This window comes from Streptomyces sp. 4N124, from assembly GCF_052245395.1.
GTDB lineage: Bacteria > Actinomycetota > Actinomycetes > Streptomycetales > Streptomycetaceae > Streptomyces.
The window spans coordinates 112001-167508 of record NZ_JBQQBS010000005.1 but is presented as its reverse complement, the minus strand read 5'-3'; the positions used below and the strand labels follow the sequence as shown (position 1 = coordinate 167508).

Sequence of the window (55508 nt, the reverse complement as noted above, 5' to 3'; positions counted from 1 at the left end):
CTGGTGCTGCTCCGCGACGTCACCGAACTGCGCCGCCGCGAACGCGAGTTGATCACCAAGGACGCCACCATCCGGGAGATCCACCACCGGGTGAAGAACAACCTCCAGACCGTGGCGGCCCTGTTGCGGCTCCAGGCCCGTCGTATCGAGTCCGACCGCGGGCGCGAGGCCCTCGAAGAGGCGGTCCGGCGAGTCGGGTCGATCGCGATCGTGCACGAGACGCTCTCTCAGAACCTGGACGAGCGTGTGGAGTTCGACGAGATCGCGGACCGGGTCCTCGCGATGGTCGCCGAGATCTCGCCCGGCAAGGTCACCGGCCGGCGCACCGGACGCTTCGGCATCCTGGACGCCGAGGTCGCCACCCCGCTTTCCATGGTCTTGACCGAAGTCCTCCAGAACGCCCTCGAACACGGCTTCCGCGAAGGCGACACGGGAACCGTCGAGGTCACGGCCGTCCGCGGCGGTACGACGAAGGAGGCGCGGCTCCTTGTCACCGTCCAGGACGACGGGATCGGACTGCCCGCCGGCTTCGACCCGCAGACCGCGGGCAACCTGGGGCTGCAGATCGTACGGACCTTGGTGGAAGGCGAGTTGGGCGGCTCGTTCGACATGGTGCCGGCGCCGGAGCGGGGCACCCAGGTGATCCTGGACATCCCGGTGCAGGCGAACAAGTAGCGCACATGGCGTTTGCGCACAGCAAAGAGCCCCGGACCATCCTGTGGTCCGAGGCTAGTGCTCGTGCGGGTTATGCGCATCGGGGGTACTGCGCGCTGCGGCTCGGGGGCGGGAGATGCGTACTCGCTGTACGCGCCGCCAAGCTCAGGCTGTTGCGGGGCGGGTGTGTCAGGCGGAGGCCTGACGGGCCCGGTTGCGGGCGGCACGGCGCTTCATGGCGCGACGCTCGTCCTCGCTGAGACCACCCCAGACGCCGGAGTCCTGACCGGACTCGAGCGCCCACTGCAGGCACTGCTCCATGACGGGGCAGCGGCGGCAGACGGCCTTGGCTTCCTCGATCTGCAGCAGCGCAGGACCGGTGTTGCCGATGGGGAAGAAGAGCTCGGGGTCTTCCTCGCGGCAAACGGCGTTGTGACGCCAGTCCATGGCTGCTACCTCTCCTTGGTATTACGTGCTGATTGCTTGTGAATGTGAACGCTTTCACGAATCCCTCAACAAGTGAAGGGCCGACCGTCAGGTTTCCCTGGCGTGGTCCTGTGGATTGAAGAGGGGTTCCGGTGATCTGTGGAGGCCGATTCTGCGGGCCGTCCCGATCGCCACGTAGAGACTCGCAAACCTCAGCGGCGGATACAACCCCTTCCGGAAAGTTTTTTTTGATTCCTCGGTGTCGACTAGGTCACAGCCGTACTTCCATGGGGTGGACCCTGGCCTAAACGTTCGAGTGAAAGGACTTTAGCCCCTTCTGCTCACACAATCACACGCAGTGCACGGCGTACGCCTGTGAACGTCACGCTGGTACGCAGCCCTAGGTGGTCGCCGTCCATCTGGAGGGGTAGTGGTGCCTTCGATTGCAAGGTGAACTGGTCCAGGTCGTGCAGGCCCACGGCGTGCTTGCCCTGGGGTCCGTGCTCGGGGGACGAATTGAGCAACTGCGTGCCATACCGGGCGACCGCCGGCATGGAGAGCCGGGTCAGACCGAATACGTCGAGCCCGGTATCGAACGAAGCCTTAGGTGACGCGTACATCGGGCGATTGCCCAGATAGGTCCATGGGGCGGTGTTCGAGACTATGGACACCACCAGACCGGTCACCGGCTCCTCGCCGGCCCGCTCGAGCGTGATCGAACCGTGTCTCCGGTTGGACTCACCCAGCAGTTGACGGACGACCTGGCGGACGTAGAGCGCGTGTGTCGACTTCTTGCCCAGCTCCCGCTGCTGCTCGACCCGGCCGACGACACCGCCGTCGAAGCCGAGCCCCGCGTTGAAGGTGAACCAGCGGGCCGGGACGGCCTCGTCCTCGGTGCCCGGTGTGCCCGCGGCGAGTCCGAGTCCGACGGTGCGTTCGCTTTTGTCGCGCAGCGCGTCGAGCACGGCGCCGGTGGCCTCCACGGCGTCGTTGGGCAGGCCGAGGGCGCGGGCGAAGACGTTGGTCGAGCCGCCGGGGACGACGGCGAGGCGGGGGAGGCGGTCCGGATCGGGGCCGGCGTGGAGCAGGCCGTTGACGACCTCGTTGACCGTGCCGTCGCCGCCGAGGGCCACCACGAGATCGATGTCGTCGCTCTCCGCGGCCTGCCGGCCCAGGTCGCGTCCGTGGCCGCGGTACTCGGTGGTGACCGCCTCCAGCTTCATCTCGCTGGCGAGCGCATGGATCAGGACATCGCGCGTACGTGCGCTTGTGGTGGTTGCCGCCGGATTGACCACGAGAAGTGCACGCATGCGTTGAAGCGTACCTACTGGGTGGTACCGGGCCCAGCCCAGGTAGGGATCTCGTAAGAGATCCTGGCCACGGCGGCGGACATGGCGAGGGCTACGCTTCAGGGGTGAGCAGTGAGCAGAACCCCTCTTCTGAAGCCGCCCCGGAAACCGCAGAACCCCGCCCCCGGCGCCTGACCTACGCGGCCGCGCTGGCCGGTCTGGAGGGGCTCGCCCTGGTCGTCGGCGGTGTGTGGATGCTCGTCCTGGGGATCACGGGCGACCCGGACGACCGGCAGCAGGCCATCACCGGCGGCGTCACCGTGCTCGTCCTCGCGCTGCTGCCGCTGCTGGCCGCCCGCGGACTGCTCGCCCTGCGCAGCTGGAGCCGCGGCCCGGCCGTCATCACACAGCTCCTGGCGCTGCCGGTGGCCTACAACCTGCTCCAGGCCGACAGCCTGGCCATTCCCGGCGGCATCGCGCTCGCCGTGGTGGCGGTGACGGCGCTGGTGCTGCTGGTGAACGCCGAGACGACCCGGGCCCTCGGGATCCAGGGGCCCGGGAACGCGTCTCAGGAGTAGGCGTTCTTCAAGTAGGCGTTCTTGAAATAGGCCTTACTCCTCTACGAGGAGCTTCTCCCGCAGCTGTGCCAGCGTCCGTGCCAGCAGCCGCGACACATGCATCTGTGAGATGCCGACCTCCTGCGCGATCTGCGACTGCGTCATGTTGCCGAAGAAGCGCAGCAGCAGGATCCGCTTCTCGCGCGGCGGCAGGTCCTCGAGGAGCGGCTTGAGCGACTCGCGGTACTCGACGCCCTCCAGGGCCTCGTCGTACGCGCCCAGCGTGTCCGCGACCGCCGGGGACTCGTCGTCGGTGTCGGGGACGTCCAGAGACAGCGTGGAGTACGCGTTGGCCGACTCCAGGCCCTCCAGGACCTCCTCCTCCGAGATGCCCAGCTTCTCGGCCAGCTCATGGACCGTGGGGGAGCGGCCGTGCCGCTGCGAGAGCTCCGCCGTGGCGGTGGTGAGCGCGAGGCGCAGCTCCTGCAGCCGACGCGGGACGCGCACCGCCCAGCCCTTGTCGCGGAAGTGCCGCTTGATCTCGCCGACGACCGTCGGGGTCGCGTACGTCGAGAACTCGACGCCGCGGTCCGGGTCGAAGCGGTCGACGGACTTGATCAGGCCGATGGTGGCGACCTGGGTCAGGTCGTCCAGCGGCTCTCCGCGGTTGCGGAAGCGGCGCGCGAGGTGCTCGACGAGCGGCAGGTGCATGCGGACCAGCTTGTTGCGCAGATCCGCGTACTCCGGACTGCCGTCCTGCAGTTTGCGCAGCTCGACGAACATGGCGCGCGCCCCGCTGCGGTCCTGAGGGTCGTGCTGCGTGGCCTGCACGCTTGGCACGCCCGGCTGATCGTCTCGCTCGTGCTCGCTCATCGTCCCGCCCGTCGCCCTTCCCCGAGCCGCCGCCCCTTCCCGGACCGGAGAGACCCCGATCCCGCCTTCCAGGGGCGCGCTCTGCACGGCACCATCCCGATCCCGCTGCCCGTCGTCCAGGAGGCCGGCCGCCGTCAGGTCGTCGGCGTCGTCCTCCGGATGCGGCCGGGCCTGCTCGGGGATGCCGTCGATGCCGTCAGCCATGCGTCGGGCACCGCTCGGACCGCTTGTGCCCTCGGCCGGCAGCTCCCGTGTGCCGCGCTCTTCGTCCCGCACCGGCCCGTCCCCGTCCTTCACGCCGGCCCGGGTCCCGCGCCGCGCTGTTTGTAGAGGCTGATCGAAACGGTCTTGTCGTCGTCCACCGCGGAGGAGACCTTGCCCGCCAGGGCGGACAGGACAGTCCAGGCGAAGGTGTCGCGCGCGGGGGCGTGACCGTCAGTGGTCGGGGCCGAGACGGTGACCTCGAGCGAGTCGTCGACGAGGCGGAAGACGCAGCTGAGTACCGAGCCGGGCACGGCCTGCTGAAGCAGGATCGCGCAGGCCTCGTCCACCGCGATGCGAAGGTCCTCGATCTCGTCGAGGGTGAAGTCCAAACGGGCTGCGAGACCGGCCGTGGCCGTACGCAGCACCGACAGGTAGGCACCCGCAGCCGGCAGCCGGACTTCCACGAAGTCCTGGGTCGCGGGCTCGCCTGCGATCTGGGACACCCTCACCTCCAAGGTGGTACAAGCTTTTCGGGGCCGAGGGTCGCCCCCCGGGGTAACGCGAAGTGTGTTCAGCGGTGACGCTACCGCGCTCTGAAGTTTCCTGTCCCCGGGACCCCAACCCCGTGCTGTCACTCATAGTAAACACACGGATACGCTCCGTGGCTAGGGGGTCTGCGGGCCCAATTGGGAAGAGCGCGCGCCGGGTTGACGTACCCAGACGTCCCACGTTTGAACCGTCGGAATCAGACGTCGAATACGTCGAATACAGCGTCACACAAGTACATGGTCGACGAAGCACCAGCGCCAGTGCTCACCGGGCTCGTGAGTCCGCATGATGGGATGCCCCGAGTCCTTGTGGTGCTCCGCGGCGTGCCTTCCGGGCGAGGAGTCGCAGCAGCCGACATGACCGCAGGTGAGACAAAGCCGCAGTTGTACGGGGTGCGAGCCCTCCGCGAGGCACTGCGGACAGGTGTCGCTCAGGGGCTTGGGTTCCGGGTGCGGCAGCGCGTCGGCGTGCGTGCACTGTTTCATGATTGCCAGGTTACGACGGGCGCGTGGATGACCGCGCGGAAAAACGAGGGCGGGAACGATGGACGTGATGCCACTGCTGTTGCTGGTGGCGGGCAGCGCCGCTGTCGCAGCGGCTGCCCGGCGTACCCCGGTGCCGGCTCCGCTGCTGCTGGTCGCGGCCGGCCTGGCGGTCTCGTACGTCCCCGGAGTGCCCGATTACACACTCGACCCGCACATCGTCCTGCCGCTCGTCCTGCCCCCGCTGCTGCACTCGGCGGCCACCGACAGCTCGTACCTCGATCTGCGCGCGCAGATGCGGCCGGTGGCGCTGATGTCGGTCGGGTACGTGCTCTTCGCGACCTTCGTCGTCGGCTGGGCGGTCTATGTGATCGTGCCCGATCTGCCGCTGACAGCGGCGCTGGTGCTCGGCGCGGTGGTCGCGCCGCCGGACGCGGTGGCGGCGACGGCGATCGCGCGCCGGGTGGGGCTGCCGTCCCGGATCACCACGATCCTCCAGGGCGAGTCCCTGGTGAACGACGCCACCGCGATCACCGCCTACCGGGTGGCCCTCGCCGCCGCGGTCGGGGAGGGCGCCACCTGGGCGGGCGGGATCGCCGAGTTCGTGGTCGCGGCGGTCGGCGGCGTCGGCATCGGGCTGGTGCTGATGGTGCCGATCCACTGGCTGCGCGTCCACGTCAAGGAGGCGCTGCTGCAGAACACGCTCTCCCTGATGATCCCCTTCGTCGCCTACGCGGCCGCCGAGCAGGTGCACGCCTCCGGAGTCCTCGCCGTCGTGGTCGTCGCCCTCTACCTCGGACATCGCGCCTGGGAGGTCGACTTCGCGACCCGCCTCCAGGAGGACGCGGTCTGGAAGATGGTGGCGTTCGTCCTGGAGTCGTCGGTGTTCGCGCTGATCGGACTGCAACTGCCGGTCGTTCTCGAGGGACTCGGGGAGTACGAGGGTGCCGACGCGGCCTGGTACGCGGTGGCCGTCTTCCTGGTCGTCGTCGCGGCCCGGTTCGTGTGGGTGTATCCGCTGGCCTACCTGTCGCGCCTGCTGTTCGCGGGGGCCCGTCAGCAAAGGCAGTACCCCGTCTGGAAGGGGTTGTTCGTCATGTCCTGGGCCGGGATGCGGGGGGTGGTCTCGCTGGCGATCGCCTTCTCGATCCCGCTGACGGTGGACGACGGCGAGCCCTTCCCCGAGCGCAACCTCATCCTCTTCCTGACCTTCACGACGGTCATCGGCACGCTGGTCCTCCAGGGCGTCACACTGCCCCCGCTGATCCGCCTGCTGAAGCTGCCCGGCCGGGACGAGCAGACCGAGACCCTCGCCGAGGCGAACGCCCAGGCGCAGGCCTCCCGGGCCGCCGAGCGCCGCCTGGACGAACTCCTCTCCGACGAACGCAACGCCCTCCCCGGGCCCCTCGCCGACCGCCTTCGCACCGTCCTGGAGCGCCGCCGCAACGCCGTCTGGGAACGCCTCGGCGCGGTCAACCCCGTCACCGGCGAAACCGCCGACGACACCTACCGCCGCCTGTCCCGGGAGATGATCGCCGCCGAACGCGAGGTGTTCGTCAAGCTACGCGACGGCCGCTACATCGACGACGAGATGCTGCGGACGCTGCTGCGCAGGCTGGACCTGGAGGAGGCGGCGGCCTTCCGGGAGACGACGTAAGCGTTCGGCCGGATATGCAGTTCGTTCGCCGCGGGCCGGTGGGGGCTGGTCGCGCAGTTCCCCGCGCCCCTAGCGGGGCGCGGCGCGTGTCAGTCGAAAGGGCGGCCCGTGATGATCGCCGCCACCGTCGTCCCGCGCGGGAAGGCGCCCTCTTCCGCGAGGGCGACAAGGGCGTACAGCAACTTGGCGACATAGAGACGCTCGACGGGCAGGCCGTGGCGGTTCTCGAAGTCCTCGGCGAAGGCGTCCAGGGCGGGGGCGGTGCGGGCGTAGCCGCCGAAGTGGAAGCGGTCGTCCAGGGTCCAGGTGCCTCGGGGGCCGCCGAAAGCCCGGGACTGGAGGGCCTGGACGTCGGCGGTCAGGAAACCCCCTTTGAGCACCGGAACGCCGAGAGCGCGTTGGTCGGGGGCGAGCCCTGCGGCCAGTCCGGCGAGTGTGCCGCCGGTGCCGCAGGCGACCGCGACGATGTCGGCGTGACCGCGCAGCTCCTCGCCGAGCATCTGACAGCTGCGTACGGCAAGGCGGTTGCTGCCGCCCTCGGGGACGACGTACGCGTCCTCGGCGCTCACCGCGCGCAGGACGGCCGCCAGGGTGTCGGGTTCGGACTTGCGGCGGTACGTCGATCTGTCGACGAAGTGCAGGCGCATGCCGTCGGCCGCGCACCGGGCGAGGGAGGGGTTGAGCGGGCGGTCGGCGAGCTCCTGGCCGCGGACCACGCCGACCGTGGGCAGGCCGAGGAGGCGGCCCGCGGCGGCCGTGGCGCGCAGGTGGTTGGAGTAGGCGCCGCCGAAGGTGACGACGGTGCGTCCGGCCGCCGCGGTGAGGTTCGGCGCGAGCTTGCGCCACTTGTTGCCGATCAGCTCCGGGTGGATCAGGTCGTCGCGCTTGAGGAGCAGGCGGATGCCGTTGCGGGTGAAACGGTCGTCCGTGACCTCCTGCACGGGCGAGGGGAGGCGGGGGTGCAGGTCGGTGAGGGGGGAGGTGTCGGGGCCGGGCACCTCGTCATTGTCGCTCCTACGTCAGCCGGTCCCGGATGCGCTGCCGCATCGCCGCCATCGTGAACCCCCGTGGGTCCACCTTCCCCGGCTGCCATTCCAGATGGCCGATGACCGAGCGCTCCGTCCAGCCGTGGTGGCGGCAGACCGCGGCGGCGGCCCGCTCGATCGCCTCCAACTGGGCCGCGGGCCAGGGGTCCTCGCCGTCGCCGAGGTTCTCGCACTCGAAGCCGTAGAAGTGGCGGTTGCCGTCGGTGTTGGCCTCGTTGTCCGGCGGGAGCGCGTTCTCGGCGATCACCGCGCGCAGGACGTCGTCGTCGCCGAGGCCCGCGTGGTTGGCGCGGCCGTAGCCGACCAGGTGGACGGTGCCGTCCTTGGTGATCACGCCCTGGCACAGGGGCCCCGGCAGACCCTCGTAGCCGTTCCGGCACAGATCGACCGTGTGTTTGCTGCCCTTGGTCACCGTGTGGTGGATCATCACGCCGTGGACCGGTCCCCACGGGCCTTTGTGGTTGCGGTTGTGATGCCGCCAGTCGCCGACCTCGACGACCTTTAAGCCTTCCGCACGCAATCTCTTCAGGAAGTTGTCCGCGGACATGGGTGGGGCCATGACCGTCTCCTTCGCGCTGCACGACGCCCGCCGGACGCGGTCGTCTGGTGATGGCGGTGGACAGGGTCCCCATGAATGCCCAAGCGGCCCGTGATCCATTCCCGCTCTTTCGTGTAATAGCACCAGCACGCTCCGTGATGGAAGGCTTTGCCGTGCAGATCGATGCCCGGCGCAGATCGGCGCCGTTGCAGACCGGGAGGGCAATTCCACATGTCGGTAGGCGAAGAGGTCCGCACCGAGCAGGACAGGCCGCAGCAGAGTCTCGGCACGGCGGCCGCGCGGAACCTGGCCACCACCACCAAGTCCGTACCCCAGATGCAGGAGATCAGCTCGCGCTGGCTGCTGCGCATGCTGCCCTGGGTGAATGTAGAGGGCGGCACATACCGAGTGAACCGCCGCCTCACGTACGCCGTGGGCGACGCCCGCGTGACGTTCGTGAAGACCGGCGACCGGGTCGAGGTCATCCCCGCGGAGCTGCGCGAACTGCCGGCCCTGCGGTCGTACGAGGACGAGGAGGTGCTCTCCGAGCTGGCCCAGCGGTGCCGGCAGCAGGAGTTCGCCCCCGGCCAGGTGATCGCCGAGTTCGGCAGCCAGACCGGCGAGGTCTATCTTCTCGCGCACGGCAAGGTGGAGAAGGTCGGCACCGGCCCGTACGGCGACGACGCGGGCCTCGGAGTCCTCGCCGACGGCGCCTACTTCGGCGAGCAGTCGCTGCTGGACCCGGACGCCATCTGGGAGTACACGGCCCGCGCGCTCACCGCCTGCACGGTGCTCGTCCTCTCCCGCCAGGACGTCGAGCAGATCGCGGAGCGCGCCGACTCCCTGAGCGCGCACTTCGAGCAACTGCGCGCGATCCCCGAGCAGCGGACCAACAAGTACGGCGAGAAGGAGATCGACCTCTCGGCCGGCCACTCCGGTGAACCGGACATCCCGCACACCTTCGTCGACTACGAGGCCAAGCCCCGTGAGTACGAACTGAGCGTCGCCCAGACCGTCCTGCGCATCCATTCGCGCGTGGCCGACCTCTACAACAAGCCGATGAACCAGACCGAGCAGCAGCTAAGGCTGACGGTCGAGGCGCTGAAGGAGCGCCAGGAGCACGAGCTCATCAACAACCGCGAGTTCGGACTGCTCAACAACTGCGAGTACGAGCAGCGCATCCAGCCGCACGACGGTGTGCCCGGCCCGGACGACATGGACGAGCTGCTCAGCAGGCGCCGCGGCACCAAGCTGTTCCTCGCCCACCCGCGCGCGATCGCCGCGTTCGGCCGCGAGCTGAACAAGCGCGGACTGGTGCCCGAGACCATCGACATCGGCGGCAACCGCATCCCCACCTGGCGCGGTGTCCCGGTCTTCCCGTGCAACAAGATCCCGGTCACCGACGCCCGTACGACCTCGATCATCGCGATGCGTACCGGCGAGTCCGACCAGGGCGTCATCGGTCTGCACGCGACCGGGATCCCGGACGAGATCGAGCCGAGCCTGTCCGTGCGCTTCATGGGCATCAACGAACAGGCGGTCATCAACTACCTGGTGACGGCGTACTACTCGGCAGCGGTCCTGGTGCCGGACGCGCTCGGCGTCCTGGAGAACGTCGAGATCGGCCGCTGGTGACCGTCCCCGTCCGCACGCGGTGTCCCCGCCCGCCAGGGCGGGTACACCCTCGGGGTACGCGCCCAGCCGTAGCGGAAGCGCCACCGCCCGCAGACTCTCCGAGGCGATCCCATGGGTGAGTTCATGACGGAGGCGAAGCAACGCACCGCCGGACCAAGGCGGTTCACCGAGACACCGGAAAGGCAAGGGCCCATCGCGCAGCGGACGGACACCGGCCATGACCGGCTCGACGGGCACGAGGCGCCGGCGATCCTGGAGCGCGCCCGGACATCGGTCGACCCCGAACTGCGCTCCGCCGTGGAGTCGCTGCCCGGCTCCATGCGCCGTGTCGCGCTCTACCACTTCGGGTGGGAGCACGCGGACGGCACACCCGCGGCGGGCAACGGGGGCAAGGCGATCCGTCCCGCACTCGTCCTCACCGCGGCCGCCGCGCTCGGCGGACCCGCGGCACGGACGGCGGCCGTACGGGCGGCCGCGGCGGTGGAGCTGGTCCACAACTTCACGCTGCTGCACGACGACGTGATGGACCGGGACACCACCCGACGGCACCGGCCCACCGCCTGGACCGTGTTCGGCGACGCCGACGCGATCCTCGCCGGGGACGCCCTCCAGGCACTCGCGCTGCGGCTGCTCGCCGAGCATCCGCATCCGGCGTCCGCGGCGGCCGGGGCCCGGCTCGCGGACTGCGTCGTCGAACTGTGCGAAGGCCAGCACGCGGACGTGGACATGGAGCGGCGCGGCCCCGACGAGGTAGGCCTCGACGAAGTGCTCGCCATGGCCGAGGCGAAGACGGGCGCGCTGCTCGGGTGCTCCTGTGCGCTGGGCGCGCTGTACGCGGGGGCGGCGAAGGAGGACGTCGAGGCGCTGGACGCGTTCGGCCGGGAGGCCGGGCTCGCCTTCCAGCTCATCGACGACGTGATCGGCATATGGGGCGACCCGTGCCGCACCGGCAAGCCGGCCGGAGCGGACCTGGCCGTCCGCAAGAAGTCGCTGCCGGTGGTCGCCGCACTGGTCTCGGGCACCCCGGCCGCCGCCGAACTCGCCGAACTCTACCGAGGGCCGTATCAGGAGGCGGACCTGGAGCGCACCGTACTGGCAGTGGAGCAGGCGGGCGGGCGCGAGTGGGCGCAGGCCCAGGCAGCCGACCGCATGGCCCACGCCATGCGACAGCTCTCCCGGGCGGTTCCGGACCCGGAGGCGGCGGGCGACCTGCTCGCGCTGGCGGAGTTCGTGACGCGGCGGAGCAGTTGAGGTCGGCTGACGTCACAGCGACCGTCGAACGGAAAGCTCTCCCGGAATGACCCCGGAGCCTCCGGGCCCGCGCGGCTCCTGACCCCGCGCGGTCACCGGAGGCTCCGGCACGGCGGGTCCCGCGCATCCCCACGGTGCGCGGGGCCCGTCCCTTACCGGCCCGAGGAGCAGAGCCGCCCTTGCCGCCCGAAGGCCGACCCAGCAACCGGATAGGCTTCAACGGCCATACGATCAAGGCCGGTTGAGGTGAAGGGGCGACACATGGGCGTGGCGATCCGGACGGCGGGCGAGGGTGACCGGGACCTGGTGGTCCGGCTCCTGGACGAGGCGTTCCAGGACGACCCGGTCAGCAGCTGGATCTTCCCCGGCGCCACATACCGCCGTACGACCCACTCCAAGCTGATGGCTGCCTTCACGGACGTCGTGCTCGCCGAGGGTCGGATCGACGTCACCGAGGACGGCACGGCCTGCGCGCTCTGGCTGTCCGTGCCGGCGGCGGACCCGGCCGACGCTCACGCCGACGACGGCGAAGCCGCCCAGGTGCGTGAGGCCGTCGACCCGGACAACGAGCGCGTCGAGCTGATCGCCCGGCTGACGGCCGAGATCCACCCCTCGGACCGGGCCCACGCCTACCTGTGGATGATCGGCGTCGCCCCCGGTCATCAGGGCAAGGGCCTCGGCACCGGCCTCATCGCCGCGACCCTCGACCGCTGCGACCGTGAGGGCCTGCCCGCCTATCTGGAGGCGAGCAACGCCCGTAGCCGCGGGCTGTATGAACGCCTCGGGTTCGAGTTCACCGGCCGTGCGCTTGACCTCCCGGACGGGCCGCGGATGTGGCCGATGTGGCGTGAACCTCGCTGAGCGCTCCGCTGGGGGGCGGTTCGTCACCTGCGGGTCCGTCGTGGCTGGTCGCGCCCACGCGGCGGAGCCGCAAATCGATACAGCCCCGCGCCCCTTACGGGGCGCTGCCCCCAGGTCCGCTGATCACGCCTCCGGTACCACCGTCGTCACGATCCGTTCCACCAGGTCCTCCGGGACCGTGACTCCCGGCAGTACGCCGTCCAGGACGCCCGGCAGTGTCAGGTGCTCCAGGATCAGGCCGAGCATCGCCAGATACAGGACGGCGACGGTCTCGTCACCGCCGGGCAGGCCGGCGTCACGGTGGAACTCCATGCCGTACTCGAGGTCTCCGCGGACCGACTTGGTGAACGAGGCGAGCAGTTCGGGGCGGCGGGTGGCTTCGAGGCGCATCTCCAGGAGGGCGAGATAGCCCGTGCGGTCGCCGGTCGCGCGGGCCATCAGGTCGTGCATGAAGGCGGTGACCAGGGAGCGGTCCCTCGGTCTTGTCATCAGCTCGCGCAGCACCTCGGGGTCCGGCGCCAGCCGTGTGTGCAGCCGGGCGTCGATCTGGCGCAGCAGCTCGTCGCGCCCGGTGAAGTAGTTGGAGGCGGTGCCCACCGGCACCCCGGCCTCGACGTCCACCGCGCGGAACGTCAGCCCCCGCGCCCCCTCCCGCGCGAGCACCTCGACCCCGGCATCGACGAGCGCGGCCCGGCGCTCCGGATTCCTGGCCAATGCGGAACCCCCTCTCCCACTTGATTCCGGTCCTGAATATCCCTTGCAACCACTACAAGCGAAGTACTACAACTGAAGTGGTTCACAGTCCAGCCTACGGAAAGAGACCAGCTTGCGAAAGCTCACGTACTACATCGCCTGCTCGCTCGACGGCTTCATCGGCGACCCGGCCGGCGACGGGAGCGCCATGGTCAGCTTCGTCGACGAGGAGTTCTTCGAGTTCCTCAAGAGCGAGTATCCCGAGACCCTGCCCACCCAGGGCCGCCGCGCACTCGGCGTCGACGACCTGGAGAACAAGCGGTTCGACACGATCATCCAGGGCCGCGGCAGCTACGAGGTGGCCCTGAAAGAGGGCGTCACCAGCCCGTACGCCCATCTGCGCGAGTACGTCGCCTCGCGCACCCTGAAGGAGTCACCGGACCCGCATGTCGAGATCATCGCCGACGACCTGGTCGGCAAGGTCCGCGAACTGAAGGCGGAGGAGGGCGAGTTCGGCATCTATCTGTGCGGCGGCTCGCAGCTCGCGGGCGAACTGCTCGACGAGATCGACGAACTCGTCATCAAGTCGTATCCGATCGTGTACGGCTCGGGCATGCCGATGTTCGGGTCCGGCTCCGCGGTCACGGAGTTCACGCTCGACGACGTGCGCACGTTCAAGAACGGGGCGGTCGTGCGGACGTACAGCAGGAAGCGCTGAGGCCCTTACCGCTCTACGCTTGGGACATGGACAGCGAAAAGCACGCCTGTCCCGCCTGCGGACAGCCTGTCGAAACGGTCGTCAAGCGCCACAAGACGCTGGGCGCATGGGTTCCGGTGTGGGTACCGGGACCGTGCCACAACCCCGAGTGCAAGGCATACGTCGACGTGGGCACCGAGCCCGTCGAGGAGCCTGCGCGGAGCACACCGAAGAAGAGCGCGGCGAAGAAGACCGCCGCCAAGAAAAACTGAAGCCCGTGTCGAGAAGCGTCGGCCGGCTCCGACGTCCCCTGTGAGAGCCGCCCACCGGAGGGCGGCCCGAACCGAAGGAGCGGACTGATGAAGTATCTGGTGATGGTGCAGGGCTCGCAGGCGGACTACGAGGCGCAGAAGGGCAAGGCGTCCGAGACCTCGCCGGCCTGGACCGAGCAGGACGTACAGGCGATGTTCGCCCACATGGGCGCGATCAACGACGACCTCGCCGAGACCGGCGAACTGGTCGACGCCCAGGGACTGGTCGAGCCCGCCCGCACCCGGCACGTCAGCCTCGGCTCGGACGGCAAGCCCGTCATCACCGACGGCCCCTACGGCGAGACCAAGGAGCTGCTGGCCGGCTACTGGGTCCTGGACTGCGCGAGCCTGGAGCGGGTCACGGAGATCGCCGCCCGTGTCCTGCAGTGCCCGCAGCCCGAGGGTGCGCCGGTGTACCCGATCGTGATCCGGCCCATCGGCGAGGACACCGGAGACGTCTGAACCCCATGAGCGACACCGTCGAGGACCTGCTGCGCCACCACGCGCCGCAGGTCCTCGGCGCGCTCGTGCGGCGGTACGGCCATTTCGACGCCGCCGAGGACGCCGTACAGGAGGCGCTGCTCGCCGCGGCCGGGCAGTGGCCCTCGGCCGGGGTTCCGGACAATCCGCGCGGTTGGCTCATCAAGGTGGCCTCGCGGCGGCTCGTGGACGCGCTGCGGGCCGACGACGCCCGGCGGGCTCGGGAGGAGAAGGCGGTGGCGCTCGGTGCGCGCCTCACGCCCGGTGAGGACCGTGCTCCCCGCGAGGACGACACCCTCTCCCTGCTCTTCCTGTGCTGCCATCCCGATCTGACCCCGCCCGCGCAGATCGCGCTCACCCTGCGCGCCGTCGGCGGTCTGACCACGGCGGAGATCGCCCGCGCCTGGCTGGTTCCCGAGGCGACCATGGCGCAGCGGATCAGCCGGGCCAAGCAGAAGCTGCGCGGCGTGAGCTTCGGGCGCCCCGACAACTGGGCGGAGCGGCTGCCCGCCGTCCTGCACACCCTCTACCTGATCTTCAACGAGGGCTATACGGCGACCTCGGGCCGCAGCCTGCAGCGCCGCGATCTCGCGGGCGAGGCGATCAGGCTGACCCGTACGGCGCACCGGCTGCTCCCGGACTCCGGCGAGGTGTCCGGCCTGCTGGCCCTGATGCTGCTCACCGATGCCCGCCGCGACGCGCGCACCGGCCCGCACGGCGAACTCGTCCCGCTCGACGAACAGGACCGCGAGCGCTGGGACAAGGCCGCGATCGACGAGGGCGTCGCCCTGGTCACCCGCGCCCTGGCGCGCGGACCCGCGGGCCCGTACCAGGTGCGGGCCGCCATCGCCGCCGTACACGACGAGGCGCCGTCCGCCGAGGCGACCGACTGGCACGAGATCCTCGGCCTGTACGACGTGCTGGTCCGGCTGGTGCCCGGTCCCGTCGAGCGGCTCAACCGGGCCGTCGCGGTGGCCATGGTCGACGGCCCGTACGCCGGACTCGCGGAACTCGACGTGCTGGAAGGGGCCGCCGGGCATCGGCGGGACGCCGTGCGGGGCCATCTCCTGGAGCGGGCCGGTGAGCCGGAAGCTGCCTGCGCCGCCTACGAGTCGGCTGCCGCGCAGACCCTGAGCCTGCCGGAGCAACGCTATTTGCAGGGGCGGGCGGCCCGGCTCAGGTCATAGCCTCACTCCATGCCACACATCCTCCACATCACCGAGCGTTCCCTCTGGGACGCCGCCCGCGCGCGGGGCACGTACGAGATGTCGACCCGCGGCCGCACCCTCCAGGAAGAGGGCTTCATCCACTGCTCGACCCGTGCCCAACTCCCGCGCGTCGCCGAGTTCCTGTACGGCTCGTACGACGGGCCCGATGAGCTGGTGGTCCTGGTCATCGACCCCGAGCGGCTGGACGTACCTCTGAAGTATGAGGCGCCGGAGGGCGAGGGCGAGGAGTTCCCGCATGTGTACGGGCCCGTGCCGGTGGGGGCGGTGGTGGATGTGGAGGTGTGGGGGTGAGGGCTGGACGCCGCCGGTTATGGCGCTGGACGGTCACCGTGTGGGCGGTCGCCGTCGTCGTCGGGGGTGGGCTGACGCTGTGGCTGCAGGATTCGGCCGAGCCGCCGGAGCCGTACGGCCGAAAGGAGACGGCCTCTCCGACGCCGTCGCTGCCAGAGGACATCGAGTCTCTCTGCCCGTCCCTGACGTCTCATCCGGACGAGGAGGTCATCTTGTGCGCGTACGCGACCATGCGCTAGCTCGGTAGCCCGCCCGTCTCCGGATCACGGCCCGTCAGGCAATACGTTCCGCCCACCGGATCCCGCATCACCGTCCAGTGGCGGCCCGCGGCGACGAAGGACGCGCCCAGGCGCTCGTGCGCGGCGCGGGTCGCCGGGATGTCGGCGCAGGCGAGGTCCAGGTGGGCGGAGGTGGGGCGTTCCTCGCCGAGCCGCTGGAGCAGGATGCGGATGGGCAGCCCGGGCGGCGGCCCCAGCACATGGAACTCGGGGAGGGAGCCGGGCGCCGACACCCAGTCCCCCAACAGGCCGCTCCAGAAGGCGATTTCGGTGTCGTACAGCGACGGCGGTGCGTCGACGCAGACCTGGTCGAGCCGGGTGCCGCGCACCACGGGCGGCCGTACCGACTCCCCGTGCCAGGGCACGGCGCAGAACAGCTGCCCGGCGGGGGAGCGGAGCACCGCCCAGTCGCCGTGGTCGGCGACGACATCCGCGCCCGCTGTGAGCGCCGACGTCACCAAGCCCCGTACGTCGTCCGCAGCGAAGTCGAGATGCGCCCCGCCCGCGCCGGAGTCGACCCCCTGGACCTTCACGCAGGCGTCCGCCGCGCCGGGGAGCAGGGTCGCGAACTCCCCGTGGTCGCCCCGCGGCTGTGACAGCCGTGTGTCCGTGACCGCCGTCCAGAAATCGGCGGCGCGGTCGAGGAGCCCGGCAGGGCGGTCGACGAAGGCGTAGGTCCAGCGGATGGTCATGGGGTGATCGTAGGTCGGAGCGCCGCAGCCGCTCCGCCGGTTTTCCCCGGCGCCCGGCGCTGGAGTTTGCGGATGTTAAAGACGACCCAGACGGAGCCTTTGCCTCCAGTTCGCCGGGTATTGGGAAGCGCTTGCTTGGCTCGAACAATGGATCACATCACGTTCCTCGTGGCGGTCGTCATCGTCACGGCGCTGGCCTTCGACTTCACCAACGGATTCCACGACACCGCCAACGCGATGGCGACGTCCATCGCGACAGGAGCGCTCTCACCACGTACGGCGGTGCTGGTGAGCGGTGTGCTGAACGTCGTCGGCGCCTTCCTCTCCACCGAGGTGGCCAAGACGATATCCGGCGGCATCGTGGACGACACGCTCGTCACACCCGGCATGATCTTCGCCGGGCTGGTCGGCGCGATCCTGTGGAACCTGCTGACCTGGCTCGCCGGACTGCCGTCGAGTTCCTCGCACGCCCTGTTCGGCGGGCTGATCGGTGCGGTGTGGGTCGGTGCAGGCGCGAACGGCGTGCACTTCGACAAGGTGGTCGAGAAGGTGCTGATCCCGGCGGTGGCCTCGCCGGTCGTCGCCGGGGCCGCCGCGCTGATCGCGACGTACCTCGCCTACCGGCTCACCGCACGGGCCCGGGAGAAGTCCGTGACCAAGGGCTTCCGGATCGGGCAGATCGCCTCCGCCTCGCTCGTCTCCCTCGCGCACGGCACGAACGACGCGCAGAAGACCATGGGCGTCATCACGCTGACCCTGATCTCCGCGGGCGCCCTCGGCCACGACGCCGGTCCGCCGCTGTGGGTCATCGCGTCCGCCGGTCTCGCGATCGGCCTCGGCACCTACCTCGGCGGCTGGCGGATCATCCGCACCATGGGCAAGGGCCTGACCGAGATCCAGTCGCCGCAGGGCTTCGCCGCCGAGACCGCGTCGACCACCGTCATCCTCACCTCCGCCCACCTCGGCTTCGCCCTGTCCACCACCCAGGTCGCCTCCGGCAGCATCCTCGGCGCGGGACTGGGCAGGCGTCTTGCGGAGGTGCGCTGGGGAGTCGCCGGCCGGATGGTGATCGCCTGGCTGATCACGCTGCCCGCAGCGGCGATCGTCGGAGGCCTGGCCGCCGGCCTGGTCACGCACGGCGGGAACATCGGTACGGCCGTGGTCGCGTTGGTCGCCGTCGCGGTCGCCGCGGGCATCGTCGTCGCCTCGCGCCGCAACCCGGTGGACGCGAAGAACGTGAACGACCACCACGAGGTCTCGATCCGCACGGCGCCGGCAAGCGTCGGCACGGCCGCCTGAGCAACGGGAGTTGGACATGGAGCTGGACTGGAGCGCCCTCGGTCAGGTCGCCGCGGTGAGCCTCGGCGTCACCGTGGCCGTGGCGGTCGTCTTCGCCCTCGGCGTGCTCGGGCTCGCCCGCGTCGAGGGGACGAGGGAGACTGACGGGGGTACCCATGCGCTCGGCCTCGCCCAGGCCGGACTCTGTTTTCTCGCCTGCGCGGCGGTCGTCGCGTACGGCATCTATCTGATCGTGCCGCAATTCCACTGAAGCACCGAAGCCGGGGAGGGCGACAGGATGACCACGCCACTGCTGTCAGGACTGACGGTCGACTACAGCGACCTCGACGAGCCTGTTCTGATCAAGCCGGACGGAAACCCGGTCGAGACCTGGCGGGAGAACTACCCGTACGCCGAGCGCATGGAGCGCAAGGAGTACGAGTGGCACAAGCGGCTCCAGCAGATCGAACTGCTGAAGCTGCAGAGCTGGATCAAGGAGACCGGCCGCCGGCTCGTCATCGTCTTCGAGGGGCGGGACGCGGCCGGCAAGGGCGGCACGATCAAGCGCTTCACGGAGCACCTCAATCCGCGTGGCGCACGGGTCGTGGCGCTGGTGAAGCCCACGGAGCGCGAGCGCGGGCAGTGGTACTTCCAGCGCTACGTCGAACACCTGCCGACCGCCGGAGAGATCGTCCTGTTCGACCGCTCCTGGTACAACCGGGCCGGTGTGGAACGGGTGATGGGCTTCTGCTCGGACGACGAGTACTGGCGCTTCATGCGCCAGGCCCCGCTGTTCGAGCGGATGCTGGTCGACGACGGCGTGGACCTGATCAAGTTCTGGTTCTCGGTCTCGCAGAAGGAACAGATCACCCGCTTCACCATCCGCCAGGTCGACCCCGTACGGCAGTGGAAGCTCAGCCCGATGGACCTGGCCTCCCTGGACCGCTGGGACGACTACACCGCCGCCAAGGTCGCCATGTTCCGCGAGACGGACACCGAACAGGCGCCCTGGACCGTGGTGAAGTCCAACGACAAGAAGCGCGCCCGCGTCGAGGCCATGCGCAGCGTGCTGGCCCGCTTCGACTACACCGACAAGGACCACGAAATCGTCGGCACGCCGGACCCGCGCATCGTGGGCGCGGCGGCGAACCTGCTGGAAGCGGGGGAGGACGACACGGAGCGGTGATCCGCCCCGGAAACGCGAAGGGCCCGGTCGGACAACCGACCGGGCCCTTTCCGTACGGCGCCTGAGTACGCGTACTCAGGTCGGTTGCGTCGCTTCGCCCTGGCCCGGCCGGTCCGCGCTCCCCACTATGTGGGTGCTCCCCGTGTCGAGAGAGGTGCTTATGGGCCCTGACCTGCTACAGCTGCGCGCCGCAACTCCGGAGGACCTGGAGTGGATTCATGAACTCCGTCACCGGGTCTACGCACGGGAGTTGGGCCAGCATGCGCCCGATCCGTCCGGGCGGCTGCGCGACGGACTGGACGGCGACAACGTCTATCTGGTCGCGGCGCGCGGCGCCACCCGTATCGGCTTCGTCAGCCTCACTCCGCCCTGGCTGGGGCGGTACGCGCTGGACAAGTACCTGACGCGCGACGAACTGCCGCTGCTGACCGACGGCGACCCGTTCGAGGTGCGCATCCTCACCGTCGAACCGCACCGCCGGTCGAGTGTGGCGGCGGCCCTGCTGATGTACGCGGCCCTGCGCTGGATCGCCGCCCGGGGCGGTCGCCATGTGGTGGCGATGGGGCGTACGGAACTGCTCGACATGTACCGGGCGGTTGGCCTGCGCCCGGTCGGTCGTACGGTCCACAGCGGTGCGTTGACCTTCGAGGTGCTGACCGGCAGCGTGACCGAGCTGACGAAGGCCGCGATGGGCCGTTACCGCACCACGCTGGAGCGCCTGCGGTCCACCGTGGACTGGCGGCTGGACATGCCCTTCGCACCCCGGCCGGACGGCTGCGAACACGGCGGGGCCTCGTTCACCGCCATCGGCACCGACTTCCGCAGCCTGCACCGGCGCCATCAGGTCGTCGCGGCCGACGTGCTGGACGCCTGGTTCCCGCCGGCCCCCGGTGTGCGGGCGGCGCTGGCGGACGACCCGGCCTGGGTCGCCCGGACCTCCCCGCCGACCGGCGCCGAGGGCCTGTTGGCGGAGATCGCCGCGGCCCGGGGCCTGCCGACGGAGACGCTCGCGGTCGGCGCCGGTTCGTCCGACCTGATCTTCCGGGCGTTCGGCCAATGGCTGACCCCCGAGAGCAGGGTGCTGCTGATGGACCCGGGCTACGGCGAATACGCCCACGTCACGGAGCGGGTGATCGGATGCCGAGTGGACCGGTTCCGGTTGCGCCGCGAGGACGGCTGGCGCATCGACCCGGACCGGCTGTCCGCCGCCGTCGCCTCAGGCCGCTACGACCTCGTGGTCGTGGTCAACCCGAACAACCCGACCGGCCGCCACGCGCCCGCCGCGGAGCTGCGCTCGGTCATCGCCGCCGCACCGGCCCGGACCCGCTGGTGGATCGACGAGGCATACCTGGGCTACGTCGGCCTGACCGAGTCGCTCGCCGACCTCGCGGCGGTGGACCCGCGGGTGGTGGTCTGCACGTCACTGTCCAAGATGTACGCGCTGTCGGGCATGCGGGCCGCGTACCTGGTGGCCGAGCCGACCACCACGGCGCGGCTACGTCGATGGACGCCGCCTTGGCCGGTCAGCCTCCCGGCCCAGCTGGCCGCGGTCGCCGCCCTGCGCGACCCGGCGTACTACAGCGACCGCTGGCTCCGCACCCACGCGCTGCGACGGCAATTGGCCGCCGACCTGGGTGGGTTGGACGGTCTCGGCATGGTCGAGGAGGCAGTGGCGAACTTCCTCACCGTGACCCTGCCGACCGGTGGGCCGAGCGCGGCGGAAGTGGTGAGCGAATGCCGGCGCCACGACGTGTACGTACGCGATCTGTCGCCGCTGTCCCCGAGGTACGAGGGACGTACCGTCCGGATCGCGGTCAAGGACACGGCGGAGAACGCGCGCATCGTGGCGGCTGTTGAGGCCGCGCTGGACGCGCTACGGCCGGGGCGGGCTTCGCACTCCACTCTGGCTGCCGGATCCGCTCGATGATCACTGTGGCCTCGCTGGCGCCCTTCCTCGGTGGGGCGTTGGTGCTCGGCGGTATCGGGGTGGCGGTGTCCCGGCGTCGCGAGCTGCTGATCCGATGGTGCGCCTGGGCGGTCGGAGTGCCGCTGGTCACCGGTGCGTTCTGGCTGGGCCACCCCGGCACCGCGGCGATCGCCATCGTGGTGGGCGTGATCGGAGTGCTGGAGTTCGGCGGGCTGTTGCGGCTGGCCTGGATCGACCGGGCGGTACTGGCCGCCGCGGTGACAGGCGTGGTGCTGGCCGCCTGGCTGGCACCCGGAGAGATGCTGCGGGTCCTCGCGATCGGAGCGCTCGCCGTGGCCGCGGTGCCCCTGCTGACCGGCGACGCCGACCACGGCCTGCGCCGGCTCGGCGCCGGTCTGCTCGGACTGGCCTGGCTGAGTGTGCTTGCCGCGCTGGTACCGCTCGGGGCAACCGCGCTCGCCCTCTTCGTGGCGGTCTCGGTCGCCGACATCGTGGCGTACTTCGCGGGTCAACGGCTGGGCGGGCCACGTCTGTCCCCTCTGTCCCCGGCCAAACGCTGGAGCGGAACACTCGCCGGCGCCGCGGCCGGCCTCGGCGCGCTCGCCGTACTGTCGGCACTGAGCTGGCCGATGGCGGTCGCGGTGGCGGTCGGCGGCCCGGCCGGTGACCTTCTCGAGTCCATGGTCAAGAGAGGTGCGCAGACGAAGGACGCGGGGCAATGGCTGGCGGGGTCAGGGGGGTTGCTGGACCGGATCGACTCGTTGCTGATTGCGTTGGCGGTGCTGCTTGTGCTGCGCTGATGGCACGTCAAGCCGTGCCCGCGAGCCGGCTCGGAACGCGCGAGGGCCCGGCCGACGAACCGACCGGGCCCTTGCGGACGCCCGTTGACCTGCGATGGTGCACCGATCGCCGGCCATGGCAGGCTGACTTGCGTCAGGCCTTCTTGGTCTCCCAGAAGATCTTGTCGATCTGGGCGATGTAGTCGAGGGCCTTCTGGCCGGTCGCCGGGTCGGTGGAGCCCTTGGCGGCGGAGAGGGCCTTGAGGGCGTCGTTGACCAGCTGGTGCAGCTCCGGGTACTTCTCGAAGTGCGGGGGCTTGAAGTAGTCGCTCCAGAGCACCGAGACGTGGTGCTTGGCGAGTTCGGCGCGCTGCTCCTTGATGACGGTGGCGCGGGCCTGGAAGTGCGGGTCGTCGTTGGCGGCCATCTTCTCCTGCACGGCCTTCACCGACTCCGCCTCGATGCGGGCCTGGGCCGGGTCGTACACACCACAGGGCAGGTCGCAGTGTGCGCTGACCTTGACCTTGGGGGCAAACAGGCGGGAAAGCATGGAGCATTCCTTCCTCGTGATCGTCTTCTCAGGTGGGACATTACTCCCTGCAAGAGAGGTTTTCGCGAGTGCCCCCATGGGCTTAGGACAAAAGTCCGGGGTCAGACTGAGACTGGTGGAGGATCGAACCGGGGAGGTGCCGGGGATGCCGGAGCTGTCGCAGGAGACCGAGCGCGGGAGGTCGTTCCTGCCATTCGGGGTGGCCGAGGTGACCGGGCCGTCGATGGTGCCGACGCTGTATCACGGAGACCAGCTGGTGGTGCAGTGGGGAGCCAGGGTCGGGCCGGGTGACGTCGTCGTCCTGCGGCATCCGTTCCAGCAGGACCTGCTCGTCGTCAAGCGGGTCGCGGAGCGGCGCGAGGGCGGCTGGTGGGTGCTCGGGGACAACGCGTACGCCGGGGGCGACAGCACCGACTACGGGGCCGTCCCCGAGGAGCTGGTGCTCGGCAGGGTGCGTTTTCGGTACCGGCCGCTGAAGTCCGGTCAGCGCTCGCCGTTCGCGCTGGTGCGCTGGGCGGTGTCCGCCGCCAGGCCCGTCTTCTCCGACCGGTCGGCCTCCAGGCGCTTGCGGGCGCGGTAGGCGGCCACGTTGGCGCGGGTGGCGCAGCGGTCCGAGCAGTAGCGCCGGGAGCGGTTGGTCGAGGTGTCGAGGTAGGCGTTGCGGCAGGGTGCCGCCTCGCACAGGCCGAGCCGGTCCACGCCGTACTCGGTGAGGTGGAAGGCCAGGCCCATCGCCGCGATGGCCGCGTAGCCCGCGGTCGCGTTCGACGGGTGGTCCGCGAGGTGCATGTGCCACAGCGGGCGGCCGTCGTCGTCCCGGAAGTCGTGTCCGGAGATCTGCGGGCTCACCGGGAACTCCAGGAGCAGGGAGTTCAGCAGGTCCACGGCCAGGGTCTCGTCGCCCTTGTCCGCCGCCTCGAAGACCGCGCGCAGCCGCCCCCGGACCGAGCGGAACCGTGTCACGTCCGCGTCGGTGGCCCGGCGGGCCGCCGACTGGTTGCCGCCGAACAGGTCGCGGACGGCCTCGACCGAGGTCAGTGAGTCCTTGCCCCGGGCCGGTTCCTCGCTGTTGACGAGTCGGACGGCGTAATCCGAGTAATAGGCCAGTTCCACTTGTAGTCCTTACGGAGGCGTTCTATGGTCGTGATGCGGTCGGGGTAACAGCCGGTCGTACTTCCAGGGTATTACGTGACGGGTGTCACGTGACATGGGCGACGGAGGGTCTCGATGACGGACACCGACACCACCACCACGACCGGGGCCGACTGGCAGGCCTGGCAGGAGAGCTGGGACCGGCAGCAGGAGTGGTACATGCCGGACCGGGAGGAACGCTTCAGGATCATGCTCGACATGGTCGAGGCCCTCGTCGGCCCCGCCCCGCGCATCCTCGACCTCGCCTGCGGCACGGGAAGTATCACGGCCCGGCTCTTCGCCCGGTTCCCGGACGCCACCAGCACCGGCGTCGACCTCGACCCGGCGCTCCTCGCCATCGCCGAGGGCACCTTCGCGGGCGACGACCGCGTCACCTTCGTCACCGCCGACCTCAAGGCCCCCGACTGGCCGGCGAAGCTGCCGCATCAGTCGTACGACGCCGTCCTGACCGCCACGGCCCTGCACTGGCTGCACAGCGAACCCCTCGCGGCCCTCTACGGTCAGGTCGCGGGTCTCGTCCGCGACGGCGGTGTCTTCATGAACGCGGACCACATGATCGACGACACGACGCCCCGGATCAACGAGGCCGAACGCGCCCTGCGGCACGCCCGCATGAATCAGGCCAAGCGGGACGGCGCCCTCGACTGGGCCGAGTGGTGGCAGCTCGCGAGCAAGGACCCCGTCCTCGCCGAGCCGACCGCCCGCCGCTTCGAGATCTACGGCGAGCACGCCGACGGCGACATGCCGTCCGCGGCGTGGCACGCGCGCGTACTGCGGGAGAAGGGGTTCGGGGAGGCACGGGCGGTGTGGTGCTCGCCTTCGGACACGCTGCTGCTGGCGCTGAGGTAGCGGCACGCGAAAGGGGCGGTACGGAGACTTCCGTACCGCCCCTTTTCGTACGACCGTCAGAGCACCTTGGACAGAAACGCCTGCGTCCGCTCGTGCTGCGGGTCCGTCAAGACGTCGCGCGGGTTGCCGGACTCGACGACCACGCCGCCGTCCATGAAGACCAGGCTGTCGCCGACCTCGCGGGCGAAGCCCATCTCGTGGGTGACGACGATCATCGTCATGCCTGACTCGGCGAGGTCGCGCATGACGTCGAGGACGTCGCCGACCAGCTCGGGGTCGAGGGCCGAGGTGGGCTCGTCGAAGAGCATCAACTTCGGGTCCATCGCGAGGGCCCGGGCGATGGCGACGCGCTGCTGCTGGCCGCCGGAGAGCTGGGACGGGTAGCTCTTCGCCTTGTCGGCGAGGCCCACCCGCTCCAGCAGCTGACCCGCGCGCTCCCGCGCTTCGGTCCTGCTGACGCCCTTGACCTGCACCGGCGCTTCGATGATGTTCTCGAGCGCCGTCATGTGCGGGAACAGGTTGAAGCGCTGGAAGACCATGCCGATGTCCCGGCGCTTCAGCGCGACCTCGCTGTCCTTCAGCTCGTACAGCTTGTCGCCCTTCTGACGGTAGCCGACCAGCTCTCCGTCGACGTACAGGCGACCGGCGTTGATCTTCTCGAGGTGGTTGATGCAGCGGAGGAAGGTCGACTTGCCGGAGCCGGAGGGGCCGATCAGGCAGAAGACCTCGCCGGACTTCACCTCGAGGTCGATGCCCTTGAGGACCTCGACCAGGCCGAAGGACTTGTGGACGCCTTCAGCCTTGACCATTGCAGTGGTGCTCATCGGTCAACGCCTCCAGGCTGAGAGGGACAGCATGTTCGCCTTGATCTTCTGGAACGGCGTGTCCGGAAGAGTACGGCTCGAACCGCGGGCGTAGTACCTCTCCAGGTAGTACTGACCGACGCTGAAGATCGAGGTCAGCACCAGGTACCAGGCCGCGGCGAGGAACAGCATCTCGGCCGGGGCGCCGGAGGTCTGGCCGATGTCCTGGGCGACGCGGAGCAGCTCCGAGTACTGGACCACGGACACCAGCGAGGTCGTCTTCAGCATGTTGATGACCTCGTTGCCCGTGGGCGGCACGATCACGCGCATCGCCTGCGGGACGACGATCCTGCGCAGCGTCTTGCCGTGGGTCATGCCCAGCGCGTGTGACGCCTCGGTCTGGCCCTCGTCGACCGAGAGCAGACCGGCACGGCAGATCTCCGCCATGTACGCGGCCTCGTTGAGGCCGAGGCCCAGCAGCGCGGTCAGGAACGGGGTCATGAACTGCGACCACTCGTCCTTGTAGACCGGCCCGAGGTTGATGTACTCGAAGACCAGGCCCAGGTTGAACCAGACGATGAGCTGGACCAGGACCGGGGTGCCGCGGAAGAACCAGATGTAGAACCACGCGATGGACGAGGTGACCGGGTTCTTCGACAGGCGCATCACGGCGAGCAGAATGCCGCCGACGACGCCGATCAGCATGCACAGCACCGTGAGCAGGAGTGTCTTGCCCACGCCGCTGAGGATGCGGTCGTTGAAGAAGTAGTCCGGGATCGCGCCCCAGTTGATCCTGCCCTGGGAGAACGCGTAGATGACCCCGCCCAGCGCGGCGAGGGCGATGACGGCGGAGACGTACCGCCCGTAGTGACGGACCGGGATGGCCTTGATGGCCTCCGGGCCGGCCGGCGGGGTGTCCGCCGGCCCGTCCGTCTTGTCGATGTCAACAGTCACGGATGTTGCCTTTCAGTGCCCGCAGTCCTGCGGTCACTTGCCGCCGTTGATGGTGGCTTCCTTGACGGCGCCGTCCTCGACGCCCCACTTCTTGATGACCTTGTCGTACTCGCCGTTCGCGATGATCGCGTCCAGCGCCGCCTTCAGCGCGTCCCGCAGCTCGGTCTGGTCCTTGGCGACCGCGATGCCGTACGGCGCCGCCTCGACCTGCTCGCCGACCAGCTGGAAGTCCTTGCCGCCGCCGGAGGTCTTCACGGCGTACGCGGCGACCGGGAAGTCGGAGGAACCGGCGTCGGCGCCGCCCGCGCGCAGGCGCGTCTGGGCCTGCTGGTCGTTGTCGAACGACTCGATCTTGATCGTCTTGCCGCCGGTGCACTTCTTCGCCTCGGCCTTGGCGAGGTCCTCGGAGACCGTGCCGCGCTGCAGCACGATCGTCTTGCCGCACAGGTCGGACCAGCTCTTGATGCCCTGGTCGTCGCCCTTCTTCGTGTAGATCGAGACACCGGCGGTGAAGTAGTCGACGAAGTCCACGCCTTCACCGACCTTCTTGCCGGTGTCCGAGTCGATGCCCTCCTGGCGGTCCTTCGTGTCGGTCATCGCGGACATGGCCATGTCGTACCGCTTGGAGCGCAGGCCCGTGATCAGGGTGTCGAAGGTGCCGTTCTCGAACTCGAACGTCACACCGAGCTGCTTGCCCATGGCGGCGGCGAGATCCGGGTCGATGCCGACCGTCTTGCCGGCGCTGTCCTTGAACTCGACCGGCGCGTACGCGATGTCGGAACCGACCTTGATGACGCCCTTGTCGCGGATTTCCTTGGGCAGTCGGTCGGCCAGCGGTGCCGACACGGCGGTGTCGCCGCCGTCCGAGCCGGTGTTCTCCGTCTGGTCACCGCAGCCGGTGAGCAGCAGTGCGCCTGCGACCGCGATCGAGCCGACCGCTGCCAGGCGGGAGCGCGTGGCGGTCGTGCGACGGGTGGAGCGTGCGGTCATGGTGGGTTCCTCCGGCGGATGGGTGGAGTTGCCGATGGGGCGGACGGCTGCCGATGGGCTCGGTAGTCGCCTTGGGTCTTGGGTCGACCAGAGCACACCGATCGACGAGAGCACTCGCCTTCGAGTGTCGCGACCTCGTGTGATTACGGCATCTTGCCATTCGGACTACGCCATTCAGGGCGCCCCTCATGTCAAAATCGGATAACGGGTGACCCCCGAACCGCCCCAGGTCGGACATCGTGGCCGGACCTTCTGCGGGAATCCCTCGTTCCGGCCGGAAGATCTCCGGTGTCCGGCGGTGGCCCAGGACTTGTCCCGATATGGAGCCATGAGTCATGTCACCGGCATGTGACCTTCGCGTTATGGACTCGTCGTCGGCCCGGTCCGTCCGGTAAGAAGGTTCTTTACACCCCTCATCCGGGGCTCAGGGCGCGTGTGCGGCGCGCCCGTCGCGTATGTGCCCGTACGCATCACCGACAAGGGCCTTACGCGGTGCCCGCCCGCTCCTCAACCAGGAGTGGCCACCCTCAAACCATGAAGACTTAAGGGGTAAAGCAACGTGGCAGCGGAGATCGTCAATCCTCGCAGCGACAGCACTACGGACCAGGACGGCGGGGCCGAGCCCCTCGATTCCTTCGATCCGGCATTCGCGCTGCACCGCGGCGGCAAGATGGCCGTGCAGGCCACCGTGCCGGTCCGGGACAAGGACGACCTGTCCCTCGCGTACACGCCCGGGGTCGCCCGCGTGTGCACCGCCATCGCCGAGCAGCCGGATCTGGTCCATGACTACACGTGGAAGTCGTCCGTGGTCGCGGTAGTGACCGACGGTACGGCCGTGCTCGGGCTCGGCGACATCGGGCCGGAGGCCTCCCTTCCAGTGATGGAGGGCAAGGCGATTCTGTTCAAGCAGTTCGGGGGCGTGGACGCGGTCCCGATCGCGCTGGACTGCACCGGTGTCGACGAGATCATCGAGACCGTGGTGCGGCTCGCGCCGTCGTTCGGTGGCGTGAACCTGGAGGACATCTCGGCGCCCCGGTGCTTCGAGATCGAGCGGCGGCTGCAGGAGCGGCTGGACATCCCGGTCTTCCACGACGACCAGCACGGCACGGCGGTCGTGACGCTGGCGGCCCTGCGGAACGCCGCGCGGCTGACGGGCAAGGGGCTCGGCGACCTTCGGGCCGTCATCTCGGGTGCGGGGGCAGCGGGTGTCGCCATCGCGAAGATGCTGGTCGAGGCCGGGATCGGGGACGTCGCGGTGGCCGACCGCAAGGGTGTCGTCTCCGGTGACCGGGAGGACCTGACGCCGGTCAAGCGGGAGCTGGCCGAGCTGACGAACAAGGCCGGGATCACCGGGTCGCTGGAGGCTGCCCTGGAAGGCGCCGACGTCTTCATCGGGGTCTCCGGCGGTACGGTCCCGGAGGCGGCGGTCGCTTCCATGGCCGAGGGCGCGTTCGTGTTCGCCATGGCCAACCCGAACCCCGAGGTGCACCCGGATGTGGCGCACAAGTACGCGGCGGTCGTCGCGACCGGGCGCTCGGACTTCCCGAACCAGATCAACAACGTGCTGGCGTTCCCGGGGATCTTCGCGGGCGCGCTGCAGGTGCGGGCGTCCCGGATCACGGAGGGCATGAAGCTGGCGGCCGCCGAGGCGCTGGCCGCGGTGGTCGGGGACGACCTCGCCGCCGACTACGTGATTCCGTCGCCCTTCGACGAGCGGGTCGCCCCCGCGGTGACCGCGGCGGTGGCCGCTGCTGCGCGGGCCGAGGGCGTGGCTCGCCGCTGACGCGGGTGTGAGGTGGTGGCCCCGTCCGGTTTGGGCGGGGCCATTTCTTTGCCGGTCGTGGGGCCTTTTCGTGGGGTCATTTTCGTGTTTCTTTGCCTGGTCGTGGGGCCGTTCGGGTGGTTGCGGGGCGCCGCCGCACCAAACGTCCGCGCACGTTCGTGCAAGAGGGCAAGTGTCACAGGGCCCTGTTGTTCCGTGAGCCCCGCACGCCCCCTATCGTCGAGCCCATGTTCGCCGCATACGCTGCCCGAATCGACCGTGACCAGCCGCTGACCGGCCTGGAGTTGGGGGAGCGTCCGGCTCCCGAGGCTCGCGCCGGCTGGAGCGTCGTCAACGTCAGAGCCGCCTCTCTCAACCATCACGACCTGTGGTCCCTGCGGGGCGTGGGCCTCTCGGACGATCTGCTGCCGATGATCCTCGGATGCGACGCCGCGGGGGTCGACGAGGACGGCAACGAGGTCGTGCTGCACTCCGTCATCGGTCAGAGCGGGCACGGGGTCGGCCCCAAGGAGCCGCGCTCCATCCTCACCGAGCGGTACCAGGGAACCTTCGCCGAGCAGGTCGCCGTACCTACGTGGAACGTGCTGCCGAAGCCCAAGGAGCTGTCCTTCGAGGAGGCTGCCTGTCTGCCCACGGCCTGGCTGACGGCGTATCGGATGCTGTTCACCAATGCGGGGGTGCGGCCGGGAGACTCCGTGCTCGTGCAGGGGGCAGGCGGCGGGGTCGCCACGGCCGCGATCGTGCTGGGGAAGGCGGCGGGGCTTCGGGTCTTCGCCACCAGCCGGGACGAGGCCAAGCGGAAGCGGGCCGTGGAGCTGGGGGCGGTGGAGGCCGTGGAGTCGGGGGCGCGGCTGCCGCAGCGGGTCGATGCCGTGATCGAGACCGTGGGCGCCGCCACCTGGTCGCATTCCGTGAAGTCGCTGCGGCCCGGGGGCACTCTCGTCATCTCCGGGGCGACGAGCGGTGACCGTCCCTCGCACGCCGAACTGACCCGGATCTTCTTCCTGGAGCTCAAGGTCGTGGGGTCCACGATGGGCACCAAGGACGAGCTGGAGGATCTGCTCTCCTTCTGTGCCGCCACGGGCGTGCGTCCCGTGATCGACGAGGTCCTTCCGCTGGACCGCGCTCGCGAGGGCTTCGAACGGCTGGAGTCCGGTGAGCAGTTCGGCAAGGTCGTGTTCACGAACGGCTGACGGGTTCGTTTTCGCCGCACGCCAAGTCGCCGCACGCCAAGTCGCCGCACGCCAAGTCGCTGTACGCCAAGGGCCGGCCCGGTTTCGGGTCGGCCCTTGGCGTGCGTCAACCATGGTTGACAATGGGGTGATGTCAACGTAGGTTGACGTCATGACCGAAGCAACGGATCTCGCCGAGCGTGCGGGTGATCGCGACCCACGGGTCGGGCTGCGGGCCGTCGCCGCACTGCGCCGGCTGCTGGAGCAGCTGGAGGCGGTACAGGTGCGCAGTGCGCGCAATCAGGGCTGGTCGTGGCAGGAGATCGCCGCGGAACTCGGTGTGAGCAGGCAGGCCGTGCACAAGAAGTACGGGAGGAATTGATGTTCGAGCGGTTTACGAAGGACGCCCGGGCAGTGGTGGAGGCGGCGGTCGGGCACGCCGAGCGGGAGGGGGCGTCGTACGTCGACACCGAGCACATGCTGCTCGCCCTGCTCGACAGGGAGGGCAGCCGGGGGTCCTTCGCGCTGGCCTCGCTCCTCGGCCACGGCCCGGACGGCAAGGAGTCGGTGCGAGGTGCCGTCGTCGAGGCGCGGCGGCGGGGCGGCCTGTCGCGGGCCGACACCGACGCGCTCGCGGGCCTGGGGATCGACGTCTCGGAGATCGTCGCCCGGGTCGAGGAGGTCCACGGTGTCGGGGCGATGTCCGGTGACCGGCGCGGCAAGGGGTGGTTCGGGCACCGTCCCTTCACTCGGGGTGCCAAGGACACGCTGGTGGAGGCCCTGCGGGTCGCTTCCGGGCGCCGTGATCGGCAGATCGGGGATGAGCACCTCCTGCTCGCCCTGGCCGCCCGGCCCGGCGTCCCCGCCGAGGTCCTCGCCGATCACGGAGTGACGTACGAGGCGCTGACGCGTGTGCTGTACGGCGGGGGAGAGGCGAAGGCCGGCTGACGGGGTGGGGCGTTTCCTCTGGCAGTGCGGCTGATCCCGGTCGCCGCACTGCCCTACGCGGGCGGCGTCACCCCTTCGGTGTCCGCAGCAGCGCCCCGATATGTGCCGCCGCCGTCGACAAGTGGCGGCGGGTGTCGCGGAGTTGGTCGGCCGTGACGCCATGGTCGCGGGCCGCGTCGCGGATGTCGTCGCGGAAGCGGTCCAGCAGCCGGTCGAGGTCGCGGGCCGGGTCGCCGGTGGGGGCCTCGTGGGCCCAGGAGGGTTCGAAGTCGGCCGGGAAGTCCTCCGGGGTGTCGGAGTACTCCGGCTCGGCGGGCTCCGACTTGGCGGTGCCGGTCCGGCCGAAACCGAAGTCCCTGCCGAACTCCTTGCCGTAGTCCTTCCCGAACTCGCCGAACTCCCTGGCCAGTTCCGTCAGGCCCTCGCGCACGCCCGTCGGCCAGTCGCCCCGCGCGAAGTGGTCCTGCACCTGCTCCTGGACCCGTCGGGCGATGCGCTGCACCTCCTCCTGCGCCTGTGCCCGGGCCCGGTCCTGGGCCTCCTTGGCCTGGCGCCGGGCCCGCTGGGCCTCCTCGCGGGCCCGGCGGCTCTCGTCCTTGGCGCGCCTGGCCTGCTCCTTCCACTCCTGCTTGACGCGACGCATCTCCTCCTTGGCGGCGCGCCAGGACTCCTTGTCGGCGTAGTCCGCGAAGTCGCCGAGCGGGCCGTCCTGTTCGACATGTGCCTGGGTGCCGGTGCCCCGGCGGGCCTCGCTCGCCGCCGCCCGCATCTCGCGCCGCAGGTCACCGGCCGCGCCGCGCACATCGGCCTGGATCTCGGCGGCGAGTTCCGCGACGGACTCCCGGATCTCCAGCTCCAGGTCGGCCAGTTCACCGCTGCGGTCGGCCAGTTCGGCGCGGCCAGCGTCCGTGATGGCGTACACCTTGCGGCCGCCCTCGGTGGTGTGGGTGACCAGGCCCTCGGCCTCCAGCTTGGCCAGGCGCGGGTAGACGGTGCCCGCCGAGGGGGCGTACAGGCCCTGGAAGCGGTCTTCGAGGAGCCGGATCACCTCGTAGCCGTGGCGCGGTGATTCGTCCAGCAGCTTCAGCAGATAGAGGCGGAGGCGGCCGTGGGCGAAGACGGGAGGCATGTCAGAGCACCTTCTTGTCGGTCGTGCCGTCGGCCGGGGCGCTGGTGGCGCCGGCGCCCGGACCGGAAAGGGAATTGTCCCCCGAGCCGGCCTGTGGTCCGTCCCCCGAGTCATCGTGTGGACGGTAGGCCGAGTCATCGTGTGGACCGTCCGCCGGGGTGTCCTGTGGACCGTTCGCCGACGCGTCGTCCCCGGCGGCGTCCCTCGGGGCGTCCGCCGGTCCGGCCGGTGAGTCCCACGGCTCTTCCTCCTCGTCCTCCCTGGGCGGGCGGGGCAGCAGCGCGATCGAGCCGGAGACGGTGGTCGCGCGGAGCTTGCCGTTGCCCGGGCCGAGACGGCCGGTGATCTTGTGGGCGCCCCACTGGCCGTGGACGCGGAGTCCTGCGAAGGCGTTGGAGATCGTCCCGCTCGCGGTGTTCGCCTCGACCTCTGCGTCCGCCCGCTGCGGCAGCCGGATGGCGATCTCGCCGGAGACGCTGGTCAGCCGTACGTCCGTGGGGCCCTCGGGATCCAGGTCGACGATCATGGAGCCGCTGACCGAGTCGGCCCGCACGGAGGAGCCCGAGCCCTCGACCACGGTGAGGTCGCCGGAGACCGAGTTGAAGCGCAGATCGCCGGTGACGGCCTGGGCCTCCAGATTCCCGGAGACCGTGTCCGCGCGGACCGGGCCGGAGAGCCGGACGAGGGCGGTGTCGCCGGTGACGCCCTTCACCACCGAGGGACCGTCGATCCCGGAGACGACCGCGCCCGCCCCGACCACCCCGACCTCCACGCGCGTGGACGCCGGAACGGCCAGGGAGACCACGGCACGGCGGCGCCAGCCCTTGCGGTCCAGCCACTTGAGGAAGCCCTTCCAGGGCAGGTCGTCGTACGCCACCGTCAGCGTGCCGTCCTGCTGGGTGACCGCCAGCGGCGGGCCCTCGATCTCGGAGACCTCCAGGCGGGCGGAACCTTCGTCCGTCCCCACGACGTTCACCGTTCCGTTGACGATGCGCACATGGAGCTCGCTCACCGGCTCGTCGAAGGTGAGCTTCCTGGGCTCGGTGACGGACCACTCGGACATGGTGCAGACCTCCTAGCGGCGACGCGTCATATCGCGTCTCTTGCTATTCAAGATATATCGCGGATGGGGAAAGTCAAGACACTCGTTCTGGGGATGCGTGCGCCCTGAAAGTGACCAAACGGGGTGAATCGCCCTAACGTGTGATCATGTCGACGGAAGCCTCCCGTACCGCTCCCGCGCCGGGTGCCCTGCTGCTCTGCCGGGCGGAGCCCGAGTCCGTCGGCCCTGCCGCCCAGCTGCTGCACGAGCGCATGCTGCTCACCCCGGCCGGCGCGGAGTGGAGCGTTCTGGTCCCCGAGGGCACGCCATGGCTGCACGGCGGTGAACCCGTCGAGCGCGTCGTCACCGGCTGGGCCACCGCCCTGGCCGTCAGTGCCCCCTGGCCCGTCCTCGCCGTCTGGTGGGACGCCGACCGCGGCGGCTTCACCCTCGCGTCCGGCTTCCGCCGCCCCGTCGGCTACGACTGGCTCGGCGATGGCATCCCGGCCGGTGAGGACGAGGCCATGCGCACCTTCGCCGCCCGTCTCGGGCTCGACCCGGTGCTGGACATGCAGGCCCTGGACGCGCTGACGAAACCGGACTCCGCCGCCGACGCGCGCGCACGCGTGCGTGGCCTGCTCGCGGTCCTCACGCGCGCGGGAGTGGCCCTTCCGGCCGGCCTCGCCCCCGGCGAACCCGCCGACCGGCTGAGCGAGGCGGCCCGCGCCCACCCACAGGCGCGGATCGTGGAGTGGCCGGGCGGGCGCGAGGCCGTGCGCGCCAGACTGGCCGCCGTCGATCGCGGCCGTCTGGGCCCCTGGCTGCCCTGGTCCGGCGACCCCAGGGCCCGCGCCCTCGCCTTCGCGCAGGTGGCGGCAGGGCTGCCGCTGACGGTCTGGGGTGTACGGCGGCGCAGTGGCGGCTGGGTCGTCGCGGGGGCGCTGCTGGTCGCGCACGGCGCGCTCGGGCTGGCGTACGGGATCGTGCGCCCGCGCGACTGACGCGCGGCGCCCGCGCCCGAGCGGCCGACGCGCGCGCGTGTGCACCGCGCTCCAGCCGCGCTCCGGGGCCGGCGGAAACCGTACAGACCCCCGATTACATAGGCTGTCCTTCACTGCACGACCAGGACGTATGACGACGGAGAGCACCCCATGTACTTCACCGACCGCGGCATCGAGGAACTGGAGAAGCGGCGCGGCGAGGAAGAGATCACCTTCGAGTGGCTTGCCGAACAGCTGCGGACGTTCGTGGATCTCAACCCGGACTTCGAGGTGCCGGTCGAGCGCCTGGCGACCTGGCTGGCCCGGCTGGACGACGAGGACGAAGAGTAGATCCGATCGCCAACTGGCCCCTCTCGCCCTGGACTTCATCCGGAGTTAGCCTTCTTCCTTCTCTTGCGTAGCGGAGGACGGGGGCGTCATGGGTGGAGGGGTCGAACGGATACGGCTCGACGACGGGACCGTCGTATGGGCCAGAATCGGCGCGGCGGACGAGGCCGCGCTGGAACGGGACGGTTATCAGGACACCGGGATCGGGGGCCGGATCACCGACATGGCGGACGGCCTCTCCGGCACGGTCGGCGGCGTCGTGCGCTCCTTGCGCGCCGGTCTTGACCTCACGGCGCCGGTCGAGGTGGCCGTGACCTTCGGCATCGAACTGTCGGCGCAGTCCGGCAGGATCGTGAGCGCCATCGCGGGAGCCGGCGGTCAGGCCGCGCTGACGGTGTCCCTGACCTGGACCGAACCGGCCCGGGAGGACGGCGGCCCGGATCCGCGGCCGGGAGACGGCGGCGACGCGTCGAACGGACGCCTGGCCTCCGGCGCCGAATGAGCGCCCTTGAAGTCGTGGTGCGCCCCTCCCTCGCCCGCATCGAGGAGCCGGGCGCCGGGTATGCAAAGGGCTACTGGGGATCCGGCTTCTTCATCGCCCCGGGCTGGCTGCTGACCTGCGCTCATGTCGTGGGGAAGGGGGGAGCTGCGGTGTTGCGAGGGGAGGCTGCCGTCGGCGTCACCTGGGAGGGCGACGCCGGCACCGGCGCATCGAGCGCCACCACCGGTGAAGTCGTCCTCGCCAAGCCCCGGCCCGACGCACCCGAAAGGGCCGGCAGCAGCTGGCAGTTGCCGGACATCGCGCTCGTCAGGGTCCCGGCCGCGACGGACGCGCGGTGTGTGTGGCTCACCGACCGCGAGCCCGGCATCCCCGGCCCGGTCGGTCTGCACGGCTGGTCACGGCAGACCGGCGACGTCGGCATCCGGGGCGGCGTCGGCGAGGCCCGCGGCTGGGACGCGGGCGCGATGGTGATCGGCGACAGCCTGCCCGTCGACGGGCTCTCCGGCGGACCCGTGGTCGATCTGAGGTACGGCGCCGTCGTCGGCTTGAACAAGGGCCGCGGCCGGGACGAGGGGGTCGCCGTCCCGATCACCGCGCTGTACCAACTGCTGGAGCTGCCCGGCGGCGACGTGCTGCACACCGTGCTGCGCGAGCACGACCTGTACCACCTCCGACGGCTGTCCGACGGCCGGCCGGCGGATCCGGACTGGCCCTCCGCGCAGGCCGACCTGCCGGGGCAGCGCGGCTCGGCCGTCACCCCCGAGCTGCGGATCCGCCTCCACGGCCACCTCGCCCACCTCCCGCCGCCCGCCCGTACGGGCGACGTGATGCGCCTGGTCCACGAGGTCAGGCGCCTGGTGACGGACGAGCGGTCCCCCTCCCCGATCCTGCACGAACCGCACACCTGGCGGGAGGGCACCGGACTGTTGACGGGCCTGCGCGCCCCCGGCCGTGGCGACGGAAGGTCCCGCGTCGATCTCGAAGCCGTCCTGCTGTACGCGGCGATGGTGGCCCTGCACTGCGTCCGGGAGCGGCCTGCCGAGGTGGCGCGGGAGCCGCTGCGCGAGTTCACCGACTGGATCACCGAGCAGGCCCGCCACCACGACCACTGGGCGGTGCGCGAACACATCGGCCGGCTGCTCGACGGTCTCGGCCGTCCACCCGGTCCCCGGTCGGCCCGGCCGGCCCCGCCACCGCCCTCGACCCGCATAGACGTCCTCGTCACCATCGGCGACCGCCTCTACGGCGACCGCTATCCCTGGCGCGTCCAGCTCCTGTACGACGGACGCGACGTCACGCCGGTCGACGGCGACGACCGCGGCGTGCCCCTGGAGCGGCTGCACGAGTCCCTGCGGGAACCGCTCGCGCGGGCCCTGAGCCAGGGCGACCACGGTGAACACCTGGCCGCGGTCGAGGTGTTCCTGCCACGTCGGCTGTTCGACCTCCCGGTCGACGAATGGCAGCTCGCCCCGGACGACCCCGAGGACGACGAAGCCGACCTGTTCGACGAGCGATCCGTACCCCTCGGACTGCGCAGAACCGTCGTCATCCGCGACCTGAAGCGCAACAGCGGTGTACCGAAGCCCGACTGGCGCCACCGCTGGCGGGGTACGCAACGCGGCCGGCTGTCCGCCGAGCCGCTGTACGCCGACGCCCGGGAGGACGGCGGCACGGCCGGCGGTCAGCAGCGCAAATGGGCTGTCTACGGCCGCATGCTGGGCATGGCGGAAGGGCGTGTCCCCGTGCTCTGCGGCCCCGTCGGCAGCGGGGACGCCCGGGTGGCCCTGGAGGCGGCGCTGATGACCGGTCACTCCGTGGTGCTCTGGCGCCGGGACGGCCACGATCACGACGAGTGCGGCGACTTTCACGGACAGGCCGCCGGTCTGCTGGAGTCGGCCGGCCGGGTGGAGGCCCTGCACGCTCCGGTGCGCGAACTGCGCGTCCGGGCGGCCGATCTGGACACCGCGCGGGCTCAAGGCCTGCGGGGCAGAATCGCCGTACTCCTGGATCCACCGGACCGTCCGCCCTACGGAAGGGAGCCCATGCGACCGCCGTCGCCGGCCGGACCCGACAGCTGAGCGGGCCGTCAACCGGCATATGAGACAAGGGCGTTGGCCGACCGGATCGGAACACCGGGCGCCCTGGAACCTCGGCAGGCACGGTGGTTGGGCGGTAACGTCATACGTCGAACGGCCGGGCCCGCTGCATGATCACCAGAGCCGGGAGGAGCCCATGGTGAACGACTGGCGGATCTACCGAGGAGTGGGTCAGCCGCACGACGGTGTACGGCAGTTGCCTGCCCCGCCGCCGTGGCGCGACTTCGAGGGCGCGCGGAGCGGCCCGGAGCCCGGCGACGAGGACCCCAGCAGCGCCCGCCGGCTCGGCGTCCGCCGCCGCCTCGTGGAGAACTACGCGCCGCGTGCCGCCGAGGTCGACGCCGTCAACGCCGCGCTCTATCTGCGCCGTCCGCTCCTCGTCACCGGCAACCCGGGCACCGGCAAGTCCACCCTCGCCTATGCGGTGGCGCACGAGCTGGGCCTGGGGCGGGTGTTGCGCTGGCCGATCGTCAGCCGGTCCACCCTCCAGGACGGCCTGTACCGCTACGACGCGATCGGCCGGCTCCAGGACGTCCAGCTGGAGCGGGCCCAGGGCGGCGCCGGGCCCGCGGCGGCCCCCTCCGGCATCGGGTCGTACATCCGGCTCGGGCCGCTCGGCACCGCGCTGCTGCCCGCGGAGCGACCCCGCGTGCTGCTCATCGACGAGCTCGACAAGAGCGACCTCGACCTGCCCAACGACCTGCTGAACACGCTGGAGGAGGGCGAGTTCGCCATCCCCGAGCTGGAGCGGCTCGCGGACCGCGAACCCGTCGTGGAGGTGCTCACCCACGACGGCGAGCGCGTGTCCGTACGGGACGGACGGATCGCCTGCACCGCCTTCCCGGTGATCATCCTGACGTCCAACGGCGAACGGGACTTCCCCGCCCCGCTGCTCAGGCGCTGCGTCCAGCTCGAACTGGAGCCGCCCGGCGAGGAGCAGCTCACCGCCATGGTCGAGGCGCACCTCGGTGACGAGGGCCTCGCCGCCGGCCGCGATCTGATCACCCGGTTCCTGGACCGCGAGCCGGGCGAGGTCGTCGCCGCGGACCAGTTGCTCAACGCCCTCTTCCTCACCCAGCACGCACCGAACACGGAACGCCTCACCCGGGAGCGCATCGCGGACCTGCTGATGCAGCCGCTCGACCGTACGAGGTGAGGGACGGATGCCGGGAATGCGTCTGGACGAGCTGATACGCAGGCTGCGCCACGGCGGCCTCGACCTGACCGCCGAACAGGTCGCGGACGCGGTCTGGCTGGCCCGACGGCTCGGCGCGGCGGCTCCCAGCGACGACCCCGGCGGCGCACCGGACGTCCCGGAGCCGGCACACGTCCCGCCGGAGGAGCGGTCGGAGCGCCCCGGGGAGCCGGCCCCGTCCGGCGGACGGCGCACCGGCGACGACCCGGCCCCGTCCACCCCGGTCCCCCTGCACACGGCCGCCGGTGCGTCGGGTGCCCTGGTCGACGGCACACAGCACATCTTCCCGGTGCGTGCTCCCGCCGCCACCGCCCTGCCCGGACTGCTCGGCCTGGAGAAGGCGTTACGGGCCCTCGGCCGCTACCGGGTCGACGCCTCCGCGGTCCAGGAAGCCGGGATCGACGAGGAGAAGACCGCCGAACACGCCGCCGCGAGCGGGCTCCTGCTGCCCGTGCCACGGCTCGGCGGCCGGCACCGCTGCGACGTCCAGCTGCTGATGGACACGGGACCCGCGATGGCCGTATGGGGTCGGCTGGTCGAGGAACTGCGACAGGCCTGCCAGCAGTCCGGCGCCTTCGCGTCCGTACGCGTCCACCAGCTGTACGACGACGGATCCGGTACCCCGCTCGTCGGTACGACCGCCGGGCCCGCCCGGCACACCCGGCTGCGCTCGGCCGACGAACTGCACGACCCGTCGGGCCGTTGCCTCACCTTTGTGATCAGTGACTGCGTCGGCCCGCTGTGGCAGAACGGCGCCGCACAGCGGCTCCTGCACACCTGGCCCCGTGCCTCGCCGCTCGCCGTGATCCAGCCGCTGCCGCCCCGCCTGTGGGGCCGTACCGCCCTGCCCGCCGAACCGGGCCTGCTCCTGCGGCCCGCCGAACTCGGCGGCCGTATCACCTTCCTGCCCGACGACGAGCCCTGGGACGAACCGGCCGCCGACGCCCGGCCCGTGCCGGTGCTCCAGCCGAGTGCCGAGGCGTTCGAGGCGTGGGCACGGCTGTTGTCGGGCACCGGGCCGACCCGCGAGCGGGCGTGGGCCGCCTGGACGACCCCGGAGGTGCCGTCCGGGGCCTCGGCCCGGAGCGCGGCCTCCCCACCCGGGCAGGGCCCGCGTGGTGACGACGACCTTCTGCGCGCCTTCCGGGCCGGCGCCTCGCCCGGCGCGCTCCGGCTGGCCGTGTACCTCGCGGCGGCGCCGCTCACCCTGCCGGTCATGCAGCTCGTCCAGCGGGCGATGCTCCCGGACACCGGACCCATGGAGCTGGCCGAGGTGCTGCTCGGCGGACTGCTGCGGCAGCTGCCCGGCACCGAGGCCCAGCCCTGCTTCGCCTATCCGGGCCGGGTACAGGACCTGCTGCTCTCCTCCCTCGACCAGGACACGGCCGGACTGGTCCTCAAGCACTGCTCCGCCTACGTCGAACGGCACTTCGGCAAGGGGACCCGCAACTTCGCCGCGTTCGCCGCGGCCCGGCTCGCCGACCACGCTCCCACCGTCGGCGGCCCGTCCCTGGACGCCGACGGCCCACGGGACGCCGAAGGGGGAGTAGAGGCCGAGCTGTTCGCGCGCATCCCGGCGCGGGTGCTGCGTTTCTATCTGCCCGATCTGGTGACCCCCGGGCCCGTCGAGGAGGCGGAGCGACTGTTCGGCCAGTGGCAGGCGCTGGCCGACCCGGAGGTGCTGCACCGGGCGCGGGAACAGGCGGAGGCCGCGGTACGCGTGCCCGCGCCGGCCGGGGACGACAGCGTACGGGCCCGGCTGGTCCTCGGCCGGGTGCTGCGCGCCGAGGCCGGGACGTCGGCGGCGCGCGCCGGAGGCCGCCGGACCGAGCTGCTGCGCACGGCGGTCGAGGAGCTGGCGACGGCCCATTCCACGGCCTCGGCGGACAGCGCGGAACAGGCCGACGCCGCGCTCGAACTCGCGGCGGGCCGCCATGAGCTGTGGCGTCTGACGGGCGAGACGGAACAGCTGACGGCCGCGCTGGAGGTCCTCGCACCCGAGAGCGCTCCATGGCCCACGGTGGCTCGACTGGCCGGCGAGGGGAGACGGCAGGCGGAGGCAGTGAGCGAGCGGGCGGACGCCGGGCGTTTCCAGGTCGCGCACCGGGCTCGGTTGCTGCGACGCGGGCGGATCCTGCTCGATCTGGCCCGGCCCGGTGCCGCCGTTCCCGAACTTGAGGAGGCCTGCGCCCTGTTGGACCTCGACGGCGCTCCCGGCGCCGTACGCAGTCCCGCTCTGCTCGATCTGGCGCGGGCCCTGCGCGCGGCCGGAGCCGAGGACGCGATGACGCGCGCGGTCCTCGTGGCGGCCGAACGTGCCGCGGGCGACGACCCCGCCCTGCGGCTGCCCTGCCTGGCCGCCCTGGCCACGTTCCACGACGCGGCGGGCGAGACCCGGGAGGCCGACGAAGCGTACGAGAGGGCCGCCCTGCTCGCCCCGCCGGACAGCCTTCGGCGCTGCGAACTCCTCACGGCCTGGGGCGAGTCGCTGCTGCGGCGCGCTTCGGCAGGGGACGGCGCGCGGATCGTGGACCGCGCCGAGAACGTGCTGCGCGAGGCGCTCAAGGCGCTGCCCGCGTGGTCCGAACAGCGCGGCCGGCTGCAGGGGCTCGTCGGCAGCGCGCTGGCGCAGCGGTTCCGTCATCTGGGCTTCCTGCCGGACCTGTTCGAGAGCCGGCATCTGCTGACCCAGGCGGTGCGCGCCGCGGCCGACGCCGGCGTACGCGCCGAGGCCTGGCTCCAGCTCGGCCGGGTGCGCCTCGAAGGGTGGTACCGGGCCGGGGCGCCCGTCCTCGTCGACGCGCTCCAGGCGTACGAGAACGCCGAGCGCGAGGCCGGGGAGGCCCACGGCACCGATCCGGGTTCGGTGACGGCGGCCCGGGCCCGGCACGGACGGGGCGCGGTCCTCGTGCTCATGGGGCGGCCGGGGGCGGCCCTGACGGCGTACCGGTCGGCCCGGGAGCGGTGGCAGGGGCTGGTCGCCGCGTTGCGCGAGGTCGACTGGGCAGACGTGGAGTCGACGCGGCGCGCGGAGTAGGAGCTCGCGGCGGCACCGGATCGGGCGGGCGGGACACGGACGATGCCGGAGGAGGCGTGGGGGCGGGTGGCGCCGCCGTGGTGGCCGTGGTCGCAGGAGTGGACCAACACCGGCGAGCTTGACCGGAGTTGATCCGCACAGGGTTTCTGTTTCCGGCCCGTCGGGAAGAAGACGGCAGCTACGGCGACTGGGCGGGGCAGGCGCGGGCAGGGAGGAGCCGAGGGTGGCGGAGCAGCGGAAGAGGGCGGTCGGCCCCGGTGAGGACGCCGGACGTACCGCGCCCCTGCCCGACCTCACCGACATAGACCTGCGGACCTTGCGTGCCATGGACGACCCGGAGCTCAGCGCGGCGGTCGAGCGGGTGCTGCGCGGCTCTGCCGAGTTCCAGGAGGTCTGGTACGGGGACGGCGACGGCGAGATCAGTCCGCGCGAGCCTGGTGAACGAACGTTTTCAGTCGGACTCGTCGAGATCGGGCAGGCCGAGGACAACCGGGGATGACCCGGGCTCCGGTCTCCGCCGAAGTCTTCACGGCGCTCGCGAGGACCCGGCCCGCGCCGAAGGCCACGACGGCACTGCGTGTCGCACTCCACGCGCGTCGCATGCTGCTCGTCAAGTCCCTCCTCGTCCGGGTCGAACGGCAGTCGGCCGCGCTCGCCCCGGCGGTCCGGCGTCGCTTCGAGCGGGACTGGGCGCTGCTGGTGCGGGCGGAGCGGACCGACGCCGCCGCGGTCCGGGAGGTCGTCGACTACCCGATGACCGGTGCCTGGCTCACACAGGCGCTCGCCGCACCGGACGGCGCGCCCTTCGCACGGCAGCTGGCCCATATGGGCGGCGTGGCCGTCGCGGCGGCCGTCCGTGCGGGTTGCCCGGTCGACGGTACGCTCCCGACGCCCTCGGGAGCGCTGGTGCTGCCCGGCCTCGGCGTGCTGCGCTGCCCGTCCGGCCACGCGCGTCTGAGCGGGCAGCCGGGGCTGGTGCGGATCACGGACGACGCGGGCCACAACGACGTCCTGCTGCCGCGGCCGGTGGTCCGGCCGGGGAGCGGCACACCCGGCGGGACCGGGCGCGGACCCGGCTGGTCCGCGCTGCGCACCCTGCCCGGCAGCACCGTCGTCCTCGACGACCTCGACCCGTACCGGGTGCCGCCGTCCGGCATAGGGCCGCAGTCCCTGCTCGCGGCCGAACGCCCCTACAGCTCCTACCGGATGTGGGCCCGTCGATGGCGCGAGGCCTCGGCGCTGCTGTCGGCGACGGACCCGGACCGCGCCGCCGAGCTGCCGGCGCTGCTGCGCGCCATAGTGCCGCTGGCGGCAGCGGAGCGCCCTGGAGGTACCTCGATGGGCGCCACCCTCCGGGCCGCCCCGGGGGCCGCCCTGACCCAGCTGCCCGACGAGGGGCGGGAGCTTGCCGAGTCCCTGGTGCACGAGACGCACCACAGCAAGCTGGCCGCCCTCGACGAACTCGTCCCGCTGTGCCGTCCCGGCAGGGGCACCGCGCACCGGGTGGCCTGGCGCTCCGACCCCCGGCCCGTTCCGGCGGTTCTCCAGGGCGCTTACGCGCATCTGGCGCTCGCCGACCTGTGGTGGCGGGCAGGCAATGGATCCCGGGCTCCCGCGGACTGGCGGCTCAGGGCCCGGGAACGCTTCGAAGCGCAGCGGGAAGAGGTCGGCGAGGCCTTGTCCGTCCTGCGCGAATCCGATGAACTGACCTGTGCGGGCAGGGAGTTCGTCCAGGAGATGGGTAGGCACCACGCAGGTCTCGGGGTGACAGCCCGAAACCTTCTGTGACACTTCGTGTACGTATGAGTGCATTGCGTTAGCGTGTGGCGCGAGAAGCGGCAGACGCGGGAACAGGGAGCGTGCGATGGCGGAACAGCGGCGGTCGGGCGGGGACGGTGCCTCGGCACCCGACCGCGTCCTGGTGGTCTTCCCCGGCTACCACCGCTCGTGGGCGACATGGATCGCCCAGTGCCTGGAGAGTCACGGAAACCAGGCCACCCTGCAGCGCTGGGACCCGCCGCGCGAGGTCGCGCTGGAGGACTCGCTCGGCGACCTGCTGCTGGCTTCCGGTCCGGTGCTCCTCGTCCTCGACGACTGGTTCTTCGAACTGGGCCCGCGCCCGGCCGGCGAGTGGAACGACGTCCTGCGCGGCTTCGTCGCCGCGCACGCCGACCGGTTCGCCGCCGTCAACCTCACCAACCGGCCGCTGCTGCCCGCCACCGCGGTCCTCGAACCGGCCAGCCTGTGGGGGCTCAGCGAGGAAGCGGCCGAGGAGCGGCTGCTGCGGCGGCTGGGCCTGGAGCGCCGTCGTAACCCCAGGCCACCCGCCATCCGGGTCCGCTACCCCGAGACACGGTGCGAGATCTGGGGCGAAGTGCCGCGCCGCAACCCGCGGTTCACGGGCCGCGACGACCTCCTCACCGGCATCCACCAGCGCCTCGCCGACGCCGACCGCGGCGCCGCCGTATGCACCCTGCTCGGCATGTCCGGGATCGGCAAGACCCAGCTCGCCGCCGAATACGCGCACCGGTTCAGCCCCGACTACGACGTGGTGTGGTGGGTCAACTCCGACGACCGCAACATCCAGCGGGACCGGCTCGGCGAACTCGCCGTGGAACTCGGACTGCGCATCGGCAGCGAGCCCGGCGAACGCATCCGCGCCGTACGGGACGCCCTGCGACGCGGCGAGCCGCACACCAACTGGCTGCTGATCTTCGACGGCTGGGACGACACCGACGGGATCAACGCGCTGCTCCCGCAGGGGGCAGGACACGTCCTCGTCACGTCCCGCAACCGCGCCTGGAGCGAGCACAGCGACGTCCTCGAAGTCCCTGCCTTCCTGCGCCCGGAGTCCACCGGCTACCTGATGCGCCGCGCCCCCCACATCACGGCGGACCAGGCGGACGAGGTCGCCGCCGAGTTCGGCGACGTACCCCTGCCGCTCGTCCAGGCCGCCTCCTGGCTAGGTGAGTCGCGCATGGAAGTGCCGGAGTACCTGCGGATGGTCCGTGAGCGCAGGCTCTCCACCGTGGACGAGCCCGTCACCGGCGACGGCGGCTTCCCGCAGTCGTCCATGACCTCCTGGTCGATACTGCTCAACCGTCTGCGCAACGCGCAGCCGCAGGCCATCGACGTCCTGGGCCTGTGCACCTCGTTCGCGCCCGGACGCATCCCGCTCGGCCTCATCCGCGCCTACCCGCAGGCCGACCTCCCCGAGGAACTGCGCTGGATGTCGACCGACCTGGCCGCCTGGACCCGGGCCCTGGACACCCTGGTCAACTACTCGGTGCTCACCCGGGAGACCCGCGGTCCGGTCGGTGCCGAGATGGGCCCGCACCAGGAGTCGGTGCACATGCACCGGCTCGTCCACGACATCGTCTCGAAGCTGACCAGCGAGGACAGCCGCACCACCCATCGCAGGGCGGTACGCGTCCTGATCGCGCAGGCCGATCCCGGCAACCCCCTGGACAGCAGGAACTGGCCGCTCTACGCCGAGCTGGTGCCGCATCTGGAGCCCTCGGGCGCACTCAGCAGCACCCAGCCGCGGGTGCAGGAGACCGTCCTGAACTGCCTGCGGTACTGCTTCCGCAGCGGGGAGTACAAGAGCGGCCTGGACCTGGCCCAGCGGATCCGCGACCACTGGTCGCAGTTCATGGATCCGCTGGCCCAGCCCATGCTCGCCCTGACCACGCAGGAGGGCAACATCCTGCGGGCCAGGGGACAGTTCCGCGACGCCTACGAGCTGGACCGCGGCGTCCATGAGCGGCTGCGCACCGCCGAGCCGCCCAACGAGCTGGCTCAACTGTCCACCAAGGGCGCCATGGCCGCCGGCCTGCGTCACCTCGGCCGGTACGGCGAGGCACACGAGCTGCAGCGGGAGGTCCTCGACGGCTACAGCCGGCAGCTCGGCACGGACGAGGCCGTCACGCTGATCGCCCGGCACAACCTCGGCGTCGGCCTGCGTCTCCTCGGCCGGTACCAGGAGGCGTACGACCTCGACCTGGAGACCCTCGCCCGGCGGGAGAGCGTGCTGCGCGCCCGGCACATCAGCACGCTCAGCTCGGGCAACGCGGTCGCACAGGACCTGCGCTTCCTCGGCCGCTGGCGCGATGCGCTGACCCGCCAGGAGCCCGTGGTCCGCATGCATGTGCAGGTGCTCGGCCCGCAGCATCCGCAGACGCTCTCCGCCCGCGGCCAGCTGGTCATGTGCCGCCGCCGTGAGGGCGGCCAGACCCAGGACGTGGGGCCCGAGATGGCCAGCCTCCTCGACCAGCTGGCGCAGGTGCACGGCCGCGAGCATTACCGCACCCTGGCCTTCATCACGAACTACGGCAACTACCTGCGAGAACACGGTGACCTCAGCCAGTCCCGGGACCTGATCGACGAGGCGGAGGCGGGCTACCGCTCCCTGCTCGGTCCCGGGCACCCGGTCGCCACCGGCATGCTCTCCAACAGCGGCCTCGTCATGCAGGCCGCCGGCGAACGCGCCGAGGCCATGTCGATGTTCGAGGCCGCGCTGGCCGGCCTCACCGCCACGCTCGGTCCGGACCACCCGTGGGTCCTGGGCTGCGCCCTCAACGCCGCGAGCGGGCGGAACTTCAACGGCCGTATCGCCGAGGCCGTCGAGCTGAGCCGGGACACCCTGCGCCGTGCCCGGCACGCGCTGGGCGACGAGCATCCGCTCACGCTGTCCGGGCAGGTGGCGCTGGCCGCGGACCTGCGCGCGGCGCGCGAGCAGGAGGAGGCCGGGAAGCTCGAGGAAGACGGCCTGCTGGCCCTGACCCGGACGCTCGGCGCGCAGCACCCGCACACCATCTCGGCCCGGCAACGCACGCGCCCCTACTGGGACTTCGAGCCCTTCCTGGGCTGAGGCCACACACGCCGAAGGGCCCGGCCCCGGAGAAACTCCGGAACCGGGCCCTTCGGCGTGTGCCGTCGTGCGTGCCGTCCGCGAGGACGAGGACTACGCCTCGAACACCTCACGCACCAACTGCTCCTGCTCGGCCTGGTGCCGCTTCGCGGAGCCGACCGCCGGGGACGAGCCGTGCGGGCGCGAGATGCGCCGCAGGCGCTCGCCGTGCGGGATGTCGGCGCCGACCGCGAGGTCGAGGTGGTCGATCAGGTTGAGGGCGATGAACGGCCAGGCACCCTGGTTCGCCGGCTCCTCCTGGGCCCACAGGTACTTCTCGGCGTTCGGGTACTTGGCGATCTCGGCCTGGAGCTCGGCACCCGGCAGCGGGTACAGCCGCTCGATGCGGATGATCGCCGTGTCGGTGGAACCGCGCTTCTGACGCTCCGCCTCCAGGTCGTAGTACAGCTTGCCCGCCACGAAGACGACCTTGCGGACCGCGGCCGGGTCCGCGGCCGTGTCGCCGATGACCGGGCGGAACTGACCCGACGTGAACTCCTCCGTCTTCGACGCGGCGGCCTTGAGGCGCAGCATCGACTTCGGCGTGAAGACCACCAGCGGCTTGTGGTGCGGGTTGTGCACCTGCCACCGCAGGAGGTGGAAGTAGTTCGACGGGAGCGTCGGCATCGCGACCGTCATGTTGTTCTGGGCGCAGAGCTGGAGGAAGCGCTCGACGCGGGCCGAGGAGTGGTCCGGGCCCTGGCCCTCGTAGCCGTGGGGGAGGAGCAGGGTCACGCCGCTCGTCTGGCCCCACTTCTGCTCGGCCGCCGAGATGTACTCGTCGACCACCGTCTGCGCGCCGTTGACGAAGTCGCCGAACTGCGCCTCCCACATCACGAGCGCGTCGGGACGGGCCAGCGAGTAGCCGTACTCGAAGCCCATGACCGCGTATTCGGACAGCAGGGAGTTGTAGACGTTGTACCGCGCCTGGTCCTCGGCGAGGTACTGCAGCGGGGTGTGCTCCTCGCCCGTCTGACGGTCGATGAGCACCGCGTGGCGCTGGCCGAAGGTGCCCCGCTGGGAGTCCTGGCCGGACAGGCGGACCGGGGTGCCCTCCAGCAGGAGGGAGCCGACCGCGAGGGTCTCACCCATGCCCCAGTCGATCGTGCCGTCCTCGACCATCGCCGCCCGGCGCTGCAGCTGCGGCAGCAGACGCGGGTGGACGTTGAAGGAGTCCGGGATGTTGACCTGGGACTCGGCGATCCGCTTCACGACCTCCGTGGAGATCGCGGTGCCCACGGCGACCGGGAAGTCGGCCTGCGGGTCCGACACCGGAGCCGCGGCCGGCTGCGCGACCGCCTCACGGACCTCCGTGAAGACCTTCTCCAACTGGCCCTGGTAGTCCTGCAGCGCCTGCTCGGCCTCTTCCAGGGTGATGTCGCCGCGACCGATCAGGGACTCGGTGTAGAGCTTGCGCACCGAGCGCTTCTTGTCGATCAGGTCGTACATCAGCGGCTGGGTGAAGGCCGGGTTGTCCGACTCGTTGTGACCGCGGCGGCGGTAGCAGATGAGGTCGATCACCACGTCCTTGTTGAACGCCTGGCGGAACTCGAAGGCCAGCCGCGCGACGCGCACGCAGGCCTCCGGGTCGTCGCCGTTCACGTGGAAGATCGGGGCCTCGATCATGCGCGCCACGTCGGTGGCGTACATCGACGAGCGGGACGACTCCGGCGCGGCGGTGAAGCCCACCTGGTTGTTGATGACGACGTGGACCGTGCCGCCGGTGCGGTAACCGCGCAGCTGCGACATGTTCAGGGTCTCGGCCACCACGCCCTGGCCCGCGAAGGCCGCGTCGCCGTGGATCGCCACCGGCAGGACCGTGAAGTCCGTGCCGCCCTTGTTGATGATGTCCTGCTTGGCGCGGGAGATGCCCTCGATGACCGGGTCGACCGTCTCCAGGTGGGACGGGTTCGCGGCCAGCGAGACCTTGATCTGCTCGCCGTCCAGGCCCGTGAACGTGCCCTCGGCGCCCAGGTGGTACTTCACGTCGCCGGAGCCGTGCATCGACTTCGGGTCGAGGTTGCCCTCGAACTCGCGGAAGATCTGGGCGTACGACTTGCCGACGATGTTCGCCAGAACGTTCAGCCGGCCGCGGTGGGCCATGCCGACGACGACCTCGTCCAGACGGGACTCGGCGGCCGAGTCCAGCACCGCGTCCAGCAGCGGGATGACGGACTCGCCGCCCTCCAGGGAGAAGCGCTTCTGGCCGACGTACTTCGTCTGCAGGAAGGTCTCGAAGGCCTCCGCGGCGTTCAGCCGACGCAGGATGCGCAGCTGCTCCTCGCGCTCCGGCTTGGTGTGGCCGCGCTCTACCCGGTCCTGGATCCACTTGCGCTGCTTGGGGTCCTGGATGTGCATGAACTCGATGCCGGTGGTGCGGCAGTACGAGTCGCGCAGCACGCCGAGGATGTCGCGCAGCTTCATCATCGACTTGCCCGCGAAGCCACCGACGGCGAACTCGCGCTCCAGGTCCCAGAGCGTCAGGCCGTGCTCGACGATGTCGAGGTCGGGGTGCTTGCGCTGGCGGTACTCCAGCGGGTCGGTGTCGGCCATGACGTGGCCGCGGACGCGGTAGGAGTGGATCAGCTCGAAGACGCGGGCGGCCTTCGTCACGTCGTCGTCGTGCGACGCGTCGATGTCCTTGAGCCAGCGGACCGGCTCGTAGGGGATGCGCAGCGACTCGAAGATCTCGTCGTAGAACCCGTTCTCGCCGAGGAGCAGGTTGGCGACCGCGCGCAGGAACTCGCCGGAGGCCGCGCCCTGGATCACCCGGTGGTCATACGTCGACGTGAGCGTCATGACCTTGGAGATGCCGAGCTTGTTCAGCGTGTCCTGGGAGGTGCCCTGGAACTCCGCCGGGTAGTCCATGGAGCCGACGCCCATGATGACCGACTGGCCGGGCATCAGGCGGGGGACCGAGTGGACGGTGCCGAGGCCGCCGGGGTTGGTCAGCGAGACCGTGACACCGGTGAAGTCGTCCATCGTCAGCTTGTTGTCGCGGGCGCGACGGACGATGTCCTCGTAGGCCTGCCAGAACTCGAAGAAGTTCAGCGTCTCGGCCTTCTTGATGGCCGCGACGACCAGCTGGCGGTCGCCGTTCGGCTTGACCAGGTCGATGGCGAGGCCGAGGTTGACGTGGGCCGGCTTGACCAGGGTCGGCTTGCCGTCCTTCTCGCCGAACGAGTAGTTCATCGACGGCATGGCCTTGATGGCCTGCACCATCGCGTAGCCGATCAGGTGCGTGAAGGAGATCTTCCCGCCCCGGGCGCGCTTGAGGTGGTTGTTGATGACGATGCGGTTGTCGAACAGCAGCTTCACCGGGACCGCGCGCACGGACGTGGCCGTGGGCAGCTCCAGCGAGGCGTTCATGTTCTTGGCGACCGCGGCGGACGGGCCGCGCAGCGTCACGAACTCCGGGCCGTCGGGGGCCTGAGTCGCGGGCGCGGCCTTGGGCGCGGCGGCCGCGGGCTTGGCGGGCGCCTTCGCCGGGGCGGGAGCCGCGGCGGCGGGCTTCGGGGTCGCGGGCGCCGGGGCCGGGGCGGCGGGAGCGGCCGGTGCGGCCGGGGCCTGCGCCGGCTGAGCCGTGGTGGTGGTGCCCGCGGCCCCCGCGGCCGCGGTACCCGCCGGAGCCGACGGGGCGGCTGCCCCGGGCTTGTAGTCGGCGAAGAAGTCCCACCAGGCGCGGTCTACGGAATTCGGGTCCTGGAGGTACTGCTGATAGATCTCGTCGACGAGCCACTCGTTCGGCCCGAACGCGGCCGCGGGGTTCTTCCCCGCTTGGTCGGTGTCGGTCGAGATGCTCGAGTTACTGGGGGACTGTGGCGACACGGCGGCAACCGCCCTCTTCCGCTTCACAAGGTGATGGACAGCGGGAATCAAGGCTACGCCTCCATGGCCGCGAAGGTCAGGCCGGGCCTGCCCATCGTCGTGTAAGTCACACTGAACCGCGTGTTTCGGTGGTGGAAATGGCGGGAAACAAGCGAGGTTCCGGTGCGTAAGGGATGGCTCGATCCCGACCCGGCGCGATCACAGCGCGGGCCTCTGCCTGATCACACGTGTCCCGCAGCGGGGATCGACGTGGATCTTGTGGCTCCGGTTCGAACTTTACGTCAACTTGGCATGGATGGCTCGCCCGGAAGGGTGATCAGAATCCGGCAGCCTCGCGCGGATTCGGCCACACCGATCCGGCCGCCATGCAGATCCACCGCCCAGCGCGCGATCGCCAGGCCCAGCCCCGTGCCACCGTCGCTGCCGGGTCCGTGCGGGCGGTTCACGGCTCCCCGGTTGAACCGCTCGAACACGCGGTGCCACTCCGACCTGGGGATACCGGGCCCCTCGTCGAGGACCTCCAGCTCCAGCGACTCGGGGTAGTTCCCGCGCCGGGCCTTCACCGTCACCCGGCCGTGCGGCGGGCTGTGCTTGACCGCGTTGTCGATCAGGTTGGCGACGACCTGGTGGATCCGCTCGGGGTCGGCGTGCGCGGTCAGCTCAGGCGGGGAGACGTCGAGATGCAGATGGACGTCCGTACGGGTGTGGGTGCCGGATCCGGACGCGATGCCCGCCCGGACCGGGGCGACCATGTTGGCCTCCTTGAGCACGCCCGACAGATACGGCCACACCTCGAAACGCCGCTTCTTCAGCGGTACGACGCCGTTGTCCAGCCGGGAGAGGTCGAGCAGGGTCTCCACCAGCCGACCGAGCCGCTCCGTCTGCTTCAGGGCCGTCCGCATGGTCTCCGGGTCGGCCTCGGTGACGCCGTCGACGATGTTCTCCAGGACCGCGCGCAGTCCCGCGATCGGCGTACGCAGCTCGTGCGAGACATTCGCCACCAGCTCCTTGCGCTGGCGCTCCTGCTCCTCCAGCTCGTCGGCCATGGCATTGATCGTCTCGGCCAGATCGCCCAGCTCGTCACGCCGGTTGTCCCGCACCCGGCGCGTGTAGTCGCCCTGCGCGATGGACCGGGCCACCGCGTTCATCTCGTCCAGCGGCGCGGTCAGCGAGTGCGCCACGAACTGCGTGATCAGCAGGGTGGCGATCATCGAGAAGACGGTGATGAAGCGCAGCTCGGTCTCGGTGCGCATCGCGATCATCATCAGGCCGGTGGTGATCAGGACCGAGATGACGACGAGCGCGCCCAGCTTGGTCTTGATCGAGAACGGACGTACGCCGCCCCAGGGTTCACCGGGGCCTCTGCGTGGGGCCGGCCCGTCGCTCATGGCGTCGGCGTCTCCAGCGCATAGCCCACGCCGTGCACCGTACGGATCCGCTCGGCGCCGATCTTCCGCCGCAGCGCCTTGATGTGGCTGTCGACGGTCCGGGTGCCGGAGGCGTCCGCCCAGTCCCACACCTCGGCGAGCAGCTGCTCACGGGAGAGCACCGCGCGCGGGGTGTTCGCCAGGCAGACCAGCAGGTCGAACTCGGTGGGCGTGAGGTGCACGTCCTCCGAGCGCACCCGCACCCGGCGCTGCGCGTGGTCGATCTCCAGCTCACCGAGGCGCAGGATGCCGCTGCGCGGCGTGGAGGCTGCGATCGCGGCCCGCTCCACCCGGCGCAGCAGTACGTGCACCCGGGCGGCCAGCTCCCGCATGGAGAACGGCTTGGTCATGTAGTCGTCGGCGCCGACGCCGAGCCCGACCAGCATGTCCGTCTCGTCGTCGCGTGCCGTGAGCATCAGCACCGGCACCGGCCGCGCGGCCTGCACGCGCCGGCAGACCTCCAGGCCGTCGAAGCCCGGCAGCATGATGTCGAGGATCAGCAGGTCCGGCTGCCAGGCCTCGGCCGTGTCGACGGCGGCCGGGCCGTCGCCCGCCGTCTGTACGAGAAATCCTTCGGCACGCAGGCGGGTGGCGATGGCGTCCACGATCGTGGGGTCGTCCTCGACCACCAGCACCCGGCGCTGTGCGCCGGGGGTGGCCGTTGCCGTGCCGTTGTGGGAGGTGTGTGTCTGCTCCATCGCCCGCCCCTGAAGTTGCTTTCCGGAATCCGTGGGGTGATCCCTTATGACTGCGCATGTCTGCGATTGACGCTTGAATGATCGGCGCCAGGGAAGCAGAGTACGGGGAGTCACCGGCCGTTTGCTATCCAGGGCGGACGCCGAGATGTACGACGTCCGGAACGCCCCGGGCAACGGGGATCTCATCGGTACGCACCTGTTGGAAACCGGCATTCCATAGGGTTCCTTCAAATTCCGGAGAGGGCTTCGCCGACCATACGGCCAGTACACCCCCTGGCCTCAACGCCCTTGCACAGCTTGCCAGTCCGGCCGGTGAGTACAGCCCGTCGTTGTCCTCGGTGACGGTCCAATCGGGCCCGTTGTCGATGTCGAGGCACAGGGCGTCGTACGTGTCGGAAATCTCATTGACGTAAGAGATCAGATCACTTTCGACGATCTCCGTGCGGGGATCCGAGAGGGCCTTTGCGGACAGTTCGGACAGTGGACCTTCGCGGTGCCAGTCGATGATGGCCGGTTCGCGTTCGACGACGGTAATGCGGCCCCAACGCCGGTTCTCCGCGGCATGTGCGAGCGAGAAGCCGACGCCCAGGCCTCCGATCAGCACGTTCGGCCGCTCGCGGGCGTCCAGGGCATCGAGTGCGACGTCGACGAGCCACCGTTCCGAGCGGCCGCCGGAGGTGTCCATGAGGAAGCAGCCGTTCGCGATGATCTGCAGCAGTTCGCCGTGGCGGCGCAGGACGACCTCTCCGTGCGGGCCCTCACGACGGTCCAGGACTTCGGGCATGTCGTATGCAGTGGGCATCGACCCATCGTGGCACTTCTCTGACGGATTGTTGACGGAATCGCGGAGAGAGCACGGGGTGCCGGTGTCGTCTGAGAGTTGGGTGTGAATCGGCTGCGAGGTGGCGTCGGTCACAGACAGCCGCTCACGAGGGCGCAGAGGGTGGGGGCGCAACGGAAGGAGCGCCGCACGGTGGAACGGATCGCGCCGACGACGTCTCCTGACGCCCTTCCCGAGGTCTCCGGGCTGCTGAACGGGATGCCGCGGCAACGGGGACCCGTGCCGGCGCCCCCTCGCAAGCGCGCCCCCCGTCCATGGCGCCTGCTGCCCACCCCCACGGGCACCCCCTTCACCTTCACCTACGCGGCCGTGCTGGCGGGCACCTCGCTGATCATGGAGTACGCCGACCCGGCCGTCGTCCACACCCTCGTCCAGGGCTCCAGCACGGACGTGGCACACCTCGTTGCCACACCCGTGTTCGTGCTGCTGGCCAGCGCGCTGTGGGTCGCGGGCGGGATGCTGTCGCCGTTCGCGGTGGCCTTCCTGCTCGTCCTCACCGCCCTGGAACGGCGGATCGGCGGCGCGCGCACGGCCGTCGTGTTCCTGGCCGGGCATGTGCTGGCCACCCTCGCGACCGAAGTCCCCATCGGCCTCGCGGTACTGGCGGGCCATCTGCCCGACACCTCGCTCCATCGCCTCGACTACGGCATCAGCTTCGGCGTCGCGGCCTCGATCGGCGCGCTGGCGGGCCTGCTGTCACCGTGGCTGCGGTGGCCGCTGCTGGGTCTGTTCGGCTGGGTGCTCGTGGAGGACCTGATCGCGTTTCTGGATCCGATGTCCAATTGGGGGCATCTGATCGCGCTGGGGATCGGGATCGGGATGTGGCCGATAGTGCGGGGCGCTCCGCCCTAGGTGGGCTGGGATGTTGGTCGTCTGCGGCACCCTGGTGGCTGGTCGCGCCCACGCGGCGGAGCCGCATATTGATACAGCCCCGCGCCCCTTTGGGGCGCGTCGCCCCCTGCAGGCTATTTACGGAAGCGTCTTCCTCGCTCCCCACGGTCGTCCTAGGCTCGTGGACGTGCAGATTGGCGGCCCCTTCGCGGCGGAAGACCGCCGGGACTTCGAGCAGATCCTCGACGAGGTGCTGCGCTCTGCCCCGCACCGCCCGGAACTCACCGCCGTCGGACAGCGGCTCAACTCCGAACAGCTGCGCACCATGGCGCTCAGCGCCTCCGCACTCATCACGGCAGCGGCGGTCACCGAGTATCAGGACTACGTCCGCATCCGTGAGGAAGTGCGCCGACCCGCCGGGGCGGACTCGGCCTCCGAGAGCACCGGCGCGGGCGTCGTCGCCGTCGCCGCGGTCCTGGCCCCCGTCCTCGCCGCCACCGCCGCGGCCGTCCTCCTGATCGTCGGGTACACCCTGAAGGCGCTCGAACCCACGTCGAGCGCTGCCCGGACCCTGCTGACCACCGGCTGGGTCTTCGGCGCGATGGCCGCGGTCGCGATCCTCGTCGCCGCCGTCGGGCTGCTGATCACCGCCCTGCGCAACGGCCGCTCGTCCGCGGCCAGCCCCTCCGGCGAGCCGACCGACAGGGTGGCCAGCGCCAGAGAGGCCTGGCGCGAGGCCCTGCTGGAGCGCGGCATCGTGCCGTTCCTCCGTGAGGCGCTGGCCGAACCGGGCGGTGCCCGGGCCGTGCATCCGAGGCCGACGTCCGAGCCTCAGCCGGAGTAGCACCGGGAATGCGCAGGCTCCCGCGGCGCTTCCCCGTATGGCCCACTTTCCCGCCCGCCCCAACGCCTTCACCAGCACCGTCACTTCGATCGCTGACAGCGAACAGGCGCCGGGGAACATTCGGAGGCTCACGAGCATTGAGTCGGCATAGCTCAACTTGACTGCCGAAGGGGAGATCATGGCTTCGACGTCCTCACCGCTCACCCTGCCCGTGCTGCCGCTCGACGACGAGGTCGTGCTGCCCGGGATGGTGGTGCCGCTGGACCTGAACGACACCGATGTACGGGCCGCGGTGGAGGCCGCCCAGGTCGCCGCGCGGTCGGAGCCGGGGAAGCCGAAGGTGCTGCTGGTGCCGCGCATCGACGGGACGTACGCGGGCACGGGTGTGCTCGGCACCATCGAGCAGGTCGGCCGGCTCGCCGACGGTGACCCGGGTGCCCTCATCCGGGGGCGCGGGCGCGTGCAGATCGGGGCCGGGACCACCGGGCCGGGCGCGGCGCTGTGGGTAGAGGCGACCAGGGTCGACGAGAGCGTGCCCGAGCCGCTGCCGGGCCACGTCACCGAACTGGTCAAGGAGTACAAGGCCCTCGCCACCGCCTGGCTGCGCCGGCGCGGCGCCTGGCAGGTCGTGGACCGCGTGCAGGCCATCGACGACGTCTCCGCGCTCGCCGACAACTCCGGCTACTCGCCCTTCCTCACCACCGACCAGAAGATCGAGCTGCTGGAGACCGGCGACC

The 55508-nt window shown here is 70.8% G+C and carries 54 protein-coding genes (2 of these 54 running past the window's edge); 34 read left to right on the top strand and 20 right to left on the bottom strand.

The annotated features are described in order from the left end of the window. Positions 1 to 675: the 3' portion of a sensor histidine kinase gene (locus ACTWQO_RS07185; protein ID WP_443236371.1), read on the top strand. The gene continues 801 nt to the left of window position 1, outside the view; 675 of the gene's 1476 nt are visible here — the last part of the coding sequence; its start codon lies off the left edge, out of view; its stop codon occupies positions 673 to 675. 168 nt (positions 676 to 843) lie between these two features. Here the strand turns inward: ACTWQO_RS07185 and ACTWQO_RS07180 are convergent, their stop codons facing one another. Together ACTWQO_RS07180 and ACTWQO_RS07175 are read right to left on the bottom strand one after the other, a co-directional pair. Continuing rightward, positions 844 to 1101, bottom strand: coding sequence for a WhiB family transcriptional regulator (locus tag ACTWQO_RS07180; RefSeq protein WP_016639615.1), 258 nt, complete (start codon positions 1099 to 1101; stop codon positions 844 to 846). Positions 1102 to 1421: 320 nt separating this feature from the next. Further along, a complete protein-coding gene (locus ACTWQO_RS07175; protein ID WP_443236370.1) occupies positions 1422 to 2390 on the bottom strand; it encodes a diacylglycerol/lipid kinase family protein in 969 nt (322 codons plus the stop codon). A 104-nt stretch (positions 2391 to 2494) separates the two neighbouring features. Here ACTWQO_RS07175 and ACTWQO_RS07170 point away from each other — a divergent pair, with 104 nt between their 5' ends. Then, positions 2495 to 2947, top strand: coding sequence for a hypothetical protein (locus tag ACTWQO_RS07170; RefSeq protein ID WP_443236369.1), 453 nt, complete (start codon positions 2495 to 2497; stop codon positions 2945 to 2947). A gap of 33 nt (positions 2948 to 2980) precedes the next feature. Here the strand turns inward: ACTWQO_RS07170 and ACTWQO_RS07165 are convergent, their stop codons facing one another. From ACTWQO_RS07165 to ACTWQO_RS07155, 3 genes are all read right to left on the bottom strand, one after another. Continuing rightward, complete coding sequence (locus ACTWQO_RS07165; RefSeq protein ID WP_443236368.1) at positions 2981 to 4096, bottom strand: RNA polymerase sigma factor SigF; 1116 nt, start codon at positions 4094 to 4096, stop codon at positions 2981 to 2983. After that, positions 4093 to 4506 (bottom strand): anti-sigma regulatory factor, encoded by a 414-nt coding sequence (locus tag ACTWQO_RS07160; protein ID WP_030784224.1) that lies wholly within the window; start codon positions 4504 to 4506, stop codon positions 4093 to 4095. Before ACTWQO_RS07160 ends, ACTWQO_RS07165 begins: the two co-directional genes overlap by 4 nt. Positions 4507 to 4776: 270 nt before the next feature. Further along, positions 4777 to 5037, bottom strand: a complete 261-nt coding sequence (locus tag ACTWQO_RS07155) for a UBP-type zinc finger domain-containing protein (protein ID WP_443236367.1) — start codon at positions 5035 to 5037, stop codon at positions 4777 to 4779. Positions 5038 to 5095: 58 nt separating this feature from the next. On the opposite strand from ACTWQO_RS07155, the gene ACTWQO_RS07150 reads away from it, so the two are divergent. Next, a complete protein-coding gene (locus tag ACTWQO_RS07150; protein WP_443236366.1) occupies positions 5096 to 6691 on the top strand; it encodes a Na+/H+ antiporter in 1596 nt (531 codons plus the stop codon). Between the two features lie 89 nt (positions 6692 to 6780). Here the strand turns inward: ACTWQO_RS07150 and ACTWQO_RS07145 are convergent, their stop codons facing one another. Both ACTWQO_RS07145 and ACTWQO_RS07140 read right to left on the bottom strand, forming a co-directional pair. After that, entirely contained in the window at positions 6781 to 7689 is a 909-nt protein-coding gene (locus ACTWQO_RS07145) for a 1-aminocyclopropane-1-carboxylate deaminase/D-cysteine desulfhydrase (protein ID WP_443236365.1), read from the bottom strand. A 16-nt stretch (positions 7690 to 7705) separates the two neighbouring features. Beyond that, positions 7706 to 8296, bottom strand: a complete 591-nt coding sequence (locus ACTWQO_RS07140; RefSeq protein WP_443236364.1) for an N-acetylmuramoyl-L-alanine amidase — start codon at positions 8294 to 8296, stop codon at positions 7706 to 7708. 210 nt (positions 8297 to 8506) lie between these two features. Between ACTWQO_RS07140 and ACTWQO_RS07135 the strand changes: the two genes are divergently transcribed. The 3 genes from ACTWQO_RS07135 to ACTWQO_RS07125 all read left to right on the top strand — a co-directional run bounded on the left by ACTWQO_RS07135 (position 8507) and on the right by ACTWQO_RS07125 (position 12022). Then, positions 8507 to 9910: a family 2B encapsulin nanocompartment shell protein gene (locus ACTWQO_RS07135; protein WP_443236363.1), complete on the top strand. Its 1404-nt coding sequence runs from the start codon at positions 8507 to 8509 to the stop codon at positions 9908 to 9910. Positions 9911 to 10021: 111 nt separating this feature from the next. Then, a complete protein-coding gene (locus tag ACTWQO_RS07130; RefSeq protein WP_443236362.1) occupies positions 10022 to 11161 on the top strand; it encodes a family 2 encapsulin nanocompartment cargo protein polyprenyl transferase in 1140 nt (379 codons plus the stop codon). Between the two features lie 261 nt (positions 11162 to 11422). Next, positions 11423 to 12022, top strand: coding sequence for a GNAT family N-acetyltransferase (locus ACTWQO_RS07125; protein WP_443236361.1), 600 nt, complete (start codon positions 11423 to 11425; stop codon positions 12020 to 12022). A gap of 123 nt (positions 12023 to 12145) precedes the next feature. Here the strand turns inward: ACTWQO_RS07125 and ACTWQO_RS07120 are convergent, their stop codons facing one another. Next, on the bottom strand, positions 12146 to 12736 hold the full coding sequence (locus ACTWQO_RS07120; protein WP_443236360.1) for a TetR/AcrR family transcriptional regulator: 591 nt from the start codon (positions 12734 to 12736) through the stop codon (positions 12146 to 12148). A 112-nt stretch (positions 12737 to 12848) separates the two neighbouring features. Between ACTWQO_RS07120 and ACTWQO_RS07115 the strand changes: the two genes are divergently transcribed. From ACTWQO_RS07115 to ACTWQO_RS07095, 5 genes are all read left to right on the top strand, one after another. Beyond that, entirely contained in the window at positions 12849 to 13433 is a 585-nt protein-coding gene (locus ACTWQO_RS07115) for a dihydrofolate reductase family protein (protein WP_443236359.1), read from the top strand. A 26-nt stretch (positions 13434 to 13459) separates the two neighbouring features. Next, the gene (locus tag ACTWQO_RS07110; protein WP_443236358.1) at positions 13460 to 13684 is read left to right on the top strand and encodes a hypothetical protein; all 225 of its coding nucleotides are present in this window, start codon (positions 13460 to 13462) and stop codon (positions 13682 to 13684) included. A gap of 87 nt (positions 13685 to 13771) precedes the next feature. Further along, positions 13772 to 14185 carry a YciI family protein gene (locus tag ACTWQO_RS07105; protein ID WP_443236357.1) on the top strand — a complete coding sequence of 138 codons (414 nt, stop codon included), beginning with the start codon at positions 13772 to 13774 and terminating at the stop codon, positions 14183 to 14185. A gap of 5 nt (positions 14186 to 14190) precedes the next feature. Then, positions 14191 to 15390, top strand: coding sequence for an RNA polymerase sigma factor (locus ACTWQO_RS07100; RefSeq protein ID WP_443236356.1), 1200 nt, complete (start codon positions 14191 to 14193; stop codon positions 15388 to 15390). A gap of 9 nt (positions 15391 to 15399) precedes the next feature. After that, complete coding sequence (locus tag ACTWQO_RS07095; RefSeq protein ID WP_443236355.1) at positions 15400 to 15723, top strand: DUF952 domain-containing protein; 324 nt, start codon at positions 15400 to 15402, stop codon at positions 15721 to 15723. Between the two features lie 235 nt (positions 15724 to 15958). Here the strand turns inward: ACTWQO_RS07095 and ACTWQO_RS07090 are convergent, their stop codons facing one another. Then, on the bottom strand, positions 15959 to 16693 hold the full coding sequence (locus ACTWQO_RS07090; protein ID WP_443236354.1) for a VOC family protein: 735 nt from the start codon (positions 16691 to 16693) through the stop codon (positions 15959 to 15961). A 147-nt stretch (positions 16694 to 16840) separates the two neighbouring features. Between ACTWQO_RS07090 and ACTWQO_RS07085 the strand changes: the two genes are divergently transcribed. From ACTWQO_RS07085 to ACTWQO_RS07065, 5 genes are all read left to right on the top strand, one after another. Then, positions 16841 to 17992 (top strand): inorganic phosphate transporter, encoded by a 1152-nt coding sequence (locus ACTWQO_RS07085; protein WP_443236353.1) that lies wholly within the window; start codon positions 16841 to 16843, stop codon positions 17990 to 17992. A 16-nt stretch (positions 17993 to 18008) separates the two neighbouring features. After that, positions 18009 to 18242, top strand: a complete 234-nt coding sequence (locus tag ACTWQO_RS07080; protein ID WP_443236352.1) for a hypothetical protein — start codon at positions 18009 to 18011, stop codon at positions 18240 to 18242. Between the two features lie 27 nt (positions 18243 to 18269). Beyond that, a complete protein-coding gene (ppk2, locus tag ACTWQO_RS07075; RefSeq protein ID WP_362938708.1) occupies positions 18270 to 19157 on the top strand; it encodes a polyphosphate kinase 2 in 888 nt (295 codons plus the stop codon). Positions 19158 to 19317: 160 nt separating this feature from the next. Then, positions 19318 to 21084, top strand: a complete 1767-nt coding sequence (locus ACTWQO_RS07070) for an aminotransferase class I/II-fold pyridoxal phosphate-dependent enzyme (protein ID WP_443236351.1) — start codon at positions 19318 to 19320, stop codon at positions 21082 to 21084. Then, on the top strand, positions 21081 to 21884 hold the full coding sequence (locus ACTWQO_RS07065) for a phosphatidate cytidylyltransferase (RefSeq protein WP_443236350.1): 804 nt from the start codon (positions 21081 to 21083) through the stop codon (positions 21882 to 21884). Before ACTWQO_RS07070 ends, ACTWQO_RS07065 begins: the two co-directional genes overlap by 4 nt. 133 nt (positions 21885 to 22017) lie before the next feature. Here the strand turns inward: ACTWQO_RS07065 and sodN are convergent, their stop codons facing one another. Continuing rightward, positions 22018 to 22413, bottom strand: coding sequence for a superoxide dismutase, Ni (sodN, locus tag ACTWQO_RS07060; protein ID WP_007491258.1), 396 nt, complete (start codon positions 22411 to 22413; stop codon positions 22018 to 22020). Between the two features lie 145 nt (positions 22414 to 22558). Here sodN and sodX point away from each other — a divergent pair, with 145 nt between their 5' ends. Continuing rightward, positions 22559 to 22993 carry a nickel-type superoxide dismutase maturation protease gene (gene sodX / locus ACTWQO_RS07055; protein ID WP_443236454.1) on the top strand — a complete coding sequence of 145 codons (435 nt, stop codon included), beginning with the start codon at positions 22559 to 22561 and terminating at the stop codon, positions 22991 to 22993. On the opposite strand, the gene ACTWQO_RS07050 is transcribed toward sodX, so the two are convergent. Further along, a complete protein-coding gene (locus ACTWQO_RS07050; protein WP_210572423.1) occupies positions 22897 to 23526 on the bottom strand; it encodes a CGNR zinc finger domain-containing protein in 630 nt (209 codons plus the stop codon). The two genes, sodX and ACTWQO_RS07050, sit on opposite strands and share 97 nt — an antisense overlap. A 114-nt stretch (positions 23527 to 23640) precedes the next feature. Between ACTWQO_RS07050 and ACTWQO_RS07045 the strand changes: the two genes are divergently transcribed. After that, positions 23641 to 24414, top strand: a complete 774-nt coding sequence (locus ACTWQO_RS07045; RefSeq protein ID WP_443236349.1) for a class I SAM-dependent methyltransferase — start codon at positions 23641 to 23643, stop codon at positions 24412 to 24414. A gap of 56 nt (positions 24415 to 24470) precedes the next feature. Here ACTWQO_RS07045 and ACTWQO_RS07040 read toward each other — a convergent pair whose 3' ends face one another. The 3 genes from ACTWQO_RS07040 to ACTWQO_RS07030 are packed head-to-tail and all read right to left on the bottom strand — an operon-like array spanning position 24471 to position 27161. Next, positions 24471 to 25238: an amino acid ABC transporter ATP-binding protein gene (locus ACTWQO_RS07040; protein WP_443236348.1), complete on the bottom strand. Its 768-nt coding sequence runs from the start codon at positions 25236 to 25238 to the stop codon at positions 24471 to 24473. 3 nt (positions 25239 to 25241) lie between these two features. Next, complete coding sequence (locus ACTWQO_RS07035) at positions 25242 to 26171, bottom strand: amino acid ABC transporter permease (protein WP_443236347.1); 930 nt, start codon at positions 26169 to 26171, stop codon at positions 25242 to 25244. Between the two features lie 33 nt (positions 26172 to 26204). Further along, positions 26205 to 27161, bottom strand: a complete 957-nt coding sequence (locus ACTWQO_RS07030) for an ABC transporter substrate-binding protein (protein WP_443236346.1) — start codon at positions 27159 to 27161, stop codon at positions 26205 to 26207. A gap of 559 nt (positions 27162 to 27720) precedes the next feature. On the opposite strand from ACTWQO_RS07030, the gene ACTWQO_RS07025 reads away from it, so the two are divergent. From ACTWQO_RS07025 to ACTWQO_RS07010, 4 genes are all read left to right on the top strand, one after another. Further along, entirely contained in the window at positions 27721 to 28944 is a 1224-nt protein-coding gene (locus tag ACTWQO_RS07025; protein ID WP_443236345.1) for an NAD(P)-dependent malic enzyme, read from the top strand. A 227-nt stretch (positions 28945 to 29171) separates the two neighbouring features. Further along, entirely contained in the window at positions 29172 to 30137 is a 966-nt protein-coding gene (locus ACTWQO_RS07020) for a zinc-binding dehydrogenase (protein ID WP_443236344.1), read from the top strand. A 151-nt stretch (positions 30138 to 30288) separates the two neighbouring features. Next, on the top strand, positions 30289 to 30498 hold the full coding sequence (locus ACTWQO_RS07015; protein WP_210572430.1) for a helix-turn-helix domain-containing protein: 210 nt from the start codon (positions 30289 to 30291) through the stop codon (positions 30496 to 30498). Beyond that, positions 30498 to 31064, top strand: a complete 567-nt coding sequence (locus tag ACTWQO_RS07010; RefSeq protein ID WP_443236343.1) for a Clp protease N-terminal domain-containing protein — start codon at positions 30498 to 30500, stop codon at positions 31062 to 31064. The genes ACTWQO_RS07015 and ACTWQO_RS07010 overlap by 1 nt, the downstream gene beginning before the upstream one ends. 67 nt (positions 31065 to 31131) lie before the next feature. On the opposite strand, the gene ACTWQO_RS07005 is transcribed toward ACTWQO_RS07010, so the two are convergent. Both ACTWQO_RS07005 and ACTWQO_RS07000 read right to left on the bottom strand, forming a co-directional pair. Next, positions 31132 to 32193, bottom strand: coding sequence for a helix-turn-helix transcriptional regulator (locus tag ACTWQO_RS07005; protein WP_443236342.1), 1062 nt, complete (start codon positions 32191 to 32193; stop codon positions 31132 to 31134). Between the two features lies 1 nt (position 32194). Further along, positions 32195 to 33256 (bottom strand): DUF4097 family beta strand repeat-containing protein, encoded by a 1062-nt coding sequence (locus ACTWQO_RS07000; RefSeq protein ID WP_443236341.1) that lies wholly within the window; start codon positions 33254 to 33256, stop codon positions 32195 to 32197. A 146-nt stretch (positions 33257 to 33402) separates the two neighbouring features. On the opposite strand from ACTWQO_RS07000, the gene ACTWQO_RS06995 reads away from it, so the two are divergent. The 9 genes from ACTWQO_RS06995 to fxsT all read left to right on the top strand — a co-directional run bounded on the left by ACTWQO_RS06995 (position 33403) and on the right by fxsT (position 46263). Next, positions 33403 to 34236 carry a hypothetical protein gene (locus ACTWQO_RS06995; RefSeq protein ID WP_443236340.1) on the top strand — a complete coding sequence of 278 codons (834 nt, stop codon included), beginning with the start codon at positions 33403 to 33405 and terminating at the stop codon, positions 34234 to 34236. A gap of 150 nt (positions 34237 to 34386) precedes the next feature. Then, complete coding sequence (locus tag ACTWQO_RS06990) at positions 34387 to 34566, top strand: DUF6104 family protein (RefSeq protein WP_152776632.1); 180 nt, start codon at positions 34387 to 34389, stop codon at positions 34564 to 34566. An 88-nt stretch (positions 34567 to 34654) separates the two neighbouring features. Next, positions 34655 to 35065: a CU044_2847 family protein gene (locus tag ACTWQO_RS06985; protein WP_443236339.1), complete on the top strand. Its 411-nt coding sequence runs from the start codon at positions 34655 to 34657 to the stop codon at positions 35063 to 35065. Then, entirely contained in the window at positions 35062 to 37143 is a 2082-nt protein-coding gene (locus ACTWQO_RS06980; RefSeq protein ID WP_443236338.1) for a VMAP-C domain-containing protein, read from the top strand. Before ACTWQO_RS06985 ends, ACTWQO_RS06980 begins: the two co-directional genes overlap by 4 nt. A gap of 157 nt (positions 37144 to 37300) precedes the next feature. Further along, positions 37301 to 38317: an AAA family ATPase gene (locus ACTWQO_RS06975; RefSeq protein ID WP_443236453.1), complete on the top strand. Its 1017-nt coding sequence runs from the start codon at positions 37301 to 37303 to the stop codon at positions 38315 to 38317. Positions 38318 to 38324: 7 nt separating this feature from the next. Continuing rightward, complete coding sequence (locus ACTWQO_RS06970; RefSeq protein WP_443236337.1) at positions 38325 to 41393, top strand: SAV_2336 N-terminal domain-related protein; 3069 nt, start codon at positions 38325 to 38327, stop codon at positions 41391 to 41393. Between the two features lie 223 nt (positions 41394 to 41616). Continuing rightward, complete coding sequence (locus ACTWQO_RS06965) at positions 41617 to 41892, top strand: hypothetical protein (protein WP_443236336.1); 276 nt, start codon at positions 41617 to 41619, stop codon at positions 41890 to 41892. Beyond that, on the top strand, positions 41889 to 43181 hold the full coding sequence (locus tag ACTWQO_RS06960; protein ID WP_443236335.1) for an aKG-HExxH-type peptide beta-hydroxylase: 1293 nt from the start codon (positions 41889 to 41891) through the stop codon (positions 43179 to 43181). The genes ACTWQO_RS06965 and ACTWQO_RS06960 overlap by 4 nt, the downstream gene beginning before the upstream one ends. Before the next feature lie 76 nt (positions 43182 to 43257). Then, positions 43258 to 46263, top strand: a complete 3006-nt coding sequence (gene fxsT, locus ACTWQO_RS06955; RefSeq protein ID WP_443236334.1) for an FxSxx-COOH system tetratricopeptide repeat protein — start codon at positions 43258 to 43260, stop codon at positions 46261 to 46263. Positions 46264 to 46356: 93 nt separating this feature from the next. Here the strand turns inward: fxsT and ACTWQO_RS06950 are convergent, their stop codons facing one another. The 4 genes from ACTWQO_RS06950 to ACTWQO_RS06935 all read right to left on the bottom strand — a co-directional run bounded on the left by ACTWQO_RS06950 (position 46357) and on the right by ACTWQO_RS06935 (position 53057). Then, positions 46357 to 50130 carry a multifunctional oxoglutarate decarboxylase/oxoglutarate dehydrogenase thiamine pyrophosphate-binding subunit/dihydrolipoyllysine-residue succinyltransferase subunit gene (locus ACTWQO_RS06950; RefSeq protein ID WP_443236333.1) on the bottom strand — a complete coding sequence of 1258 codons (3774 nt, stop codon included), beginning with the start codon at positions 50128 to 50130 and terminating at the stop codon, positions 46357 to 46359. 281 nt (positions 50131 to 50411) lie between these two features. Then, the gene (locus ACTWQO_RS06945) at positions 50412 to 51518 is read right to left on the bottom strand and encodes a HAMP domain-containing sensor histidine kinase (protein ID WP_443236332.1); all 1107 of its coding nucleotides are present in this window, start codon (positions 51516 to 51518) and stop codon (positions 50412 to 50414) included. After that, positions 51515 to 52255, bottom strand: a complete 741-nt coding sequence (locus ACTWQO_RS06940) for a response regulator transcription factor (RefSeq protein ID WP_155056874.1) — start codon at positions 52253 to 52255, stop codon at positions 51515 to 51517. The genes ACTWQO_RS06945 and ACTWQO_RS06940 overlap by 4 nt, the downstream gene beginning before the upstream one ends. A gap of 124 nt (positions 52256 to 52379) precedes the next feature. Continuing rightward, the gene (locus ACTWQO_RS06935; RefSeq protein WP_443236452.1) at positions 52380 to 53057 is read right to left on the bottom strand and encodes a spermidine synthase; all 678 of its coding nucleotides are present in this window, start codon (positions 53055 to 53057) and stop codon (positions 52380 to 52382) included. Between the two features lie 171 nt (positions 53058 to 53228). On the opposite strand from ACTWQO_RS06935, the gene ACTWQO_RS06930 reads away from it, so the two are divergent. The 3 genes from ACTWQO_RS06930 to lon all read left to right on the top strand — a co-directional run. Next, positions 53229 to 53948, top strand: coding sequence for a rhomboid-like protein (locus tag ACTWQO_RS06930; RefSeq protein ID WP_443236331.1), 720 nt, complete (start codon positions 53229 to 53231; stop codon positions 53946 to 53948). 160 nt (positions 53949 to 54108) lie between these two features. Beyond that, positions 54109 to 54771, top strand: coding sequence for a hypothetical protein (locus ACTWQO_RS06925; protein WP_443236330.1), 663 nt, complete (start codon positions 54109 to 54111; stop codon positions 54769 to 54771). Positions 54772 to 54949: 178 nt separating this feature from the next. Then, positions 54950 to 55508 carry the 5' portion of an endopeptidase La gene (gene lon / locus ACTWQO_RS06920; RefSeq protein WP_443236329.1) on the top strand. The gene runs 1856 nt beyond the window's last position, so the window shows 559 of its 2415 coding nt (coding positions 1-559); the start codon lies at positions 54950 to 54952; its stop codon lies beyond the right edge, outside the window.

Coding starts and splice junctions, on each gene's coding strand:
- ACTWQO_RS07030 (WP_443236346.1), bottom strand. CDS start 27,161: ATGACCGCACGCTCCACCCGTCGCACGACCGCCACGCGCTCCCGCCTG.
- ACTWQO_RS06995 (WP_443236340.1), top strand. CDS start 33,403: ATGTCGACGGAAGCCTCCCGTACCGCTCCCGCGCCGGGTGCCCTGCTG.
- ACTWQO_RS06970 (WP_443236337.1), top strand. CDS start 38,325: ATGCCGGGAATGCGTCTGGACGAGCTGATACGCAGGCTGCGCCACGGC.
- ACTWQO_RS07045 (WP_443236349.1), top strand. CDS start 23,641: ATGACGGACACCGACACCACCACCACGACCGGGGCCGACTGGCAGGCC.
- ACTWQO_RS07070 (WP_443236351.1), top strand. CDS start 19,318: ATGGGCCCTGACCTGCTACAGCTGCGCGCCGCAACTCCGGAGGACCTG.
- ACTWQO_RS07130 (WP_443236362.1), top strand. CDS start 10,022: ATGGGTGAGTTCATGACGGAGGCGAAGCAACGCACCGCCGGACCAAGG.
- ACTWQO_RS07010 (WP_443236343.1), top strand. CDS start 30,498: ATGTTCGAGCGGTTTACGAAGGACGCCCGGGCAGTGGTGGAGGCGGCG.
- ACTWQO_RS07065 (WP_443236350.1), top strand. CDS start 21,081: ATGATCACTGTGGCCTCGCTGGCGCCCTTCCTCGGTGGGGCGTTGGTG.
- ACTWQO_RS07180 (WP_016639615.1), bottom strand. CDS start 1,101: ATGGACTGGCGTCACAACGCCGTTTGCCGCGAGGAAGACCCCGAGCTC.
- ACTWQO_RS07095 (WP_443236355.1), top strand. CDS start 15,400: ATGCCACACATCCTCCACATCACCGAGCGTTCCCTCTGGGACGCCGCC.
- ACTWQO_RS06945 (WP_443236332.1), bottom strand. CDS start 51,518: ATGAGCGACGGGCCGGCCCCACGCAGAGGCCCCGGTGAACCCTGGGGC.
- ACTWQO_RS07020 (WP_443236344.1), top strand. CDS start 29,172: ATGTTCGCCGCATACGCTGCCCGAATCGACCGTGACCAGCCGCTGACC.
- sodN (WP_007491258.1), bottom strand. CDS start 22,413: ATGCTTTCCCGCCTGTTTGCCCCCAAGGTCAAGGTCAGCGCACACTGC.
- ACTWQO_RS07135 (WP_443236363.1), top strand. CDS start 8,507: ATGTCGGTAGGCGAAGAGGTCCGCACCGAGCAGGACAGGCCGCAGCAG.
- ACTWQO_RS07150 (WP_443236366.1), top strand. CDS start 5,096: ATGGACGTGATGCCACTGCTGTTGCTGGTGGCGGGCAGCGCCGCTGTC.
- ACTWQO_RS06935 (WP_443236452.1), bottom strand. CDS start 53,057: ATGCCCACTGCATACGACATGCCCGAAGTCCTGGACCGTCGTGAGGGC.
- ACTWQO_RS07090 (WP_443236354.1), bottom strand. CDS start 16,693: ATGACCATCCGCTGGACCTACGCCTTCGTCGACCGCCCTGCCGGGCTC.
- sodX (WP_443236454.1), top strand. CDS start 22,559: ATGCCGGAGCTGTCGCAGGAGACCGAGCGCGGGAGGTCGTTCCTGCCA.
- ACTWQO_RS07005 (WP_443236342.1), bottom strand. CDS start 32,193: ATGCCTCCCGTCTTCGCCCACGGCCGCCTCCGCCTCTATCTGCTGAAG.
- ACTWQO_RS07175 (WP_443236370.1), bottom strand. CDS start 2,390: ATGCGTGCACTTCTCGTGGTCAATCCGGCGGCAACCACCACAAGCGCA.
- ACTWQO_RS07080 (WP_443236352.1), top strand. CDS start 18,009: ATGGAGCTGGACTGGAGCGCCCTCGGTCAGGTCGCCGCGGTGAGCCTC.
- ACTWQO_RS07040 (WP_443236348.1), bottom strand. CDS start 25,238: ATGAGCACCACTGCAATGGTCAAGGCTGAAGGCGTCCACAAGTCCTTC.
- ACTWQO_RS07110 (WP_443236358.1), top strand. CDS start 13,460: ATGGACAGCGAAAAGCACGCCTGTCCCGCCTGCGGACAGCCTGTCGAA.
- ACTWQO_RS06985 (WP_443236339.1), top strand. CDS start 34,655: ATGGGTGGAGGGGTCGAACGGATACGGCTCGACGACGGGACCGTCGTA.
- ppk2 (WP_362938708.1), top strand. CDS start 18,270: ATGACCACGCCACTGCTGTCAGGACTGACGGTCGACTACAGCGACCTC.
- ACTWQO_RS06960 (WP_443236335.1), top strand. CDS start 41,889: ATGACCCGGGCTCCGGTCTCCGCCGAAGTCTTCACGGCGCTCGCGAGG.
- ACTWQO_RS06940 (WP_155056874.1), bottom strand. CDS start 52,255: ATGGAGCAGACACACACCTCCCACAACGGCACGGCAACGGCCACCCCC.
- ACTWQO_RS07085 (WP_443236353.1), top strand. CDS start 16,841: ATGGATCACATCACGTTCCTCGTGGCGGTCGTCATCGTCACGGCGCTG.
- ACTWQO_RS07000 (WP_443236341.1), bottom strand. CDS start 33,256: ATGTCCGAGTGGTCCGTCACCGAGCCCAGGAAGCTCACCTTCGACGAG.
- ACTWQO_RS07140 (WP_443236364.1), bottom strand. CDS start 8,296: ATGGCCCCACCCATGTCCGCGGACAACTTCCTGAAGAGATTGCGTGCG.
- ACTWQO_RS07105 (WP_443236357.1), top strand. CDS start 13,772: ATGAAGTATCTGGTGATGGTGCAGGGCTCGCAGGCGGACTACGAGGCG.
- ACTWQO_RS07015 (WP_210572430.1), top strand. CDS start 30,289: ATGACCGAAGCAACGGATCTCGCCGAGCGTGCGGGTGATCGCGACCCA.
- ACTWQO_RS06980 (WP_443236338.1), top strand. CDS start 35,062: ATGAGCGCCCTTGAAGTCGTGGTGCGCCCCTCCCTCGCCCGCATCGAG.
- ACTWQO_RS07155 (WP_443236367.1), bottom strand. CDS start 5,037: ATGAAACAGTGCACGCACGCCGACGCGCTGCCGCACCCGGAACCCAAG.
- fxsT (WP_443236334.1), top strand. CDS start 43,258: ATGGCGGAACAGCGGCGGTCGGGCGGGGACGGTGCCTCGGCACCCGAC.
- ACTWQO_RS06990 (WP_152776632.1), top strand. CDS start 34,387: ATGTACTTCACCGACCGCGGCATCGAGGAACTGGAGAAGCGGCGCGGC.
- ACTWQO_RS07125 (WP_443236361.1), top strand. CDS start 11,423: ATGGGCGTGGCGATCCGGACGGCGGGCGAGGGTGACCGGGACCTGGTG.
- ACTWQO_RS07100 (WP_443236356.1), top strand. CDS start 14,191: ATGAGCGACACCGTCGAGGACCTGCTGCGCCACCACGCGCCGCAGGTC.